Source organism: Paenibacillus sp. 22594, assembly GCF_052044425.1.
Taxonomy (GTDB): domain Bacteria; phylum Bacillota; class Bacilli; order Paenibacillales; family Paenibacillaceae; genus Paenibacillus_AQ.
In genome coordinates, this window is record NZ_JBQENA010000018.1 from 1 (window position 1) to 47300 (window position 47300).

Sequence of the window (47300 nt, forward strand, 5' to 3'; positions counted from 1 at the left end):
GGTCCTGGGAGAGTAGGACGCCGCCAAGCACATGAAGCCATTGTTGAGCAATCGACAATGGCTTTTTTGTTGTTTTAGCGGAATTTAAGGGATACTAGTAAGGAGGTGTTCTCTTTACCTTGTGAAGTTTGCCGTGTTGGCAGCGAATGGCTATAGATATTTATGGATGAAGTGTCCACTCCAAACGGACTTTCGTCCAAGAATTCGCTTACTCGCAGGCAGTTTTCCGAATAACTTCTCCCGTGATGTAATATTCTTGACAGGCCAAAAACCCTTTGCTAAGATGGCAATAATATATTTTTGGACAAGCATCTCAAACCTTAACTGAAGATACGAAAACGTATAGCTTCTAGGTCTTTATCAGTGTCTATCGGGTATGGACTTGAACCTTAGTTTCTTCATTCATAAAGTTTGCAGGCGTTTAGAAGTAAAGACATTTGAGGAGGAATGACCCAGGTGTGGGAAGATAAGTTTGGCAAAGAGGGATTAACTTTTGATGATGTGCTGCTGGTACCGCGTAAATCCGAGGTGCTCCCGAAAGAAGTCGAATTGACTACGGTATTAAGCAAGAATGTGAAGCTGAACATCCCTTTGATGAGCGCGGGTATGGACACGGTTACGGAAGCGGCAATGGCAATTGCTATTGCGCGTGAGGGTGGCATTGGCATTATTCATAAGAATATGTCCGTGGAGCAGCAAGCGGAAGAAGTGGACCGTGTTAAGCGTTCCGAAAGTGGCGTTATCACCAATCCCTTCTCTCTTACACCAGAACACTGGGTATCCGACGCCGAAGTCCTGATGGGTAAATATCGTATCTCTGGCGTGCCCATCGTAGATGACAACAACAAGCTGGTTGGGATTTTGACCAACAGAGACTTGCGGTTTATTCATGATTTCAATATTCAGATCAAAGAAGTAATGACGCATGAGAATTTGGTGACTGCTGCTGTAGGCACTACCCTTCAGGAAGCTGAAGTCATCCTGCAACGCCATAAGATTGAGAAGCTGCCGCTGGTGGATGAGAACAACATTCTTAAGGGTCTGATTACAATAAAAGATATTGAGAAGGCCATTCAATTCCCGAATGGTGCCAAGGATGCCCAAGGCCGCCTGCTGGTTGGTGCTGCGATCGGCATTTCCAAGGATACTTTTGAACGGACAGAAGCATTGGTAAAAGCCGGTGTCGATCTCATTACTGTAGATTCTGCACATGGGCACCATATCAATATTATTGATGCTGTCCGCAAACTGCGCGAACAATATCCGGATCTTACCATTGTAGCTGGCAATGTTGCCACCGGTGAAGCTACCCGTGAGTTGATTGAAGCCGGAGCATCAGTGGTCAAGGTGGGCATTGGACCTGGATCGATCTGTACCACGCGTGTTATCGCCGGTATTGGTGTACCTCAAATTACAGCCATCTATGATTGTGCAACAGTAGCCCGCGAGTACGGTGTACCCATTATTGCGGACGGCGGAATCAAATACTCCGGAGAGATCACCAAAGCCATTGCTGCAGGAGCATCTGCAGTTATGATGGGTAGCTTGTTCGCAGGTACGGACGAAAGCCCTGGAGATTCGGAAATTTATCAGGGGCGCAAATTCAAAGTTTATCGCGGCATGGGCAGTATGAGTGCCATGAAGCAGGGAAGTAAAGACCGTTACTTCCAAGATGATGATAAGAAGCTGGTTCCTGAAGGTATTGAAGGACGCGTTGCTTTTAAAGGCAGTCTCTCAGATACGGTTCATCAGTTGATTGGCGGACTTCGTTCAGGGATGGGCTATTGTGGAACCAAGACATTGGAGGAGCTTCGTAACGATACCTCTTTTATACGGATTACTGGAGCCGGTCTGCGTGAGAGTCACCCGCATGATGTGCAAATTACCAAGGAAGCACCTAACTATTCCCTCTAAGATTGGATAATCGGCATTTTAAGGGCAGATAGGACGAAATTCGTCCTGTCTGTCTTTTTTTGAAGGTACCCCTGTGTTAGAATAGAACAAGCAATGGATATGAGGGCAAAAGGAGAGTAGTAATCATTGAAGTACAAGCATAAATTCAGCAGTAAACAATTTGTGATTAAGACAGCGACAGTAGGTTTGCTTTTAAATATGCTGGCATCACCTGTGAATTCAGCTCTAGCTGATGCAGTCAAGACCCCCGCTACTACAGAGTCAGGCACAGCAGCTACAAATACAACTGGAACCAAGGCAACAAAGGCAGTAAAGATTCCTTCGGTAGAATCGCTGGGATTGAACCTGAAATCAGCCGTTTTGCTGGAACCTACTACTGGTGAAGTACTATTGTCACTAAATGCGGATGTGCCTCTGCCTCCGGCGAGCATGACCAAGATGATGACAGAGTATCTAGTTACAGAAGCCGTTAACAAAGGCCAGCTATCATGGGATAAAAAAGTCGTGGTGCAGGAGAATGCATCCAAACAGATTGGATCGCGTATTTTTTTGGCACAAGGGGACGAACATACAGTCAAAGAGCTGTACATAGCCATGGCGGTAGGTTCTGCAAATGATGCAACGGTAGCCTTGGCAGAAGAGGTTGCTGGATCTGAACAGCAATTCGTTGCTCTGATGAATGAAACAGCACAGAAGATGGGGATGAAGACCGCCTATTTCATCAACTCAACCGGTCTCGACCGGGATGATATGCCTGCGAAATTCCGGCCTGACACTGATCGTGAAACGGTAATGTCTGCTATGGATGCGGCCCTTCTGGCTAAATTCATTGTAACCGATCATCCGGATTTCACAGATTTCACCACCATTCAATCCTACAAATTCCGTGAGCGCGATAAAGCGCCAATGGTTAACTATAACTGGATGCTGGAAGGAAACAAAGAGGTTACGAACTTTAAAGCCTACGCTTATCCGGGGCTTGACGGTCTGAAGACTGGACATACTTCCAATGCGGGTAACTGTTTCACCGGTACTGCCGTTCGTGACGGAATGCGGCTGATCAGTGTGGTAATGGGAGCCGATTCAGAGCCTCACCGTTTCACAGAAACAAAGAAAGTACTCGATTTTGGCTTTAATAATTTTGAGATTAAGCAGGTTGTTGCCCCTAAGGCAGTTATTGCAGGCAATGAAACCGTTCCAGTATTAAAAGGTAAGAACAAAGACGTCTCCATTGTAACCGATGCCGGCGTAACGTTTATCGTGCCTAAGGGAACTGTATCTCCAAAGATCAAAACGACCGTTGTCACCAATGATCCATCAACCTTGGTTGCACCGATAGCCGGAGGCAGTAAAGTGGGGAAAGTGACCTATTCCTACCAGGTGGAAGGTATCACTCAGGTTCAGGAGAAGACCGTTAACCTGATTACAGCTGAAGAGGCAGAGAAGGCCGGTTGGTTCAAATTGCTAATGAGAGCAATAGGAGAGTTTTTTGGCGATCTGTTTAAAGGAATTAAGAACTTGTTCTAACGGCTGAAAAATGTCGAAAACAGGAGAAAATCCGAGTAAATAGGTTGTATATATAGCCGCCTTGCGGTAAAATTATTTGTTAGAATAAGTAAGTTCATTCGGGAGGCTTGGTCATGGAAACAGGAACATCGCGTGTAAAAAGAGGCATGGCAGAAATGCAAAAAGGCGGCGTCATTATGGACGTCATGAATGCAGAACAGGCAAAAATTGCTGAGGCTGCGGGAGCAGTTGCGGTTATGGCACTGGAACGCGTCCCTTCTGATATTCGTGCAGCGGGCGGTGTAGCCCGGATGGCCGATCCTACGATTGTGGAAGAGGTTATAAAGGTAGTAAGCATTCCCGTTATGGCCAAAGCCCGTATCGGACATTATGTAGAAGCGAAGGTTCTGGAGTCCCTGGGTGTGGATTATTTGGACGAGAGTGAAGTCCTCACTCCGGCTGATGAAGTGTTCCATATTAACAAACGTGAATTCACAGTTCCTTTTGTATGTGGCGCCAAAGATCTGGGTGAAGCGCTGCGCCGTATAAATGAAGGTGCCTCCATGATCCGTACCAAAGGCGAACCGGGAACAGGTAACATTGTTGAGGCTGTGCGTCATATGCGGTATATCAACAGCCAAATCCGAAAGGTGACCAATCTTTCACTGGATGAGTTGTATAATGAAGCGAAGACACTGGGTGTTCCTTACGAACTACTGCTTGAAGTACATCAGTTAGGTAAATTGCCAGTTGTTAACTTCGCTGCAGGCGGTGTAGCAACACCGGCAGACGCCGCTTTAATGATGCATCTGGGTGCCGATGGCGTGTTCGTTGGTTCCGGTATTTTCAAATCGGATAATCCCGAGAAGTTTGCCCGTGCAATCGTTGAAGCAACTACTCACTTCACCGATTACAAGCTGATTGCAGAAGTATCCAAGAACCTCGGAACCCCTATGAAGGGAATCGATATTGCCTCATTGTCACCGGCAGAACGCATGTCGGAACGCGGCCGTTAACAGAGAGAAGGTTGTCCCGATGAAAATAGGAGTGCTGGCGCTTCAAGGCGCTGTAACAGAGCATATTGTCAGTATAGAGAAAACCGGGGCTCAGGGCCTGCCAATCAAACGTGTAGAGCAGCTGGAGGAGATCGAAGGATTGATTATACCCGGCGGCGAAAGCACTACGATAGGCAAGCTCATGCGCAAGTACGGCTTCATTGAAGCTATCCGTGATTTTGCCGGTCAGGGGAAGCCTATTTTTGGGACATGCGCAGGTATGATCGTACTGGCGAAACATATTGCGGGCGGCGAACCTGGTCATTTAGAGCTGATGGACATCACCGTTGCCCGGAATGCCTTTGGCCGCCAGCGGGAAAGCTTTGAATGTGATCTGCAGGTTAAAGGAATCCATGAGCCGGTGCGCGCTGTATTCATCCGTGCTCCTCTTATTAACGAGGTTGGGCCAGAAGTTGAGGTACTCACGCTCTATAACGATGAGATTGTGACTGCCCGCCAGGGGAATTTGCTTGTATCCTCTTTTCATCCGGAGTTGACAGATGATTATAGGCTGCACCAATACTTTGCCGATATGGTAGAGTGCAGTGTAGCGGCCAATCAATAGAACCGCATATAAGAACATTCCGACTCTTTCAAAGCTGCAAACAGCATTTTGAAAGAGTTTGGGCTGTTTTCAGGAGGGAAACTTAGTGCTAGATGTAAAAATATTGCGCAGTGATTATGCCAGAGTAGAAGAGGCACTGAACAAACGGGGCAAATCGCTCGAACTGATTGCTGAATTTCCACAGCTGGATCTGCGCCGCCGTGAGCTGCTGCAAGAGACCGAAGGATTGAAAAACCGACGCAACACCGTATCAGGTGAAGTGGCGAAGAAGAAGAAGAACGGCGAACCCGCAGAGGATTTAATCGTTGAGATGCGTACGGTATCCGACCGGATTAAAGAGCTTGATGATGAAGTAAGGGTGCTTGAGACCCGTATTGAAGAACTGACGATGAGCATCCCTAATATTCCGCATGAATCGGTGCCGGTAGGCAAATCCGAGGAAGAAAATGTGGAAGTGCGCCGCTGGTCACAGCCGCGTGAGTTTGAATTTACACCGAAGTCACACTGGGAGCTGGGACAGCAGCTGGACATCATTGACTTTGAAGCCGCTGCCAAGGTTACTGGCTCGCGTTTTGCCTTTTATAAAGGTCTGGGAGCACGTCTGGAACGTGCACTTATCAACTTCATGATGGATCTTCACAGCGGGGAGCACCATTATGATGAGATGCTGCCCCCTTATATCGTAAATAAGGATAGCCTATACGGGACTGGTCAGCTTCCTAAGTTCGAAGAGGATCTTTTCAAACTTCGGGATACAGAATATTATCTGATTCCTACTGCTGAGGTACCGGTAACCAATTACTATCGTGATGAGATTCTGACAGCTGCGGATCTGCCGAAATATCATGTGGCTTACAGCTCCTGCTTCCGTTCGGAGGCCGGCTCGGCTGGCCGTGATACACGCGGGTTAATTCGTCAGCATCAGTTCAACAAGGTGGAGCTTGTGAAGCTTACCTCACCTGAGACCTCTTATGAGGAACTGGAGAAGATGACGGCAGATGCCGAACGCGTGCTACAGCTTCTGGAACTGCCATACCGGGTACTGGGACTCTGCACAGGCGATATGGGCTTCACCTCAGCCAAGACGTATGACCTTGAGGTATGGCTGCCTGAGAGCGGCATGTACCGTGAAATCTCCTCCTGCTCGAATACAGAGGACTTCCAGGCGAGACGGGCTAACATTCGCTTCCGCAAGGAGCCTAAGGCGAAGCCTGAATTTGTTCATACGCTGAACGGTTCTGCTCTTGCTGTTGGCCGTACGTTAGCCGCCATTCTGGAGAATTATCAGCAGGCTGATGGCTCGGTAATAATTCCGGCAGTGCTGCAGCCGTATATGCGAAATGTGAAAGTGATCAGCCCGAAAGCTGCACAATAATCATAGTTGCATAATGCTTGCATTGTGTGATATAATCCTAATGCATGTGAAATTTCAATGCATTGGAGAGGTACCGAAGCGGTCATAACGGGGCGGTCTTGAAAACCGTTAGGGTGCAAGCCCACATGGGTTCGAATCCCATCCTCTCCGCCATTCCTTTAAGAGATGAATACATGAAGATAGAAGCTGCCTTCCTTGGAAGGTGGCTTTTTTTGATCCAGCCGGACGGCTGGCTTTCGTTTGTTATGTACAGCAACAAGTATAAAAAATGTCCTTTCTCCGCAATGTAATAGGGAAGGAGGCTGATAATAACAATGAACCGACAATTACAGCTGGATCAGCAAAGTCTGGTTTCTGCTTGGCAGGAGCGCCTGCCTGCTCTGATGGAGGAGGGAGACAGCTTTAGCCTACAGGGTGATGCGGCGGACCCGAGCAGTCTGCTCATTCATTTTAATGCTGCCGGACGGCAGGCCTATTCCCTTGATTTTCGTTGTACTTATGTCGACAGCCGCGAGGTAGCCGTAAGTTTGATTGATGCGGAAGAGGCTGGCCGCCCTACCGATGAGCGTGCGGATGCCGTTCAGTCATTGGCGCAACAGTATACCAGACAGATTCATGAATGCGCGCAGGCTCTTCAAGACCTGACCAATCCATAGGAGGGAAATTTAAATATGAGCAAACCGAAGAGCATGCCTGTGCCGGGCGTCGAGAACAACAATCAGGTGCGCCGTAAGGATCATAAACCCTCAGGTCCAGAGCCGTTATCCGGTTCTAAAAAGGTTAAGCAGGCTAACCATGTAGACCACCATAATCCGCAGGGCTGATTTGTTTCTGGAGAATATATGGTGAGAAATGTTTCTCATTTTTCCCAAATGGTTTATCATTAGGGAGGGTGAAGAAATTTTTTACATGGGAGAGGAGATTTATAATGAACAAAAAATGGGGGTTGTCCGCTGCTGCATTGCTGCTAACCGCTGCAGTGATTCTGCCTGGCTGCGCGAACAAAGAGCAAGCACCTAAAGAAGCGTTGAAGTCAGCCGCTGTCAAAGCGACAACGCTCAAATCGTATGAGATGAAGAGCAAGGTGGTCATTAATAATCTGACTATTGATGCGCCGGCAAACGGGGAGTCAGATGCCACCACTGCGCAGGTGCTTAGTATGCTTAAGAATGCCGAGGTCACCATTGATGGTGTCTATCAGGCAGATCCCATGCAGACTGAAATGACGCTGGTGCTCAATCTGAAGGGCGATATGACGATGTCTTTTAATATTCCAATGGTCATGACCGCAGAGAAGTTGTATATCAAAGTACCTTCAATTCCCTTCCTGCCGCTTCCGGAGACGGTGGTTGGCAAGTTCGTAGAACTTGATCTGAAAAAATTGGCAGAGCAGCAAGGAACTGAATTTAACCCTGCCTCCATGGATACACAGAAGATGCAGAAGCTCTCGAATGAGGTGCTAAACACACTGCTTGGTGAATACGATGATCAAAAGTACTTCAGTGACATTAAGCCCAAGGACGCCGCCTTGCCGGAGGGTGTCGAAGCAGACCAGGTAGTTCAATTCAAGATCACCAATGATAACGTCAAAGAGGCGCTTACTATTTTTGTGAATAATGCCCTGCCGAAGATCATCGATATCGTAGGTAAGCCAGAGTATAAAGAAATGTTGAATATTAAAGATACGGACCTGGCTAAAGTCAAAGAAGAGCTGCAGTCCAGTAAAAGCCGTGCAGAGTTCGACAAAGACCTGGCGGATTTGGGAACTTATCTGACTATCAATCAATTTCATATGAACACGGCTATCAACAAAGACGATTTTCCGGTGTATCAGGATCTGCTGATGGATATTAAAGTAAATGATCCTGACAAAGGTGAGAATCTCAGCTTATCCTTAAATGCCAGCAATCAATATAGTAAAATTAATGAAAAGCAGACCTTCACCATCGGTATTCCGCAGGGAGAAAACGTCATTACAATGGATCAGCTAGAACAGGAATTTGGCTCCATGGGTACGTCTTTCTAAACAGACTCTGTAATTTAAAAATCCCGCATATGAGCGCCGTTTTGGCGTATATGCGGGATTTTTGAATATATCGTATGAAAGTGGGGAGATCTCTGCACTAGGTAACGCTGTTACTCCTCATCCGGCTGGACATCATCAGCAAGTATAGCGTAAGTACGGTGATCTTGCCATTGTCCATTAATTTGGATGAAGCGGCGGGCAATACCTTCAGCTTGAAACCCGTTCTTCTCCAGCACCCGGCGTGACCCGTGGTTATGAAGTAAAATGGCAGCCTGCACTCTATGCAGGGCAAGAGAGCGGAAAGCGAACTTAAGGACAAGCCGAACGGCGGCGCTTGTGTACCCTTTTCCCTGCAAGGCATAATCCATGAAATAGCCAATATCCGCAAACTGTCCAACACCGCGCACTACATTGGAGATGGTGATCTGGCCAATCAGCTGACCGTCCAATAAAAATATACCGAACATATATGCCCGGTCTTGCTTAGAATCCTCCAAACGCTGCCTGATGAGCTGCAGCTGACTCTCAAGGGTGAAGTAGTCCTCCTCCCTCAGAGGCTCAAAGGGCTGATGATGTTCCTTATTGCGCAGACGCAGTTGGAGCAGCTCACTGGCATCTTTGACCTCCAGCAAAGCAATATAGATGCCTTGAGGTGTGCCATATAACTTATGAGACATGAAAGGTCCTCCTTCATCCTAAGATTTCTTCCGAAGCCGGCGAAAAAAGGTGGTCAGCAGCTCTGCACATTCCTGCTGCAATATGCCCTGAATGACCTCGGTGCGGTGATTAAAACGCGGCTCTTCCAGCAGATTCATTAGTGTGCCTGCACAGCCGGCTTTGGGGTCGGTTGTGCCATATACAGTCCGTGGCACTCTGGACTGGACCATCGCCCCGGCACACATGGGACAGGGCTCCAGGGTCACGTACAGCTGACAGTCCAGGAGACGCCATGAATTGAGCAGGGCACTGGCCTCACGAATAGCAACCATCTCTGCATGGGCGGTAGAGTCCATGGTTGTTTCACGCAGATTATAACCCCGGCCGATAATTTCCCCATGGCGGACTATTACGGCTCCGATAGGCACCTCACCCAGGGCTTCTGCCTTGCGCGCCTCCGCTATCGCTTCCCTCATCCAATATTCATGAACGGCCATCTCCTCCGAGGACAGTTCATTATTAATACGATTCAAGCTCATCTTCCCTTCCAAATCTACTCTTTGTGCAACGAACAAATATTCGTTCTTAACAAATTGTGCATAACTCTGTGGATAAAGCCCGACTTATACACAATTTTGTACACATCGCCATTTGATAAAATGTTTATATGTGCATAACCTGTGGATGGTTTCTTATTCATTGTAGAGAAAGTGTCTATAAAATTCAATATTTCCCGAAGAAGGCTCTAGAAGTGAAATGTCTTTTCAAATGAGGGGGCAAAAGGGTATGATAATGTTTGAACGCTCCGCTAGGATTTACCAGCGGATAAGAGGTGAACAGACAGCTTGTCTATAAAAATTAAGTTATCGGTTATCATTTTTGGTTCAGTACTTTTAATTCTGGCGCTAAATCTCACACTTAATCTTCACGCAGCCCGTAACAATCTTCGTAATGAGAGTGTACAAAATATGAAGATGACCGCCAGTCAGATTGCCGTTTCCGTCGAGCAGAGCAGCTACAGCTCCAATTACGTGCAGCACCAGATCGCTCAGAACCTGAGATTGGCTGCTATTTTGGCTTCCAAGGAGCTTGATCCCGATATTAAGAATGTTAAGAACGCACAGCTGGTTGCTCTAGCCCATAAGCTGGGTGTGTCTAATATTTCGCTTCTGGTCAAGACTGAGGATGATGTGGTCGTTGCCAAATCCTCCGATCCCGGCGAACTTAATCTGTCTACCAAAGGCATGGGCTATTGGTATGTGGCTTTTCTCGAGCTGTTTGCGGGGCAGGAGGTGTCGGTTGGGCAAGGACAGAGCTTTGAGCATTTCTGGTCAGGGCCTTTTGAATATTCAACCTCCAATCCCAAATACATTGAGAAGTGGGGATACTATTACGATCCATCGAGAAACTACATTATAGATCCCTACATTCGCAGCACCGCCGTAAGCGATTATGTAAAGATCATGAACCCTGATGAAATTGTCCGCCAGTCCAAAGAGGTCAATCCGGGGATCTTAGAGATCACAGGGATCAATCCCAAAACGTTTGGCGTATCGACCATGCAGTCCGATGGAAGTGATTCTGTATACCTTAAGCTGAAAAACCAGGCTATTAAGTATGGAACTTACAAGTACGGCAACGTTGAAGAAGATAGGTCAGCAATTATGGAAGCGCTCAGCAGCGGTGTACCCATTACCCTGGACACACAGGCTCTTGGCAAAAGAGTACTGAAAACCTTCATTCCGATTAAGCAGCCTGGAGCTGAGGATTATGTCATCAGTGTAGTTATGGATTATTCAATCATTTCGTCGGTAATCCGGGAGCAGCTGTTGAATAATGTGACTACATCAGTTGTGCTGCTTATTGTTTTTTTCATGGCAAGCTATATCCTCGCAGGTATTGTTACCCGGCCAATCCAGGATATCCTGGCAAAGGTAAACGATGTGGCCAGAGGCAAGTTTGAGCCTCCGCTGAATGTGGCCAGCCGTGACGAGCTTGGGCAATTGGCGCACCGTATTAATGCTATGACCTCACATTTGCTGCAGCATACGAACCGGCTGGGACAGACATTGGAAGAGAACCGGGCTGTCAAAGAGCGTCTGGAGTCTGTGATTAACGGCACCTCCGATGCGATTCATACGATGGATATGGAGGGCCGGATTATCAGCACGAACCGGGCCTTTGAGGAATTGTACGGCTGGAGTGCGAACGATGTATGGCATAAGATGCCTTATCTGGTGCCGGCCACTGCGCAGAAGCAGGAAGAAGCCAGACTGAGAGAGCTGAAGAACGGGGCCGTTCTGCCTCCACTGGAGACCATACGGTTAAAACGTGACGGTTCGCTCGTCGAAGTCAGTGTCAGCAGCTCGGTTATCCGTGACGAAGAGGGCAACCCGCAGTCTTTCGTTCATGTCTCCCGTGATATGACGGAGCGCAACCGGATCGAGGAACTGCTGAGGCGCTCGGAGAAGCTGACTACGGTCGGCCAGCTCGCAGCTGGGGTTGCCCATGAAATCCGGAATCCGCTCACTACCCTGCGGGGATTCCTGCAGCTGCAGCAAGAGAAGAAGCTTCTGGTACCGCTCCATATTGATCTTATGCTCTCGGAGCTGGAGCGGATTAATCTCATCGTAAGTGAATTTTTAATTTTGGCCAAGCCGCAGGCCGTGCATTTTCAGCTAAGAGACGTCCGGCTTATTCTGGGTGATGTAATTTCGTTGCTGGACAGCCAGGCGCACTTGTTCGGGATTGAATTCGAGGCCCGGTTTTCCGAACAGCCGGCAACGGTGCATTGTGAAGAAAACCAGCTGAAGCAGGTGTTTATCAATATTGTCAAAAATGCGATTGAAGCTATGCCTGATGGCGGCACGATCACACTGGAGCAACATAGAATAGACGATATCGTAGTGATCGTTATCTCAGATGAGGGAGAAGGTGTTCCCGAGGATATGCTGCCCAAGCTTGGGGAACCATTCTTTACCAATAAGGAAACAGGAACGGGCCTTGGGCTCATGGTCAGCCAGAGAATTATCCAATCCCATAAAGGCAGCATGGAAATACGCAGTGAATACGGGTGTGGGGCGGAAGTTACCATCAAACTGCCTGCAGCTGGAGAGCAGGCCCCCGGGCAGGTTATGAATGAAGAACGGAGTGAAGATCGAAGTGAGAATTAATAAGTTCATCAGTGAGACAGGATTCTGCTCACGGCGTGAAGCAGACAAGCTGGTGGAAGGCGGTAGAGTTAGCATCAACGGAGAGCGTGCTGTGCTTGGCAGTCAGGCTGAGCCGGGAGATGAGGTGCGGATAGATGGTAAACTGCTTGAAACGGGCAGTAAGGTCGTCTACATTGCACTGAATAAGCCGGTGGGTATTACTTCGACTACAGAAGCGCATATTCAAGGAAATATTGTCGACTTTATCGGACATCATGAGCGTATATTCCCCATCGGCCGGCTTGATAAAGATTCTGAGGGATTAATCCTGCTGACCAATGATGGAGATATCGTTAACAAAATATTACGCGCCGAAGGTAAACATGAGAAGGAATATATCGTGACTGTGGATCGTCCCCTTACCCCATCCTTCATTACTGGGATGTCGAGCGGAGTCAAGATACTGGGCAGCCGTACGCTTCCCTGCGAAGTAACGCGAATCAGTGAGCGGGTCTTCCGGATTATTCTTACGGAAGGCAAGAACCGGCAAATCCGCAGAATGTGTTCTGCTTTTGGGTATGAGGTGCGGCGGCTGCAGCGCATTCGTGTGATGAACATCCGCTTGGGTACCCTGCAAACCGGAGAATGGCGTGAGCTGTCGGCCCAGGAGAAGCAAGAACTGGGTACCATGCTGAACTATAAGCTGCAGTAACCAGCGGTTATTGGACATATAATAAAACAAGAGCTGTTCTGAAAGGTCTGGATAAGACCTTCAGAACAGCTCTTGTTGAATATATATAATCTTATTTTCCGGTAGCAGGATCTATAGTCTGCGTGGCATCCTGATACTTCCGAAGGATGGAGACCTCCACGCGGCGGTTCTTCGCCCGTCCGGCAGCCGTTGAGTTGTCAGCGATCGGGTGATACTCCCCATATCCGATGGGACTGAACTTAACCGGATCGAGATAGGGATTTAGCAGCAGAATTTTCATGAATTGCAGCGCACGGGCTACACTGAGATCCCAGTTGGAAGAATACTCACTGTTGGAGATTGGGATATTATCCGTATGGCCCTCTACCAGTACTTCATAATCCGGAAATTGCTGCAGCATCGTGGAGATGGACTTCGCCAGCTGACGGGAATCATCCTTTACCACGGCCTGTCCGGAAGAGAACAAGGCGTTGTCGCTGATAGTGATCGTCAGCTGTGATTGATTCAACTTGGTGCTGAGCAAATCGGTCATGCCGTTATTCTTGATATACTGATCGAATTGCTTCTTTAGCTTCTCAAGCTCCTCTTGCTCTTTTTGTTTCAATTTGGCAATGTCCGCCTTACCGGTATTCGGGGCAATGACATTGTTCATTTTTTCGTCTTTACCTTGATCCATTTGAGTATTTGTAGGAGCGTCGGACTTATAATCCAGAACTCCCGACCCGCCGTCAAATTCAGATTTGAAGGCCTGGGCCATCTCTTCAAATTTCTGGGCATCCGTAGCGCTCATGGCGTACATAGCGAGGAACAGGGCAACCAGAAGGGTCATCAGATCGGAATATGGCAGTAGCCAGGATTCATCGGCATGCTCTTCGTGCTCCTCATGCCTAGTCTTTTTGCTCACTCGAAGCACCCTCCTTGTTAGCTAATTTCTCGCGTTCAGAAGGCGTAAGGAAGACAGAAAGCTTCTGATTGATGGCGATGGTTGACACCCCGGACTGGATAGATAAAAGTCCTTCTACCATCATAAGCCTGATCTCAATTTCGCCTTTAGAGAGCCGCTTCAGCTTGGTCGCAATCGGATGCCAAAGTACATAACCTGTAAAGATACCGACGATGGTGGCAATGAAGGCACCCCCGATGGCGTGAGCCAGTTTTTCCACTGCACTCATATCTGAAAGTGCGGCAATCAGTCCGATAACAGCCCCGAGCACGCCCAGCGTTGGTGCGTACATACCGGCTTGTGAGAAAATTAATGCTCCGGCTTTATGCCGATCCTCTGTAGCGTGGATATCTTCCATTAATACATCACGGACAAATTCCTGATCATTGCCGTCGATAATCATCCGCATGCCGTTTCGAAGGAAGTTGTCTTCAATTTCATCGACCTTGGATTCCAGGGCGAGCAAGCCTTCACGGCGGGTAATGGAGGCCCATTCCATAAACATGGTAATCAGTTCGGATTTGCTGACCATTTTCTTTTTTACAAATATTAACTTGAACAATGACGGGATTTTTTTCATTTCCGAGAGCGGGAAAGCTATAAATAAAGATGCGGCTGTACCCAATAAAATAATTACGTAAGCAGCGGGTGCTCCCAAGGCTGTTAACGGTGCGCCTTTAAGAAACATCCCCCATACTATTGTAACCAAACCAAAAATCAAACCGATTATTGTTGAAATTTCCATTTATGCACCTCGTCCATGAGAATTAAGATATGATCCGACTATACCGCGTGTATCTTCCATGAACAGCGGTGGGACACTCTGCGTCTGACCAATAACGTATATTCTTATTTATCGACAGCATTCCCTTTTTTGTGAAGTCATTTTTTCGGCTATAATGAGTAAGGCAGGTTATTATTCATCTATGGAGAAAACGGAGTGATTGACGTGGGTGTGAAGCATGGCAGAGATTACAGTGATATTTTGAGTGAACTGACAGAAGCGGTAGGAAGAATTTCTGACGGGTATGTATTTTTTGAGATGGAACCTGATGAGTGGCGGGAGCTGCCGCAGGAATCGAAGATGGAGGTCTGGGAAGCGCTCGCTGAGGATTTGTTCTACGCCTTAGGTAATGAACCGGTTATTGAGGTTGGCAGTGGCGTTGTAATCTACGATAAGGAAACACACCGGATAAATATTTTGCTGGGCGAAGAGGATCTGGCTTCAGTCCTCCTGGTCTAATAAAAGTCCTTCCCCAAGGCGGCCGGTTTGCCCGCACCCTGTGCCGCGTGGTAAAATTGATGAAGCCGAGTACTATTTGCCAGGGTTTGAGAATACAATAAACCGAAAAATAGCCTTCATCCTGGCGCATCCCTTGGACTTTTAAAGCTGAGGGATGTTTTGTTTAAGGCATCAGGTATCATTGCATTGAGAAGGCATTAAGCTGTTAATTTAGTAAGGGAGGAAGAACATTGCAATTTACGGAGGAAGAGCTGCGGGAGCAGGTGAGCAAGCTGGAAGGATGGAAGCTGGAACCGAGTACCCTGGTGCGCAAATACATGTTCAGCGAATATATGAAGGGCATTGCTTTTGTGGATGAGGTTGCAGCGATATCGGAAGCATTCGAGCATCATCCGCATATTACGGTCGATTACAAAACCGTTGTCCTGCGTCTGTCTGCCATCGGTGAGGATGGCCTTACAGCGCTCGATATCCGGCAGGCCCATGAATTTAATGAGGCTTTTGAGAAGAACCGTTAAGACTCTTACCCATTTAGGCCAATTTAGATTGGGAATTCATAACCCTTATATAAAAATGCCCGGTACAGGATCAATATGATCTGTACACGGGCATTTTGTGTTCCATATGATGAGATAAGAAGTATGGTTATTTCTTCTCCGCAAGCCACATCGCTACATTCGCGATCTCTTCAGGCGCCAGCTTATCCTTGAAAGAAGGCATCTGTCCGCGGCCTTTGGTGACAATGGTGAAAATCTCTTCTGCGTCATGCTTGCCGCCTTCCTGCTGGAGGCTAGGGCCTACACCGCCCTGAAGCTGGTCACCATGGCAGGTGATGCAATTAGCCTTCTTTACTGTGGCCTCGGCGCTTGCCGCATCCATCTGCACTTCCGGCATCGTTGGTTTGTTCTCCTCGGCGACTTCGGCTTTGCCGGGCAAGGTGAACATTAAGATTACCGCAAAGGCACAGGCGGCAAAAAACAAACCGCTCATGATCCATTTCTGCATCTGCATCCGTCCCCTCCATGTAAGCTGCTTCCTACATTATACAAGAAGGTAAAGCGTTATCATAGCGTTTATGACAAAAAAATGAATGGTTTGTGCTATTTGTCATAGACCATGCAATAAAATGGCTTGTCGCCCGTCGGAGTCCGGCGTTCATAAGTATCCGTAATCGTAAAACCACTTTTTTGATAAGCACGAATGGCTCTCTGGTTCCAAGTAAGCACCTCCAGATCTATCTCGCGCTCCGGATATCGTGCCAGGGCTGCCTTGACGATGGCGTTCATGAACAGATGACCCATGCCTTGCCCGCATAGATCAGGCCGCATACCAATTCCTAGCCGAACTACACCTTCCATAGGGAATAGCTGTGCGAAGCCACAGAGAATCCCTTGACTGTTCACCACCGAGACGTATTGCTCACTCCGCAGCCGGGGATCGCCGAACTCAACGTCCAAAGCCTGCATTTGCTCCCAGGACATCCAGCCATAAATGTTGTACGGAGGTTTGTAGATCCATTCACAAATTTCTGCAGCGTGATTAACTTCCATGGGGACAACGTAAAAAGTTACCGGAGAACTAATCATCCGCCATCCGCCTCCCTTCAGAACGAAACGTTATATCATAATTATATACAAAACATTTCCATTTCGGCGCATAAACAATATATTTTAAAAAATTCCAAAAATCGCGGTTTTTTATGTTTTGCAAATAGTGAGTAGGGTAAGTAACTTTTGTAGCAAGTGTAAACGGCTTCGCCGTCCTTTTAAGGACGGTTTCCGTTTCAGCGAGAAATATAAGGATAATTTATTGCGTGAAACATATAAATTCTTATCTTTGGACAAAAAAACAAGCCCCCTCCAGGATTTCGGCAAAAATCCTGGATAAGAGCCTGTTCGGTTACAAAATTACTGATTATTGCACGTCGTCATTATCTTGGGAATCGGAAGCTACCGTTTGATAAGCATCTGTGCTCATGATTCGTTTGGCGCCAACGTAGCGGTTGACGTAGTAGCTGTCATTCAGCGAGCTGATGGTTACACCACGCTTGGAAGAAGCGTGTGCGAACTTACCTTCTCCGACATAAATCCCGACATGGGATACCCCTTTGCCGCTTGTATTGAAGAATACGAGATCTCCCGGTCTAATGTTATCGCGGGATACGGCAGTACCCATTTGGTACTGGGAACCAGACTGGTGAGGAAGGTTGATTCCCATCTTATCAAACACATACATGGTAAATCCGGAGCAATCAAAACCGTTAGTGGAAATTCCGCCTGATACGTACTTAGTTCCGATGGATTTGTCGATAACCTGATCCATTTTAGAGTCTGCGAAAGCGCTTCCTGCTCCGATGGTAAGAATGATCGAAAAGCTGAGTAGTGCTGCTGCTAGCTTCTTCTTCAAAAGTAAATACCCCTTCCAAATGCCTACGAGGTTAGCTTAAGGGTTCGGTTGAAGGTCCCCTATGACCCCTCTGTAAATAGGAGGTCAATTCACCCAAAATCGGTTCCCCCGTTTCCCTAATGATTAAGGAACTCGGCACGACGATTGATTAGATTTAGCTTACGGATTAAAACAATGACAAAACCTTTGTAAATCAGGTTTGAATAATTACAAAAATGTTACTATCAACTCACTGCGATAATTGTAACAAAGACAGAAGCACTTGGCAATCACTTAAAGCATATTAATACATATTTTTTGAGCCTTTTAAGAGGAAAAGGCTTGATTTACGCTGATTCTTTACGCTATAAGTTAGCTGCATGGAAGATCCGCCTGGAATATTTATCAAAAAGGTGTTTCAAAGCTCTAAAAAGCGTGTAAAAGGGAGAATAAGGAAAAGGGAAAACCCGGAAAATGATTACGGCAATAATCAGCTCCGGGCTTGTATAAGTTACATTTAGTTGTTAGAGGTGTAATGGTGAGGGGATAAAGCTTCAATTAATCGTAGGCAACAGTTTTGTAAGCTGTAGTGCTCATCACTCGTTTAGCGCCAACGTAGCGGTTGGCCCAGTAGGCTTGACTCAGCGAAGTTACAGTTACGCCGCGTGAGCTGGAAGATTGTGCGAATTTACCGCCTCCGACATAAATGCCGACATGGGAAACTCCCGAACCAAAAGTATTGAAGAATACCAGGTCACCTGAACGCAAGTTGTTCCGTGATACGGAAGTACCAACGCTGAATTGAGCCTTGGATGTGCGTGGCAGGGTAAGTCCGATACTTTTAAAAACATACGAGGTAAAGCCGGAGCAATCGAAACCGTTTGTGCTAGTGCCCCCGAACTTATAGGTGGTTCCGATGGTTTTTGCGATAACGGTGTCCATCTTGGAATCGGCGAAAGCGCTGCCAGCTCCGATTGTGAATACCATCACTAGTCCAAGTGCTGCTGCGGTACATTTCTTCTTAAAATTCTGACTTCTCAAAAGATGTACTCCTTCCAAGGCCTGCGAGGTTAGCTTAAGGATTCGGTAGAAGGTTCCCCTATGACCCCTCTAAAGCGAGATCAATTCACCCAAAATATGGTTCCCCCGCTTCCCGGTGCAGGGAATTTGGCGTTTTATGCACCAGAAGAGCGACGTGCCGACAATTTGTAAATGCTCTGGAATGTTAACGTGTTTGAATGTGCTGCATTTTAAAGATTACAAATTTGTTACTAGTAGTACAGGCATCATTGTACCAGAGGATTTACAGTTTTGCAAATACTCTTATTCACTTTGTAATCCAAAAAAGAGTCCCGCCCCCTCAAGGAGCAGTGACTCTTTTATTATGCCGGTTGAGCGGCTTAATTATTGTGGGAATGATTTACTGGACCAAAGGTGGTATTGAGCGGCGATTCCCCACATTTTGAAGAGTGTAGTGGGAAGTGGAGAGAACTGCCGTAGCAGAAGTGCTGGCATCCCCGGCCATAAGATTGATGCCGCTCCGCAAGCAAGCATCATTACCAGACCCCCTGCTCCCATCACAAGGGATAATCCCACAGAAGGAAGGATCACCTTCAGGCACACCAAGAGAGAAGAGAGAGTACCTGTGCCACCCGTATAACCGAACTGCATGTACAGCAGTACTTTTCGGATGAAGAACAGATATAGCAGCCAAGCCAGAATGTAGGGTGCCAGTTTCAGCAATAGCTTATAATCCAGAATTCCGCTTAACAGCAGTCTGTACATTTTGGGAAGAAGCCAATACAGGGGCAGAGCTGTAAGCACCCATTCTGCAAGACTGAACAACATTACCGGAAGCCCATACAGCCGCATACCCGGAAAAAAGAACATCCCGCGCTCCCCCTTACGCTCCTGATGGAGCTCATGGAGCAGTCCTGCGCGGATGAATGGGGAGAGCAGCAGCCTTAATGCGCTTAGCGCCAGCAGCATCCAGAGCCAGTGCTGAACACCGGAATCGGTGCCCAGTGCGAGCTGGCCCTCCACATAATACAGCAGTCTGCCTATCCCGCTACCGCCCGCATCCTGATCAGGATAACGCAGCAGTACCGGGACTACGGCGCTTTTAACGAACTTGTACATGAAATAACCCCAGAATAGCCGGTAGATAAACAATAGAATCAGTATATAAAATTGCTCTTTCATGCTGTGCCAGCCCCGGGATATCGATCTTTTCACATTCCTTCACCTCACCAGACAAGAGTTCCGAGCAGATTTTCAATCAGGTTGGTTATGCTAAGCGTCCATCGTGAGAGCGTGTCCTGCTCCAGTTCCGCGAGTCTGAAATTATTCAAATGCTTACTCTCCAGCAGGATGGAATGCTCGGGATCAATCTCTGCCGATATCAGCGGCGCTTTGTAGGACAGCTGAAACGTAGTTTGCTTGTCTTTTCCATTCCAATACCGCTGAACGGTATATCCATCCGAAAATGTAAACTTTACTGGCACATCCCCGTACTGGCTGCCTTTGTTGCTCACGGCGACTGATGAATCATAACGAAGGCCATCTGTGTCTCTCCCCTTTTTGTGAAGAGTGTTGACAATGTTATCTATGGAAAAATCAGGAGCGCCGCCACTATAAACATATTGAACGAAATACGTCTGCCACGATTTTTTGGTCACTTTTTCTACGGTCTTTTGAAAATCAGCTGTGGAAGGGTGCTGGAAACGGTATTTGCGGGCATAGGTGGCCATGATGGCATCCATCGTTTTGGTTCCCACTTGCTGCTCAATGTCTTTGAGAACCAGTTTGCCCCGGATGTATACGTTGCGTGTATAGGCATCGTCTCCGGTGTATTTCCAGGTCTCCAGATTGAGTGGCTGTGATGAGGTTACCAGACTGGCCTGAAGCGCAGTGTTGGAGGCTACCCCATATTCCTGTTCCATCAACCGGTCTTCTGCATAAGAGGTGAAGCTCTCATCCAGCCAGGCTTCCTCAAATTCATTGCTGGCTATCATGCCATAAAAAAACTGATGCCCGATTTCATGGATGACCGTACGTTCAAGCTGCGTGCCTGGGGCATCTTCGGCTGCGCCGAAGGCAGTGATGAGTGTGGGGTACTCCATCCCGCCTGCGCCATTCCCTGCCTTTGGCGGGACGACGATAGATAGCGTGGAGTAAGGATAAGAACCATACCATTTGCTGAAGGCGCTAAGAGCAGCTTTGGCCGCCTGGAAATACCGCTCCTGTAAATCCTTATGCAGCGGGTCCAGGTAGAGTTTTATCCTTACCCCGGGTACTCCAGGTGCAGAGAAGGCTTCCTCGGCAACCGCAAAGTCGGGAGAGGCCGCCCAGGCGAAATCATGAACATCATCGGCGTAGAACTGGTAAATCTTCTGGCCCTGCTTCAGCCTGGCGGTCTTCACCGGGAAGCCGGTTGCTGCAACTGTATAATTGGAGGGCACGGAAAGAGTTACACTGTAGATCCCAAAGTCGCTGTAGAACTCGGAGGTACCGTGGTACTGATGCAGATTCCAGCCTTCTTGTTTTGCCCCCCGGGTGCCAGCAGGCTCATATACACTAATCTTGGGAAACCATTGTCCAGCCATTACAAAGTCACCTGAAATCCCCATGCGGGCGAATATTTTAGGCAGCTTGACCTCATACTTCAGCCTGAGCGTAACGCTTTCTCCTCCGTTCACCGGTTCAGGAAGATGCACCTTCACCAGTGTCTTGTCATTCACATTGCCATCGTCAGGCTGGACATACTGCAGACGCTGCATGAGCGAGACGCCGTCAGAGGTCCGGAGATCGGTCAGAGTCATGCTGCCGTATCCATTCGCTGGCATTCTATCCCCGCGTAGTGTTCCTCCGGATTCTTTCATAAAGGTGGTATCTTCGGAGGCAAAAGCATTCGGATAAAGGTGGAAGTAGAGGTCTTGTACCGGTTTTTGGCCGGGATGGGTCCAGGTCACCGTCTCAGAAGCCCTTAATGACCCGGCAGAGGGGATTAGCTGCGCGTCAATATGATATTCGGCCACCCGTTCGCTTAGCGCCTCTGAGACGGGGATCGGCTTACTCTCCGGGAGAACGGGTTGCGGAGCTTTGATCTGTGCAGCTAGAGGGGACTTGGCCTCTTTTGGTGCGGCAGCCGTCAGAACAGCGGGGTTGTGCCCTGATAACGCCCAAATTCCACCTCCTAGGGCGAAGGCGGCGAAGGCCGCAAAGATGAGGGTGTACCTTAATGACTGTGGCTTCATACTGTGATTCCTCCCGTGACAAGCATCTACGGGATGTATATGTTTGCATTCGGCGCATTATTAGCTAAAATTAAATTATATTCACGTTCTATTAGTGAAAGGGAAGGATGTGCACTTGTGGATAACAACCAACCAGAGGGTAAAAAACCGATGGCTCTGAATATCGTAAATGCCAAGAGCAAGCATAAAGGCTTCGGAGCAGGCTCCATCGATTTGAACAATGTATCGCCGGTTATTATTGACGGCGGTGTGGCCGTTATCGATATCGGTGCCATGCATGCCAAGAGCAAAGTGGAGAAGGGAATTAAATTCAGCCCGAACCGTGACGATGTGCCGGACGGAAGACAGGTATGGGTAGTCTGGGTAGCCGTGGATCGTACCCCGGAGGGCCAGTCTTACGGCGGGATTACTGCCTGTGAGATGTGGATTGACACTGAAGCCCGCCGGGGCTGGAAGATTCTTGCCGATCATGTGAACAAGCTGGATTCTGCCCTGAAGCGCAGAGTGATTCTGGAGGGGCTTGGAGCAGTTGACAAAGCAGCCCTAAAATCGCTGCTGATTGCCCATAATGCAGAATGGTGGGACGCGTCGGCCGAAGAGCTAAAGGCCGCATTGTCGGAATAAGATTACCACCGGTGTCTATGAGGACCAATAAATTGCGTTTCCAAAAACAGCCAAGCCCTCCAATTCAGGAGAGCCTGGCTGTTTGTATTGTGTATGAAAGTACAGGATGCCGGGTATAGCACTGATCCTATGATCTGTTGAGCAGGTTGAGCTTGCGCTTGAGCTGGCTAACGCGGGCTTGGCTGATGCCAAGCACCTCTGCAAGCTCCTTCTGATTGGCATAGGGATGATCCTCTATAGCCTTCTCCAGGCGCTGGCTCATTTCCTCTGTCTTTGTCCGCCGCCCCCCGCGGATGGGCTCAGGATTAAAATCTGCGGGGGGCGGCGGCTGAAGGTTATCATCGGCTGTCCGTTCTGGATTGCCGAGTTCTTTCAGACAGCTGTTGCAAATGAACTGGTCTTTATAGTAGGTCACATGATCAAGGCTTCTGCAGAACGTGCATTCCGTTGAGGTGTACTTTCTGAGTACGATGATTTCATCATTCAAAATAAAAAATTCGATAGGATCCCCAATGTCAATATTGCGTGTCATGCGGATTTCTACGGGAACCACAATTCTGCCAAGACTGTCTAAACTCCGGATCATGCCTGTATCCTTCATCCCATGTCCCTCATTTACATCTTTAATTTTTTTGTGGATATCTATGATTATAGCAGTAATTGTAAGTTATGAGAACGGGGAAAGCGCATTCATAATAGATTTTTTGTAAAAAACAGGAAGGTTTTTTCCGTGGATTTAAAAATCTCTCCATTCGGGAAGTCCGAAAGGAGAGATGGATTAGGGTTCTTTTGTTTTTTACCCAATTTCGCGTTGTCGAAACAGTCTCACCCATCTTTTGGGAGATGAAACGCCTGGGTCTGTCTATTCGATACACTGACGTAAGGGTTGCCTCTGAGGTAAAACCGCCAGGGAAGCTGGGCGTATTCTTCGGCATAAGAAATATTAATTCGTGGTGCTTGCACAATATCCAGGGTATCTGGCGGGTCACCCTGCTCCAGCCACAGTGGCCCTGCAGGATCATTTAACGGGCATCCATTCAGACTCTTATCTATACGAAGTGTCTGGCACAGCTTCCCCGGACCGCCGGAGAGGTCCGATGGCTTCTTGACCGTAATGCCACGATAGGCCGCCATCTGCCCCGCATCGTTGCCAGTCAGCGGCTCCACCGCACGGATCAGCACGGCATGCGGATCATCCTTGGCGGCCGTTACTACATTTACGCAGTTGTACATACCGTAAATGAGATACACGTAAGCAACTCCGCCGGTTCTGAACATGACTTCGGTACGCGCCGTGCGGCGTCCGCCGTAAGCATGGCTGCCCTTGTCTTCTGAACCGCCATAACTTTCAGTCTCGACGATCCGGCAGCGGATCTCCCCGTCCCCGGTCCGCCGGACCAGATGCTGCCCCAAAAGAAGAGGTGCTGCCTGAAGTGCCGTAAGCTTATATATATGCGGGGACAAGAGTTTTCTGGAAGATAGTCTCTCCCTGTCACCAGCGTTATCCTTCCGTTCCATAGATCAATGACACCTCTCTGGCCGAATCAGGCTATTCATGAACGCCTACTTCGTTGATTGGTCCCATCGTACCGCAGGAACGGCAGCTGAGCAACCGGGATTAGTTCATCCACCAGCGTTTGATGTCATTCCACAGGGAATGATCTTCCTTGGTGTCCGCTGCCGGGGGAACAACTTTTCCGTCCTGAGGATTCGCGGAACCGCCTGCACCATGCTGATCACAATACTCTGTAGGCTCCGTGCCGCTGATGAAGGTTTCCAATTCCTTCTCGGGGCAGTCTGATGTAGCGAGCTTGCCGGACTCAGGATTGATATACACACTGACGACCCCGTCAGGAATGGGGAAAATTTTCGGTGGTACGTTTGCCAGCGCTTTTTCCGTAAACTGGGCGAAAATGGGGGCGGCACGCCGACCGTCCGATGTAGCAATATTACGCCCTTTGTCATAACCGACCCAGACGGCTGTTGATAGCTCTGGTGTAAAGCCGACCATCCAGCCATCGGTATCGGTAGTGCCGGTCTTTCCGGCGACCGGGCGCTTAATAAAGGACGCGACACGGTTGCCTGTTCCCCCGCTCTCGAATACACCTTCCATCAGCCGGGTCAGCACATACGCCGCTGCCGGCTCTACAACCTTTTCTCCTGGCGTCTGGGGAGCCTCATATAGTAGCTTTCCATTGGCATCGGTAATCCTCAGAATTGCCGTGGCAGGAAGCTTTACTCCGCCTCCGCCTATCACAGCAAAGGCTGACGCCATCTCCAGCGGGCTCACTGGCGAAGTGCCCAGAGCCAGAGAAGGCACTTGCTGCAGCGGACTGTCGACCCCCATTTTGGCTGCCATTTCAGCCACTTTATCCGCGCCTATTTTCATAATCGTGTTCACGGCATAAATATTGTCGGAGGCGGCAATAGCCTGGCGCATGTTGATTTCTCCCAGATACTTGTCCCCGAAATTTTTGGGCTGATAGGTCTTTCGGTCATGATCATAATGGAACAGCGTGGGCTGGCTGTTAAATACGGATAGTCCCGTCATCGTTTTGGAGGACAGTGCGGTTAAATACATAATGGGCTTAAAAGAAGACCCGGGCTGCCGGGTAGTGGCTAATGCATGGTTGAACTGATTGGTGCGGTAATTTTTGCCTCCGACCATGGCTTTGATATAACCTGTCCGGGGATCTATGGACACAAGTGCAGTCTCCAGATCACTGGCGGAATCCATCCCTTTGTCCACAGCCTCCTCAGCCGCCTGCTGCATATCAGGATCGAGGGTCGTATATACGTTCAGACCGCCCTGATCCAATTCTTCGCTGCTGATGTGCAGGGAGTCGATGGCGAGGCTGCGGACATAGTCGCGGAAGTAAGGTGCAGCGACGATGGTATTCTTTTCACCCTGTGGTTTGAAGCTTAAGGTCTCCAGTCTGGCGGACGTAGCCTGCGCCTCCGTAATATCGCCCATTTCCGTCATCGCAGCCAGAATAATCCGCTGTCGTTTCTTGGCATTGTCCATATGGGTGTAGGGGGAATAATAGGTCGGGCCTTTGGGAATTCCGGCAAGCAGGGCACTTTCTGCCAGATCGAGATCTGCTGCTGCTTTACCGAAATACATCCTTGAAGCGGCTTCGATCCCATAGGCGCCATGGCCATAATAAATCTGGTTCAGATACATATTCAGAATTTCGTCTTTGCTGTATTTCATTTCAAGCTGCATCGTGTAGAGGGCTTCTTTCGCCTTACGCGTCCAGGTCTTCTCATGGGTCAGGTAGAGATTGCGCGCAAGCTGCTGGGTTAAGGTACTCGCCCCCTGCGTGCGGTCACCGGACTCCAGATTGGCAAGAACTGCGCGGCCCATGCCCCTGACATCAAAGCCGGAGTGATCGTAGAATTTACGGTCCTCTACAGCGAGGGTAGCCTGAATAAGAAGCGGCGAAATTTGGTCGAGTGTTACGGGATCCCTGCTGCGGCCATCTGTGGTAAAGGTGGTCAGCACATTCCCCCTGGAGTCAAGCAGCTTGGAGCGGATATCGTCAGCGATCGGCGGAAGATCCTTTTGGTAGAGGTAACCCAGCAGTGCGCAGGCTGCCAGCACAAATAGCACGCTCATCACAGTCAACAGCCGGAACAGCCGGCGGAGGCGGTGTCTAGGTTTTGGAGGTGTTGCAGTATCGCGCGGCATGGCATCGGGCTCCTTCTTTTTTTTGCGTACAACTTGTCAATTCTCATTATGGGGAAGGAAGAGCCCGGATATTCATAAGGATTCAGGCCTTTCCCGAAAAGAACTGAGTTTTCTGCAAATCAGGATTTAATATAGGATAAGGTGGTAACCAAATTGTTTTCATTTTGTGACTTTATCCAGGTAGATAGAAGAGGGATTGGACAGTATAACAGAGTAGTGTCAAGATCTATTAGAGAAGACAAATTGTTCAGGAGGTGTCATTATGAATTGGACTAAAATGCTGCATCAGGGGAAGCTGACTCTCCTGTCCGCAGTTCTTGTGGCGGTTTCTGCTTGGGGAATGCACGCTTCTCCATCACAGGCAGCCTCTGCGGCAACAGCTGTACCGGCTTGTGGCACCGGTGATCATGGATTGCTGAAAGAACTGCAAGCACGGCATGCTGCATCAGAAGAAACCCCGCTGAGTTTTTCGGATCTGCAATTTCTGAGTGCCGATACAGGAAGGGCAGCGGGTAGCGGCTTTATGATTGGAACCTCGGACGGGGGCTGTCATTTTCAGGAGATTTACCAAGGGCAGTGGAACTTCAGGCAGATTGACTTTCCGAATAATGTCCAGGGCTGGGCATTGGCTTCCGTGAAGGATACAGCGTCAACCTACCTCATTGCCACCACGAATGGCGGTTCTACCTGGACCCGGATAGGGAATACGGCAACGGATTTTGAAAGAATTGACTTTAAGGATAGTAAGCGGGGCTTCGGCTACAGCCGGAATGCTACCTCCTACACCACAGACGGAGGACGTACCTGGAGTCTGATCCGCACTCCGGCCAACACACGCAGCGCGGAATTTACCAGCCGTGACAAGGGTTATGCACTTGTGATAGCACCGGGGGCCGGCTACCGTGTCATGAAGACTTCGAATGGCGGTTCCACCTGGTCTCTCTCACTGCAATCGGTTTTTGCTTATCCGGAGTCCGGGCGAATCTATGCGAGCGGTGATCAGGTGTACGCGTTGCTGTATGGCGGAACAGGGATGTCGCAGACCTCATACTCACTTTATGCCAGCAGCAATAAGGGCGGCAGCTGGAAACGCGTTATTGCCCAGGATTCTGCCGGCGGCGGACCTGCACCAGGCAGCGGGCCGGCACAGCTTCGGTCAGGTCCTGCCTCCGGCAAGCCGGGCAATATGCAGCTTGTAGGCAGCAGCGCTGCCTTTCTGGTCGGCTTCTCGCCTGCTGGCGAAAAAGTAGCCGTAGGCCGTTCTTATAAAGGCGGCAAGGAGTGGACTAATCTTCCAGCTATTCCGGGCTATGAGGGAATGATCTCTTTCACAGGCCTTAAGGAAGGGTGGATGGCTGTCCGCGGGCAGAATACTTCTTCCTTATACAGCACCGGTGACGGCGGATCGACATGGAAGTTGAAATTCTCTTTTAAGGGGACAGGGCAATAAGCTGAGCGGCTCCATCACAGGAGCTGCTTTTTTGCGTGCAGTCAACCGGATAAAACAATAAGACACAGAGGTGCAGCATGGGCTTCAGGTGTGATTTTGCGAACCAATATGGTAAAATTTTAGGTACTTTACGTATGCACCCCATTTCATGCTTAGGAGGACTGCGGCTGTGTCCATTCGCGTATCTGCCATACAATATCATTTACATACCATTTTCTCCTTTGAGGAGTTTGCCGCCCAGTGCGAGCATTATATAAAAACGGCCGAGGAGTTCGGCGCCGAGTTCATCCTGTTTCCCGAATTTTTAACGACACAGTTGATGTCCATTGGCGATGAACGGGGGAATGCCCTTGGCATAGAAGATCTGCCGCAATTTACGGACCGTTACCGGGAGATGTTCTCCGGGTATGCCCAGAAATATGCTGTGCATATCATTGGCGGGACTCATGTGCTTCGTAGAAACGACAAGCTCTATAATGTGGCCCATCTCTTTTATCCGGATGGAAGAATTGCCGAGCAGGCGAAGCTGCACATCACACCGGCTGAAGTCGAGGGCTGGGATATGGGCGCGGGGGAAGGGCTGGAGGTGTTCCAGACGGATAAAGGAACCATCGCCATGCTAACCTGCTACGATATCGAATTTCCGGAGATTGTGCGCATGGCCCGGGCCAAGGGTGCGGATGTCATTTTTTGCCCTTCCTGCACGGATGACCGCCATGGTTTCCACCGGGTAAGATACACCAGTCATGCCCGTGCCATTGAAAATCAAATCTACGTCGTGCTCACAGGCACTGTAGGCTCGCTGCCTACAGTAGACCTGATGCGGGCGAACTTTGGCCAGGCTGCGGTGATAACGCCCAATGATATTCCGTTTCCTCCGAGGGGTCTGTTGGCCGAGGGTGAAATGAACGATGATATGATTATCACCGCCGATCTGGATCTGGAACTGCTCTACCGGGTTCGCGAACGCGGGTCGGTGACCACTTGGCGCGACCGCCGAACGGATCTGTATACGGATTGGACGTAAGGAGGAGGAGGCATGTATAACAAGAGCTTTTACGCTTTTGACGATAAAATCCCGGTGCCTGCGGTGCTCCGCAGCTACACGGAAGCCGATTTTGAGGAACTGATTTCCATTCAGTCCGAAGCTTTTCCGCCTCCCTATCCTGCTGAGCTATGGTGGAACCGGGAGCAGTTGCTGAATCATGTGACGCTTTTTCCGGAGGGTGCGCTATGTGTGGAGGTGAACGGAGAACTGGCAGGTTCGGTAACCGGACTGAAAATTCATTTTGACGCTGAGGCCCCGGCGCTTCATCATACCTGGTCAGAGGTTACGGCAGATGGATATATTACTACGCACCAGCCGGACGGGAACACGCTCTATATTGCCGATCTGTGCGTCCGTCCCAAACACCGTAAACTGGGGCTGGGCAAGGAGCTGGTACAGTCGCTGTATCACGTTGTGGTAGAGCAGAAGCTAGAGCGGCTGCTGGGAGCGGGCCGTATGCCAGGCTATCATCTTCAGGCCTCCAGGATGTCAGCGGAGGAGTATTTGGAAGGAGTGACAGCCGGCAAATGGTCTGATCCGGTGCTCACCTTTTTGCTGCGCTGCGGGCGGTCCCCGGTGGGGGTAGTGGCTGATTATCTGGAAGACGAGGAGTCGGGCAATTTCGCTGCGCTCATGGAGTGGCGCAATCCTTTTCTATAATAAGTAAGGAATATCTTTATCAGAATGGAGGAGATCCTTGAGTATGGAATATACAAGAATTACGAGTGTCGATGATCCTTTGTTCAGACAAGTACATCATCTGCTGTCAGAAGTGTTTCCCCCTGAGGAAGTTCTTGAATTCAGCTTGTGGAAGGAGCCTCTGGAAGATCCCGGAATCCGTGTATTTGCTGCTGTGCATGATGGCGCTGTTGTGGGCACTACGGAATACCGTTATTACACCGACTGGAATGTGGCGATGACCGATTTCACTATCATTGGCCGGGAGGGCCTGGGGATAGGGCGCTTTCTGGCTCAGAGCCGCCTGAAAGACTTGAAGAAGCTGGCAGCAGGCAATGGTGAAGAGCTCTTCGGCATGTTCGCCGAGATTTACGATCCTTACCGGGTGGAGTATGCATTTGGGGGCATCAAGCCCATGGACCCGTTTGTCCGCAGGGAGGTGCTGTCGCATATGGGATACAAGCGGATGGATTTCCCATACGTTCATCCCTCCTGGCAGGGTGACGGGGAGGCGGTGTCGGGTCTTGACCTCTGCTTTATGCCCGGGGATGAGGATATGGGACAGGTCAAGGCTTCTTTGGTTGCGGACTTTCTGGCCCGTTATTATGCAGTACTTGCAGATAAGCCGGAAGCCTGGACGTCTATGGTAGAGGGGCTGAAGAGCAGGGATACGGTGTCGCTGCTGCCTTTGTGACTCTGGACTTCATCCGCTAAAGCGACATGAATCAAGAAATCCGGAGACAACAGCTCCTGGAAGTCCAAATTAGCGATTGAATTGCCCTCCCGATCTGGATATAGTGTACAATGGGAAAGCGAATATGCCTTAGATTATATATGTGTGAATAAGCGAGGAACGTGTGATGACTGAAGTGCAGCAAGGCAAATACGGTGTTTCCGTAATGCTTACGAGCGTACAGGGCGGGGAACGGAATGTGGTGCACGCCTCAGGTGAGGCTATTGCCAGAGGAAATCAGCTGTATATCCGTTATGAAGAACCCCAGACAGGCCCCAAGGGCGAGCAGGTTTCTGTCCGAACCACTTTGAAGATTTCAGACAGTGAACTGAAGCTGATTCGTCACGGCGGTGTCCAGTCGGAGCAGTCTTTTGTTCAGGGACAACGTCTGCCGGGATTCTACCGATCGCCATATACACAGTTTAATCTCTCCACAGACACCCGGAAACTGGACATGAAGCGTGATGGAAGATTGCTTGCGGTTTCATGGGAATACGATCTATACGTATACGAGGAATTATCGGGACAGTTCGCTATAAGTTTGCATATACAGGAGGAACCACAATCATGACACATAGTCAAAATCCGCTTCAGTTAGCCAATGAACGGGTGAAGGAAGCGATCGCTGGCGCCATTGTCGCCGCTGGCCTGGTCACCATAGAGGAGCTTCCGGCCATCGTGCTGGAAGTACCCAAAGACAAAGCCCACGGGGACCTGGCTACCAATGCTGCGATGCAGCTAACCAAGATTGCCAAGCGCAATCCAAGGCAGATTGCTGAAGCGATCATTGAGCACCTGGACAAGAGCAATGCTTCTATTGAAAAAGCAGAAATCGCCGGACCGGGCTTCATCAACTTTACGTTGTCAAAAAGCTACCTCTACCCGGTAATCGCCCTCGTGGCCGAACAGGGTGAGGATTATGGCCGCATTAATGCAGGCCAGGGGCAGAAAGTCGAGATGGAATTTGTCAGCGCGAATCCTACCGGCAGCCTGCATCTGGGACATGCCCGCGGGGCGGCTGTTGGTGATGCGCTGTGCAACGTGATGGATTTTGCCGGGTATCAGGTAACCCGCGAGTATTACATTAATGATGCCGGGAACCAGGTTCAGAACCTGTGCAAATCCATCGAAACCCGTTACCTGCAGGAGTTGGGCCAGCCGGCAGAAATGCCGGAAGACGGCTACCATGGCGAGGACATCAAGGTTTTTGCCAAAGAGCTGGTGGCTGAAAAAGGCGACGAGCTGCTGTCCATGACACCCGGCGACCGTGCAGCCTTCTTTCGTACCTATGGTCTTACCAAGGAGCTGGATAAAATCAAACGCGACCTTAAGCGGTTCCGCGTAGGCTTCGATATCTGGTTCAGTGAAACCTCTCTGTACGAGAACGGTGAAGTGCTACGTTCCTTGGACGAGCTGCGCGAGCGCGGTGAAGTCTACGAACAGGACGGGGCGACCTGGCTGCAAACGACGAAATACGGCGACGACAAGGATCGCGTATTGATCAAGAACGACGGAACCTATACCTACCTGACTCCGGATATCGCGTATCACAGCGACAAATACGGCCGGGGCTACGACAGAATGATCAACATTTGGGGTGCCGATCACCACGGCTATATTCCCCGGATGAAGGCAGCTATGTCGGCGCTTGGTAATGATCCGGAGAAGCTGGTCGTACTGATTGCCCAAATGGTCAGTCTCTTCCAGAACGGCGAAAAGGTCAAAATGTCTAAGCGTACCGGCAAAGCGGTGACGATGGAAGACCTGATGGACGAAGTCGGAATCGACGCCATCCGTTATTTCTTCACCATGCGCAGCATGGATTCACATCTGGACTTCGATATGGATCTGGCAATTTCCACATCCAACGAGAACCCTGTATTCTATGTGCAGTATGCACATGCGCGGATCTGCAGTATTTTCCGCCAGGCCGAGGAGCAAGGAATTGTATTGCCTGATTTTGCCGAGATCGACTATGCCAAGCTGACCGCTGCACATGAATATGATCTTCTTCGCAAAATCGGCGAATTGCCGGCGGAGATCGAGATAGCTGCCAGCAGCTATGCACCGCATCGTCTGATCCGTTACGTATACGATCTGGCTTCGCTGTTCCACAGCTACTACAAAGCGGAGCGCGTCATCACCGAGGATGCCGCCCAGACCGTAGCCCGCCTTGCTCTGCTGGGCGCGGCACGGACCACAATTGCCAACGTGCTTCGTCTCGTCGGTGTTACCGCACCGGACCGGATGTAACGGTCCGGTTTCAGCAAAAGCTCTGCCCCCGTGTAATTGGAGGCGGAGCTTTTGCTTATTTTGCTTACTGACTAGGGGAATGTGATTGATCTTCGCAACTCACTCCTACCGCTCAAGCCGGCCTAAGTCAGCTGGGAGTACCAGGCAACTCCCGGCAAGCGGTCAGTGGCCCGCCCAAGGTCCGCCCGCGGCCCTCGCGGGCCACGGGGCCGCCGCCCCTACGCCTTCGCGGCGGTGGCCCGCTTCGCCCGCGCGCCTGCCCGCAGCAGGCGCAGGGCATCGGCTGCCCCGCCGCCTAGGGCCGAACGGCGCTGGCCTTTGCGCAGCCGCACCGGCGATGCCGTGCGGCGTAGGAGCAGCTTCAGCTCCCGTGGTGAGAGGCCCGGGCGCAGCGCGAGCAGCAAGGCGGCGGCTCCCGTGACATGCGAGGTCGCCATGGAGGTGCCGCTCATCTCTTTGTAGCCCTCCTTCAGCCAGCAGGAGGGTACGCCTTCGCCGGGTCCGTATACATCGATATACGGACCCCGGTTGCTGAAGGCTGCGACGCGGTGCCTCCGGTCAAGGGCGCCGACGGCGATTGTTTCGGGGTAGCGCGCGGGATAGTCCCCGCCGCGTTTGCCGTCGTTGCCGGAGGAAGCAATGATGGCGATCCCGGCCCGGTAGGCCTTGATCACCACATCGTGAAGGGCTTTACTTCTCGTTTTCATGCCGAAGCTCATATTAATGATATCGATCTTGTTCTGTACGCACCAGTCGATGCCGAGTACAATGTCCGACACATAGGCCGAGCCGCTGTGGTCAAAAGCCTTGACCGGGTATAGCTGCGCCCGCGGCGCTACGCCCATCATGCCGCGGGTGCCGCCGGCCGCCGCCAGCGTACCGGCGATATGGGTGCCGTGACCGTTATCATCGAGCGGCAGCATGCCGCGGTGCAGCAGGTTCACGCCGGAAGCCAGCGAATGCCTGAGATCCGGGTGCCGGTAATCGGCACCTGTATCAATGACACCGATCTTTACATGCACTCCGGTCGATCGGGACCACGCCTGCGGGGCATGAATAGCTCTGACGCCCCATGGCATCACTGCGGTCCCTGATTTTTCAGGGGCCACCGCGTGAACCTGTATCCGGGAATCCTCTTCGATGCTTAGGGAATCTTCATATTTATAGAGCAGCTTCCCCGCTCCCGCGGCGGGCACAACAAATGCCCGGATTAATGGGGATATTTGTACTTGCCGCAATTCCGGTTTCTTTGCTTTCAGTGCTTTCCACTCTGACAGCGCTCCGGCATACTGGCGGGCATCATTGAAGGTGACAATGCGCCGCTCGGCATTTTTGGGGGCAGGCGATATCTCACCAAGCAGCATCTGCCAAAATCCGTAGTAATCCATAAGTTACGCCGTCCCCTCCTCGGTGCCGTGCTGCCATATTGTATGAGGGGAGGCAGACGTCCGAATGGGAACTTGCCCTTTTTTAGCGAAATAGGCTGCCCATCGTGTCAAAAAGCGGAGCTTTACATAAAATAAACAGAAGAGAGCGCGAGTTCTCTTTGCAACATCCCGTAAGGAGCCGATCCTTGGCGTGGATACAGTCATGCGCGGAGGAACTTCCTCCGCCTTTTTTGTGTTAGCGAATGAAGAGGTTTCAGAGCTGGCCCGGGAATACATCATTCAGCCGGATGGTTTTGACTTGCAATTTGCTGCCAAATAGGTTTTACTTAGTTTTGTTAATGGATATTATGAAATAGAAATTAACGGTAATGTGAACAATGCGTGAGAGGAAGTGTCCTTTAGTGAGTACGCCACTCAATTTAAAGCTGGACCCTGAGAAAGTAAAAGAAATGCCGATGGTGGACCTGGCTTTCCTGGTGCTCAAAGCAGCCAATACGCCTTACTACTACCGTGATCTGATGGTCGAGGTAGCCAGTTTGCGCGGTATGACCGATCAAGAAAGCCAAGATACTATTGCCCAGTTATATACCGAGATTAATATTGACGGGCGTTTTGCCTGTGTTGGAACCAACCTGTGGGGGCTTAAACGCTGGTACCCTCTGGAACGCTCTGACGATCCTGTCGGCAATACCAAACGCGTGCGTATCATCAACGATGAGGATGACGATCTGGAAGACGATGATTTCGCCGAAGAAGAAGAGAACTACGCTGCGGAGGAAGAGGATTTCGATGCTATCGACGAAGATCGCGACGACCTCTATTCCGACGACGACAGCGAAGAAGAAGTCGACGAAGATGTTGTTATCGATGAAGACGACATTGACGAAGATGAGGTTGACGATGAAGATTCCGAAGACGGCGAAGCAGAAGAAGCCGATGATGAGGAAGAGGACGAGAATTATTAAAGTAGTATACGTGTGTGCGTAATTCCTCCCTTGACATGGGTGGGACCGTCAGAGTAAACTATTGCATGGGCTTATAATGGAAGTTAATATTGTTTTCTAAAATAAAAAGTGCCCCGGGTCTACGGGTGTCACTTTTTTGTTTTTTTAAAAGATAGAACTCATATGTTTCACGTTATTAATTATCCTTATCTTTCTATAGAAACGGATGGTTTTTTCCGGGATTCATTGGAAAAGTAACTTTTTGGGTTCCCCGTTTTGATAATGGAAAAAAGGGTTACGATAAACACCAAGCGTGCCTGAATTTCTGGACTTTATTTAGGAGGGTTTTACAGTGACAAAGTATATTTTTGTAACGGGGGGCGTTGTGTCTTCCCTGGGCAAAGGCATTACCGCTGCTTCTTTGGGCAGGCTGCTCAAGAACAGAGGGTTGAAGGTGACCATTCAGAAATTCGATCCTTACATTAACGTAGACCCTGGAACCATGAGTCCTTATCAGCATGGCGAAGTGTTTGTAACTGATGATGGAGCGGAAACCGACCTGGACCTTGGACACTATGAACGGTTTATTGACATCAATCTCTCAAAGAACAGCAATGTTACAACCGGTAAGATTTATTCCTCGGTCATCAGCAAAGAGCGGCGCGGGGAATACTTGGGCGGAACCGTTCAAGTCATCCCGCATATCACGAATGAAATTAAAGAGCGCGTATTCCGCGCAGGCCGTGAGACAGGATCAGATGTGGTCATTACTGAAATCGGCGGGACCGTGGGCGATATCGAGAGCTTGCCGTTCATGGAAGCTATCCGTCAGATCAAAAGCGACATCGGCCGGGAAAATGTAATGTACATTCACGTAACCCTGATTCCATATATCAAGGCTGCGGGAGAAGTGAAGACCAAGCCGACACAGCACAGCGTGAAGGAGCTTCGCAGCATCGGGATTCAGCCTAATGTGATCGTCTGCCGTACGGAGTATCCTTTGACCGAAGATATGAAGGCCAAGCTTGCTTTATTCTGCGATATCGACGCAAATGCCGTAGTAGAATGCCGCGATGCCTCGACACTATATGAGGTTCCGCTGAACCTGCGCGATGAAGGCTTGGACGAGATTGTAGTCAATCACTTGAAGCTGACCACACCTGCGCCGGATATGCGTGAGTGGGAGAGCATGCTGAGCCGGATTCAGCAGCTTGAGCGCACGGTTGAAATTGCCATTGTCGGCAAGTACGTAGCCCTGCATGATGCTTATTTGAGCGTAGTGGAGTCCCTGTCCCATGCCGGCTTTGCTGCGAATGCAGAGGTCAAGATCCGCTGGGTCGATGCTGAACAGGTTACCGACGAGAATGTAGATGAACTGCTGGGAGGCATTGGCGGCATCCTCGTACCAGGCGGTTTTGGCGACCGGGGAATCGAAGGTAAGATTTCCGCCATTCGTTATGCCCGCGAACAATCCATTCCTTTCTTCGGCATCTGCCTGGGAATGCAGGTTTCCGTAATCGAATATGGCCGTTCCATTCTGGGACTGGCTGGAGCGAACAGCTCGGAGATCGATCCGTCTACACAGTATCCGCTCATTGACCTGCTGCCGGAGCAGAAGGATATCGAAGATATGGGCGGGACAATGCGTCTTGGTCTTTACCCATGTAAGCTTCTTCCTGAATCACTGGCAATGTCCTGCTACGATGATGAATTGGTATATGAACGTCACCGTCACCGGTATGAGTTCAACAATGCTTACCGTGATGAAATCGAAAAAGCCGGCCTAGTAATCTCCGGTACCTCTCCGGACGGCCGTCTGGTAGAGATTGTCGAGCTCCCGGGCCATCCATGGTTCCTGTCGGTGCAGTTCCATCCGGAGTTCACCTCCCGTCCGAACCGTCCACAGCCGCTTTTCCGCGAATTTGTGAAAGCTTCACTGACTCATTCCGAACAAATGTAATTTCTTATAGGAAAGCCTTCATAGGGCCCTGATGAGCCTCCGTATGGAGGCTTTCTTTGCAATATAGGAAAGTACATGTTTCACAATATCCACTTGACACCGCCTAATTTGAAAAGCGTAAATTGTTTGCACAGCGCAGTCTGGTTATAGGCCATAAAATGACATAGATTTACGCATTTTAACCAATTAGCAGGATTTTGGCTGCAGGGAACGAATAATAGGTTTCGTATAGACATATTAGGTTAAGGGGCCGTTAGCTGTGCCCGTGCGCGGTATGGACAATCTGCTTCAAATTCTGGGAGGGTATGGTATGGAAAAGAGAAAAGTGTTAATTGTTGATGATCAGAACGGAATCCGGATTCTCCTCATGGAAGTATTTAATAGCGAAGGGTATACCACATTTCAAGCAGCTAACGGAAAGTTGGCATTGGACATTGTCCGCAGCGAATCCCCCGATCTAGTCTTGCTGGATATGAAAATTCCAGGAATGGACGGGCTTGAGATCCTGAAGCATCTGAAGGAGATCAATCCTGCGATCAAGGTTATTATGATGACAGCCTACGGTGAACTGGATATGATTAAAGAAGCAACGAAGTTGGGGGCGTTGATGCATTTTACGAAGCCATTTGACATCGATGAGATGCGGGTAGCCGTAAATATGCACCTTAACAATAAGTCGATAGATCAGTACAACTAACCCAGGAATCCGCAGTTTGGGAATGTGGGGTTATGGATACGCTAGAGAGGAACAGTCTGCCCGGTCCATGGGTTGGCCTGATATCGTCCCGCCGGGACATTTTTTTGTGTATCCTATTTAGTATTTAACACAGGATGTGCTATAATAGGCCTGTATGTGATGTCGGCTTATATAAGCAACCAAACATTCTTAGGAGGATTGAAACCATGCCATTAGTATCTATGACAGACATGTTAACCAAAGCACTTGAAGGAAAATATGCAGTCGGCCAGTTCAACATCAATAACTTGGAGTGGACACAAGCGATTCTTGGTGCAGCAGAAGAAGAAAAGTCACCAGTAATCCTTGGCGTATCTGAAGGCGCAGCTCGTCACATGGGCGGCTTTTACACAGTAGTTAAGATGGTTGAAGGTCTTGTTCATGACATGAAAATCACCGTTCCTGTTGCTATTCACCTGGATCACGGTTCAAGCTTTGACAAATGTAAAGATGCAATCGACGCCGGATTTACATCCGTAATGATCGATGGTTCCCACCACCCAATCAGCGAGAACATTGAAATGACCAAAAAGGTCGTTGAATATGCTCATGCTAAAGGTGTTTCTGTAGAAGCAGAAGTAGGAACTGTAGGCGGACAGGAAGACGACGTTATCGGCGGCATTCAATATGCAGACCTTAACGAATGTGTAAGCCTTGTTAAAGAAACTGGAGTTGACACTTTGGCTCCTGCACTTGGTTCCGTACACGGTCCTTACCATGGTGAGCCTAACCTCGGATTCAAAGAAATGGAAGAAATTCGCGATGCAGTTAAGCTTCCGCTCGTTCTTCACGGTGGTACTGGTATTCCTGAGCATGACATCAAGAAATCCATCTCCCTGGGTACTTCCAAAATCAACGTGAACACTGAGAACCAAATTGCATTTGCTAAGGTTGTTCGCGAAGTACTGGCTGCTAAACCGGATGCTTATGATCCTCGTGTATTCATCGCACCAGGCCGCGAAGCTATCAAACAAACCGTTATCGGCAAAATCCGTGAGTTCGGTTCCAGCAACAAAGCCTAATATATTTATGATGCAAGTGGACAGGCTCTGTAGAGCTGTCTTCAAGCTGAATAGTTTGATATGGAAAGCACCGCCTAGCCGGTGTCTTTCCGTTTAATATAAGGAGTTATTTACCTGTGATGGTAACCAGTCCTTGTATTTACTGTTGAAACGGGTGCCGTCCTTGTTATAAGGACGGCGCATCCGTTTCTAATCATTATAATTAAGCGAAGCCACAGCAGGTATTGCCAGGGCAAGCTGCAATACACGTAGGGGGAACCGGATAAATTTATGGAAAAATTAATGATTGGCGGTGGACGTCCTTTAGAAGGCGTCGTGACCATCAGTGGAGCGAAGAATAGCGCAATTGCGCTTATTCCTGCGGCGATCTTGGCCGAGTCTGAAGTTGTTCTGGATAACTTGCCGTCCCTTAGCGATGTAGCTGTATATTCCGAAATTCTGGAAGAGCTTGGAGCCACTGTCTCCTGGACAGGCAGCCAGATGAGAATTAATCCCTCCCGTATCGTATCCATCCCAATGCCTAACGGACCGGTCAAGAAACTCCGGGCCTCATATTACATGATGGGAGCACTCCTTGGAAGGTTCAAGGAAGCGACGATTGGTCTTCCTGGCGGCTGCAATTTTGAGCCTCGTCCAATTGACCAGCACATTAAGGGCTTTGAAGCGCTGGGTGCGACTGTGACCAACGATCATGGCTCTATTCACCTGTATGCGAAAGAACTGCGCGGCGCCAAAATTTATTTAGACGTATCCAGCGTAGGTGCCACTATTAACATCATGCTTGCGGCTTCACGTGCCAAGGGCTCAACAATCATCGAAAATGCGGCTAAAGAGCCTGAGATTATAGATGTAGCTACTCTCTTGAACTCCATGGGCGCTGTTATTAAAGGCGCTGGTACCGAAACGATCCGGATCGAAGGTGTTACGGAAATGCACGGCTGCCGTCACTCCATCATACCCGACCGTATTCAAGCAGGAACATATATGATTGCTGCTGCGGCTACGCGCGGCAATGTATTGATAGATAATGTAATTCCTAAGCATTTGGAGGCACTCACGGCCAAGTTGCTTGAGATGGGCGTAGATATCGAAGAACTGGATGAGAGTATCCGAGTCATCGGCAAAGCTAAATACGAGCATGCTGATGTCAAAGCCCTGATATACCCCGGTTTTGCCACCGATTTGCAATCTCCAATGACGAGTATGCTTACCCAGGCGGAAGGCGTTAGTGTACTAAGCGATTTTGTATACAGCAACCGATTTAAGCATGTGCCTGAACTGGTGCGAATGGGCGCCAAAATCCGTGTGGAAGGCCGTTCTGCCATTATTGAGGGAAGCAAGCTGAACGCTGCGAAGGTCAAGGCTGCGGATCTGCGTGCAGGTGCAGCACTTGTGATTGCCGGCCTGACGGTAGAGGAAGGAATTACCGAGGTTACGGGTGTGGAATATATAGACCGTGGTTACGACAATTTGGTTAGCAATTTACGGAATTTGGGAGCCAAAGTATGGCGTGAAAACGAATAAATCAGGTTTAACCGATGTCCTGGAAGAGGTGTTTTTTTGCTCCCGAACTGCATATCCTCTTCCAGAATGGGTAATGCTATCCTAATAAGCAATTTAATAGACTCCTATTTTTTGCTGGTTAACCTGCTAGAAGAACTTATCATAAAAATTGAATAGGTGGTTATTACATGGATCTTCAAATTTCCGATTTGGAAGAAATGAAGCTGACCGATTTGTATAAGCTGGCGAAAAAATACCAGATTCCATACTACGGGACGCTTAAAAAGCGGGAACTGATTTTTGCCATCCTCCGGGCGCAGGCAGAACAGAGCGGGCTCATGTTTATGGAAGGAGTTCTCGAGATTTTACCGGAAGGCTATGGTTTCCTTAGGCCGATCAATTATTTGCCCAGTGCGGAAGATATTTATATTTCAGCTTCACAGATCCGCAAGTTTGACCTCAGAAGCGGCGACCTTGTATCAGGCAAATGCCGAACACCCAAAGAGAATGAACGCTACTTCGGATTGCTTCAAGTCAATGCCGTCAACGGCGAGAATCCCGCCAGTGCGGCAGAGCGTTTGCATTTCCCGGCGCTAACACCTCTTTATCCGCAAGATAAGCTGCCGCTTGAAACATCCCCTACACATTTGTCCACTCGAATAATGGATTTGCTTGCTCCTGTTGGACTGGGGCAGCGCGGTTTGATTGTAGCACCTCCCAAAGCAGGGAAAACGCTCCTCCTAAAAGAAATTGCCAACAGCATTTCCACTAACAATCCTGAAATTGCCCTGTTCGTACTGCTGATTGATGAACGTCCCGAGGAAGTAACGGATATGCAGCGTTCCGTGAAGGGCGAAGTTGTGGCGTCTACGTTTGATGAACTTCCAGAGAATCATATCAAAGTAGCCGAGCTTGTATTGCAGCGGGCTTTGCGGTTAGTGGAGCATAAGAAGGATGTTGTTATTTTGCTGGACAGTATTACCCGGCTGGCACGTGCCTACAACCTGGTTGTACCCCCATCCGGGCGTACACTGAGTGGCGGGATTGATCCGGCCGCATTCCATCGTCCCAAGCGTTTTTTCGGGTCGGCGCGGAATGTGGAGGAAGGCGGAAGCTTGACCATACTGGCCACAGCGCTTATTGATACAGGATCGCGTATGGATGATATCATTTATGAAGAATTTAAAGGTACAGGAAACATGGAGCTTCATTTGGACCGCAAGCTGGCAGAACGCCGCATTTTCCCTGCAATCGATATACGCCGTTCCGGCACACGTCGCGAAGAGGTGCTGCTGAGCAAAGAAGAGCTGGATACCATTTGGGCAATTCGTAAAAATATGAATGAATCGTATGACTTTGTTGAAGGCTTCATAAAAAAACTGCGTGACACCAAGACAAATGCTGAATTCCTGGCGTCCTTCGACGTTGCCGGAAACAAAGAGTCCTCATCGCCAAGCGGAACAGCCAGTAATGGAGGTACCTCGAACAGCGGCTCGTCCGCACGCCGTACCACCCGGCCGAAGACGCCATCTGTTCCTACCACCTGAGAAACGATAATAAGGAGACTAACATGTATTTGGTATATGCCGACGGGCAAGGAAACGTATATGATCATCCCGAGCTGTATGGGCTGGCCCGCAGCGGGGATATGATTGTTGAGATGCTGGAGGAAGAATTAATACCGTTGCCGGAGGGAGCTACCCTGGTAGGTCTGCCTAATACGCGGGCGGTAGGTATGAACCCTGAGACGGGTGAAATGCTGCCGCTTCCGGAAGGCTCACAAGCTGTAGGTGCCTTGCTTCCGCAAGGCTTTACCCGTTTGTGTCTTCCTGGGTATGTCAAGACAGACAAGTCGTATAAGCTTCCGCTTTTCGGTTATTCAGCAGTAGTGTGGAAAGATGGCGGCTTCTATGTGGCAGCCGATCTTACGGATGACCCGGAGCAATGGAATCCGCTTAATTGTGATCGGGAAGATGTAGAGGTGGGAGTAGGCAGTTTAACCGCCAAGTATCCGGAGAACCGTCTATACGATCATCTCTCCAATTGTGCGCTGGGCTACGAATGCCTGACCTCTTCTAACACCTTTCTGGGACGCTGGGAGGGGGCGGTTCCTGTCTCCTATTCGTGCAATGCCGGATGCTTCGGATGTATCTCTGAACAGCCCGACGATAGCGGCTTTGTGTCCCCTCAGACACGAATGAATTTCCGTCCGACAGTGAATGAGATTTCAGAGGTTATGCTGGAGCATCTAAAAACACCCCAGTCCATTATCAGCTTCGGTCAGGGCTGTGAAGGGGAACCATCCACACAGGCGAAGCTCATTATAGAGTCTATTCGTGAAGTCCGTTCCATTACAGATATGGGCTATATCAACATTAACACTAACGCCGGATTAAGCGATCATATCCGCGGTATTGTTGATGCTGGACTGGATTTAATGCGTGTCAGCACAATCAGTGCGCTGGATGACCATTATAACGCCTATTACAAGCCGCGCGGCTATACGCTGGCAAATGTGGAGAAGTCTTTGAAATACGCAGCTTCACAAGGAGTGTATACATCAATCAATTATCTGATCTTCCCCGGGGTTACCGACCGCGAGGAGGAGATTGAAGCGATGGTGGAATTCGTTAGACGTACAGATCTGAAGCTAATCCAAATGCGCAACCTTAATATTGATCCGGAAAGCTACTTAGAATTAATTCCACCGGCTCAAGGTGAGATATTGGGAATGAAGACGATGCTGGAGATCTTCCGGGAGGAACTTCCTGGTGTTGTTATAGGTTCATATACACATGTACCGCCGGCCGATTTGGCCCGTGCCAAGCAGCGGCGAGTGCAAATATAACCGCAAATAACCAGGAACTAGACATATTGCAGAGCCAGGCCTTTCGTGCTAAAATACCGCTTAGATATTTTATTAACTCTAGGTCCGCATGAGGCCTAGGGCACGAGAGGTGAGGTTTATATGCAATCCGTAATTCAACCTAAGTACAATGTAACCAAGGTAACCTGTGCATGTGGCAATACATTCGAGGCCGGTTCTGTGAAACCAGAGCTGCGCGTCGAAATTTGCTCCAGCTGCCACCCGTTTTATACGGGTAAGCAGAAGTTCATGGATGCTGGCGGCAGAGTTGATAAATTCAAGAAAAAATATGGCATCTAATAAATTAACCGCACAGGCGGTTATGGATTAGTCCCGCCCCCGGACATGGTGTCCGGGGGCTTCTCCTTTATTTGGAGTTGCATCAAGAGTTGATTTTTGCCTTGGTGTAAGCTATACTTATCTTCGCCGTGCTAGACGGGGAGGTAGCGGTGCCCTGTAACTCGCAATCCGCTGTAGCGAGGTTGAATTCCTGTTAGAGGTGCTGTCGATGTGAGGCCTTGGTTCCTACGGGCTGTGTTGACGGTTGGGTCCTCCGCAATGAGTGCTTATGAACCTGGTCAGGTCCGGAAGGAAGCAGCCATAAGTAAGTTTACTCTTGTGCCGGAGGGTGGCCTAGCCCGAGCAGTGTTGTAGGGTTGCCGCTTGGATCGCAGCCATCAATAACAGGTGCACGGTTTAACATATTGTCCATTACAGTATCTTTGCCACAAGCAAAGATGCTTTTTTGTTTTTGGTCAAAGTCTAGTGGATATAGTATAATAAATTAGCGACAAATGCCGAAAGCGGCAGCTTAAGAGAGGGTAATGCATAGTGGAACATATCGCGCTGTATCGTGCCTGGCGGCCGCAGTCGTTTCATGACATGGTAGGGCAACAGCACATTATTCAGACGCTGCAGAATGCAATTCGCGAACAGCGGGTTTCGCATGCCTACCTGTTCAGCGGACCGCGGGGGACCGGCAAGACAAGTGCCGCCAAGGTCCTCGCCAAAGCGGTCAATTGCGAACGCAGCGAGGGTCCGGAACCCTGCAATGAGTGTCCCTCATGTCTGCGGATCACTGCGGGTAACGTAATGGATGTGCAGGAGATTGACGCAGCGTCGAATCGGGGCGTTGAGGAAATACGCGATCTCCGGGATAAGGTGAAATATGCACCTACCGAAGTTCGCCGCAAAGTGTATATCATTGATGAAGTGCATATGCTGACTACAGAGGCTTTTAATGCGCTGCTGAAGACGCTGGAAGAACCGCCTCCCCATGTAATGTTTATTCTGGCGACGACAGAGCCTCATAAATTACCGGCAACGATTATTTCCCGCTGCCAGCGCTTTGATTTTCGGCGGGTGTCACTGGAGGAGCAGACAGCACACTTAACAGCGATCTGCCAGAAGGAAGGTATTTCCGCAGATGCAGACGCTCTTCAGTATATTGCCCGACTTTCTGATGGCGGAATGCGTGATGCGCTCAGTATACTGGACCAAATTTCATCCTTTACAGATGGCCAGGTTACCTACCAGCAGGTGTTAGGAATGACCGGGGGGATTCCTTCTGAACAGTTCGCGCGCCTGGCAACGGCTATTCTGGATGGGGATATGGGACTTCTTTTGGAGCTTGTTGAGCAGCTTATGCATGAGGGTAAGAGTGCTGATAAATGTCTGGAGAACCTGCTGTATTATTTCCGTGATTTGCTTATGATTAAAATGGTCCCAGGGGCCGATCAACTAACGGACCGGGTGCTGAATCCAGCGGAGTTCCGTGATATGGCAGCGGCATTTTCTAGGGACCGGCTGTTTCTGATCGTAGAGACACTAACCCGTTATCTGGGCGAGATGAAATATGCGACACACCCGCAGACATTGTTTGAAGTAGCACTGATGAAGCTATGTAGCCTGCAACAGCAGGAAGCTTCTCCGCAAGAGCTCTCTCCGCATCCATTTGCTTCTGATTCCAATCAAGCTGGCGGTAACGCTGCAGCCGTGGATTCTGGTGAATTGGAGCTCCTTAAACGGCAGATTGCTGCACTGGAGAAAAAGCTGGAGCAGGCCATGCAGTCTGGCGCCATTTCTGCTGGCGGGCGTGGTGAACAGGGGAATTCGGGCAGATCGTCTGCCACTCAAGCGCCGACACCGCGAATATCTTCTCCTTCGAAGCTTCCACCCCAGTTAGACAAGTTTATCGCGGGGAAGGATAGTGCCGATTTTGCTGAAGTGTATAAGAAATGGAGCGCTGTCCTGCAAGGGGTGAAAGAAGAGAAGGTGACGGTTCATGCATGGTTTGTCGACGGAGAGCCTGTGGCTGTTATGGAAGATGCTGTGCTGGTTGCCTTTAAGAATACAATTCACCGCGACACCACTGAGAAGCCGGCTAACAGGCAGGTGATCGAGAACGTATTTGCTGCCCGTCTGGGTAGACCTTACCGGCTCGTGACCATGCTGCTCCGCGACTGGAATGAGGCTGCGATGAAATCTGCTGCTCAGACCGGCACAGAGGAACTCCGGCTGGAGCATGAACACGAAACTCCGGACACCCGGACTGAACCATGGATTGACGAGGCGATCCAGCTCTTTGGGGAAGACCTTGTTGTCATAAAAGAGTAATTAACCTATTAGCGCTAAATGCGCATTCCAAAGGAGAGACGATGAATGAATAATATGAACCAAATGATGAAACAGGTCAAAAAGATGCAGGAGCAAATGCTCAAGGCACAAGAAGAGCTGGGCAGCAAAACTATTGAAGGATCTTCCGGTGGCGGCGTGGTAACCGTACAGGTCAATGGACATAAGAAACTGCTGTCGATCCAGATCAAACCAGAAGCTGTTGATCCTGAAGATATCGAGATGCTGCAGGACCTTGTAATTACTGCTGTAAATGATGCTCTTACGCAAGTGGAAGAATTGGCTAATAATGACATGGGTAAATTCACGGGCGGGATGAAGATTCCTGGCCTGTTCTAAACCTTACTCCATCTGTCCAAAGGAGAACCAATATTTTGTATTATCCAGAACCGCTAGCCAAGTTGATCGAAGCTTTTACGCGTCTGCCGGGAATTGGTCCGAAGTCAGCCGCACGGCTGGCCTTTCATGTGCTCAATATGAAAGAAGACGAAGTTATTGATTTTGCCAAGGCGCTGGTCAGCGTCAAACGCAATCTTCATTATTGCTCGGTCTGTTGCAATATTACGGATACCGACCCTTGCCGGATCTGTCAGGACAAAACCCGGGATGCCTCGGTAATTTGTGTAGTCCAGGATTCCAAGGATCTCGTAGCTATTGAACGAACCAAGGAATTCGACGGCTATTACCACGTGCTGCAGGGTGCAATCTCTCCTATGGAGGGTCTGGGTCCGGATGATATACGTCTGAAGGAGCTGTTGACCCGCTTAAGTGATGAGAGGGTAAAGGAGCTCATCATGGCGACTAACCCTAACATTGAGGGTGAAGCTACGGCAATGTATATCTCCCGCTTAGTTCGTCCGTTCGAGATCAAAATCACCAGAATAGCCCATGGGCTGCCTGTAGGCGGCGACTTGGAGTATGCGGACGAGGTAACCTTGTCCAAAGCACTCGAAGGCCGGCGTGAGCTGTTCTGAGCAGCCTGACGTCATGATATATCAATAAAGGAGCCCAATGGGGCTTCTTTTTTTTGCTGTTTTTACGGCAAAGAACATTCCTGATGAGAAATTTCGCGAATCGATTACTGCCATTCTGGTTCTAAGTTTGTCCCGGTTTCGATATGAATGAGAATAAAAGAGGGCGCGATTTCAGAGTGAGCGCCAAATTTATTTTTATGAGGAGGCATATGAAATGGGATGGTGGAGCATTGGGCGGCAGAGCAGTAGAGAGAAAGGACAGCAGGACGACCACTGGAACGTGTTTCTCGAGGTTCAGCAGGCGCAATCCGAGTGGGAGAGAGCACATCTAATGTTTGATGAGGCGCGGGGTCAGGATCAAATTGATTACGCAATATATATTTTGGAAGCGGCAGAGCGTAAATATCAGATTCATTTGAAGCATGCAAAAACCCTGGGTCTTAACAGAGCTCAGCTCTAAGGCAATTAATGAATAATAAAGGAGGATTATCATGCTGAGAATGACCGCGATTGCTGTACTGGTGTTATCAGGACTTTTATTACTTCTTATTGTTTTCCGGAAAAAATTAGGCTGGGCTTGGCTCAGCCTGTTCGGTACGCAACTTCTCCTGGCTGCACTTGGTATTTATGTGGTGAATTTCTCGGGCTTGGTTACAGACATATACATCCCCCTGAACCCTGCAACTATAGGCGCAGTAACGGTTCTTGGTCTTCCTGGAGTGTTGATGCTTCTGGGATTGAAAATAACTTTGTTCTAGAGGTTGACGTGGATTGTGGATATATGATACATTAAGTCTCGGCCCTTTGGACAAGGTATCTTATGATAACTTGCCGAGATGCCAAGCGAAAAATTAAAATAAAAAAACGCTTGACTAAAACGAAGGTGCTGTGATATATTATAAAGGTCGCTGCTGACAAGCAACGATGAAGAAAAGAGAGACATTGATCTTTGAAAACTGAACAACGAGTGAGTGGGATTTCACGCAAGTGAGATCCAAAAATAGAGA

Annotated in this window: 47 protein-coding genes, 1 tRNA gene, 1 other RNA gene and 2 riboswitches; of the genes, 35 read left to right on the forward strand and 14 right to left on the reverse strand. The window is 49.4% G+C overall.

Annotated elements, in window-relative coordinates:
* The first annotated feature begins 456 nt into the window (after window positions 1-456).
* The 9 genes from guaB (at window position 457) to ACTJKB_RS29820 (ending at window position 8441) form a co-directional block, all read left to right on the forward strand.
* Window positions 457-1914, forward strand: coding sequence for an IMP dehydrogenase (guaB, locus tag ACTJKB_RS29780; RefSeq protein ID WP_074086992.1), 1458 nt, complete (start codon window positions 457-459; stop codon window positions 1912-1914).
* A 126-nt stretch (window positions 1915-2040) separates the two neighbouring features.
* Complete coding sequence (locus tag ACTJKB_RS29785) at window positions 2041-3441, forward strand: D-alanyl-D-alanine carboxypeptidase family protein (protein WP_440837866.1); 1401 nt, start codon at window positions 2041-2043, stop codon at window positions 3439-3441.
* A 113-nt stretch (window positions 3442-3554) separates the two neighbouring features.
* The gene (pdxS, locus tag ACTJKB_RS29790) at window positions 3555-4436 is read left to right on the forward strand and encodes a pyridoxal 5'-phosphate synthase lyase subunit PdxS (protein ID WP_074086956.1); all 882 of its coding nucleotides are present in this window, start codon (window positions 3555-3557) and stop codon (window positions 4434-4436) included.
* 19 nt (window positions 4437-4455) lie between these two features.
* A complete protein-coding gene (gene pdxT / locus ACTJKB_RS29795) occupies window positions 4456-5040 on the forward strand; it encodes a pyridoxal 5'-phosphate synthase glutaminase subunit PdxT (protein WP_440837867.1) in 585 nt (194 codons plus the stop codon).
* An 85-nt stretch (window positions 5041-5125) separates the two neighbouring features.
* Window positions 5126-6415, forward strand: coding sequence for a serine--tRNA ligase (gene serS / locus ACTJKB_RS29800; protein WP_440837868.1), 1290 nt, complete (start codon window positions 5126-5128; stop codon window positions 6413-6415).
* A gap of 64 nt (window positions 6416-6479) precedes the next feature.
* Window positions 6480-6568: transfer RNA gene (locus tag ACTJKB_RS29805), tRNA-Ser, on the forward strand.
* Window positions 6569-6729: 161 nt separating this feature from the next.
* On the forward strand, window positions 6730-7071 hold the full coding sequence (locus ACTJKB_RS29810; protein ID WP_074113698.1) for a hypothetical protein: 342 nt from the start codon (window positions 6730-6732) through the stop codon (window positions 7069-7071).
* A gap of 15 nt (window positions 7072-7086) precedes the next feature.
* Complete coding sequence (locus ACTJKB_RS29815; RefSeq protein WP_440837869.1) at window positions 7087-7239, forward strand: small acid-soluble spore protein P; 153 nt, start codon at window positions 7087-7089, stop codon at window positions 7237-7239.
* A gap of 104 nt (window positions 7240-7343) precedes the next feature.
* The gene (locus ACTJKB_RS29820) at window positions 7344-8441 is read left to right on the forward strand and encodes a hypothetical protein (protein ID WP_440837870.1); all 1098 of its coding nucleotides are present in this window, start codon (window positions 7344-7346) and stop codon (window positions 8439-8441) included.
* A gap of 110 nt (window positions 8442-8551) precedes the next feature.
* Here ACTJKB_RS29820 and ACTJKB_RS29825 read toward each other — a convergent pair whose 3' ends face one another.
* Window positions 8552-9118, reverse strand: a complete 567-nt coding sequence (locus tag ACTJKB_RS29825) for a GNAT family N-acetyltransferase (RefSeq protein WP_440837871.1) — start codon at window positions 9116-9118, stop codon at window positions 8552-8554.
* Between the two features lie 18 nt (window positions 9119-9136).
* Window positions 9137-9637, reverse strand: a complete 501-nt coding sequence (tadA, locus tag ACTJKB_RS29830; RefSeq protein WP_440837872.1) for a tRNA adenosine(34) deaminase TadA — start codon at window positions 9635-9637, stop codon at window positions 9137-9139.
* A gap of 306 nt (window positions 9638-9943) precedes the next feature.
* Between tadA and ACTJKB_RS29835 the strand changes: the two genes are divergently transcribed.
* Window positions 9944-12271 (forward strand): ATP-binding protein, encoded by a 2328-nt coding sequence (locus ACTJKB_RS29835; RefSeq protein ID WP_440837873.1) that lies wholly within the window; start codon window positions 9944-9946, stop codon window positions 12269-12271.
* Window positions 12261-12962 (forward strand): 23S rRNA pseudouridine(2604) synthase RluF, encoded by a 702-nt coding sequence (rluF, locus tag ACTJKB_RS29840; protein WP_440837903.1) that lies wholly within the window; start codon window positions 12261-12263, stop codon window positions 12960-12962. Before ACTJKB_RS29835 ends, rluF begins: the two co-directional genes overlap by 11 nt.
* Window positions 12963-13053: 91 nt before the next feature.
* On the opposite strand, the gene motB is transcribed toward rluF, so the two are convergent.
* Together motB and motA are read right to left on the reverse strand one after the other, a co-directional pair.
* Window positions 13054-13866 carry a flagellar motor protein MotB gene (gene motB, locus ACTJKB_RS29845; RefSeq protein WP_440837874.1) on the reverse strand — a complete coding sequence of 271 codons (813 nt, stop codon included), beginning with the start codon at window positions 13864-13866 and terminating at the stop codon, window positions 13054-13056.
* On the reverse strand, window positions 13850-14650 hold the full coding sequence (motA, locus tag ACTJKB_RS29850; RefSeq protein ID WP_440837875.1) for a flagellar motor stator protein MotA: 801 nt from the start codon (window positions 14648-14650) through the stop codon (window positions 13850-13852). The genes motB and motA overlap by 17 nt, the downstream gene beginning before the upstream one ends.
* A 204-nt stretch (window positions 14651-14854) precedes the next feature.
* Between motA and ACTJKB_RS29855 the strand changes: the two genes are divergently transcribed.
* On the forward strand, window positions 14855-15148 hold the full coding sequence (locus ACTJKB_RS29855) for a hypothetical protein (RefSeq protein ID WP_440837904.1): 294 nt from the start codon (window positions 14855-14857) through the stop codon (window positions 15146-15148).
* A 230-nt stretch (window positions 15149-15378) separates the two neighbouring features.
* Complete coding sequence (locus tag ACTJKB_RS29860) at window positions 15379-15666, forward strand: 4a-hydroxytetrahydrobiopterin dehydratase (RefSeq protein WP_440837876.1); 288 nt, start codon at window positions 15379-15381, stop codon at window positions 15664-15666.
* A 127-nt stretch (window positions 15667-15793) separates the two neighbouring features.
* Here ACTJKB_RS29860 and ACTJKB_RS29865 read toward each other — a convergent pair whose 3' ends face one another.
* The 6 genes from ACTJKB_RS29865 to ACTJKB_RS29890 form a co-directional block, all read right to left on the reverse strand.
* Window positions 15794-16153 (reverse strand): c-type cytochrome, encoded by a 360-nt coding sequence (locus ACTJKB_RS29865; RefSeq protein ID WP_440837877.1) that lies wholly within the window; start codon window positions 16151-16153, stop codon window positions 15794-15796.
* 95 nt (window positions 16154-16248) lie between these two features.
* Window positions 16249-16734: a GNAT family N-acetyltransferase gene (locus ACTJKB_RS29870; protein ID WP_440837878.1), complete on the reverse strand. Its 486-nt coding sequence runs from the start codon at window positions 16732-16734 to the stop codon at window positions 16249-16251.
* A 328-nt stretch (window positions 16735-17062) separates the two neighbouring features.
* Window positions 17063-17554: a C40 family peptidase gene (locus ACTJKB_RS29875; protein ID WP_440837879.1), complete on the reverse strand. Its 492-nt coding sequence runs from the start codon at window positions 17552-17554 to the stop codon at window positions 17063-17065.
* Between the two features lie 5 nt (window positions 17555-17559).
* Window positions 17560-17702, reverse strand: a riboswitch (cyclic di-AMP (ydaO/yuaA leader).
* Window positions 17703-18091: 389 nt separating this feature from the next.
* Window positions 18092-18520 (reverse strand): C40 family peptidase, encoded by a 429-nt coding sequence (locus ACTJKB_RS29880; RefSeq protein ID WP_440837905.1) that lies wholly within the window; start codon window positions 18518-18520, stop codon window positions 18092-18094.
* 57 nt (window positions 18521-18577) lie between these two features.
* Window positions 18578-18716, reverse strand: a riboswitch (cyclic di-AMP (ydaO/yuaA leader).
* 221 nt (window positions 18717-18937) lie between these two features.
* Entirely contained in the window at window positions 18938-19735 is a 798-nt protein-coding gene (locus ACTJKB_RS29885) for a hypothetical protein (RefSeq protein WP_440837880.1), read from the reverse strand.
* A 44-nt stretch (window positions 19736-19779) separates the two neighbouring features.
* Complete coding sequence (locus ACTJKB_RS29890) at window positions 19780-21789, reverse strand: M1 family metallopeptidase (protein ID WP_440837881.1); 2010 nt, start codon at window positions 21787-21789, stop codon at window positions 19780-19782.
* A 117-nt stretch (window positions 21790-21906) separates the two neighbouring features.
* Here ACTJKB_RS29890 and ACTJKB_RS29895 point away from each other — a divergent pair, with 117 nt between their 5' ends.
* The gene (locus ACTJKB_RS29895) at window positions 21907-22413 is read left to right on the forward strand and encodes a YwhD family protein (protein ID WP_440837882.1); all 507 of its coding nucleotides are present in this window, start codon (window positions 21907-21909) and stop codon (window positions 22411-22413) included.
* Between the two features lie 127 nt (window positions 22414-22540).
* Here ACTJKB_RS29895 and ACTJKB_RS29900 read toward each other — a convergent pair whose 3' ends face one another.
* From ACTJKB_RS29900 to ACTJKB_RS29910, 3 genes are all read right to left on the reverse strand, one after another.
* The gene (locus ACTJKB_RS29900; protein ID WP_440837883.1) at window positions 22541-23014 is read right to left on the reverse strand and encodes an AbrB/MazE/SpoVT family DNA-binding domain-containing protein; all 474 of its coding nucleotides are present in this window, start codon (window positions 23012-23014) and stop codon (window positions 22541-22543) included.
* Between the two features lie 224 nt (window positions 23015-23238).
* Complete coding sequence (locus ACTJKB_RS29905; RefSeq protein WP_440837884.1) at window positions 23239-23931, reverse strand: DNA-3-methyladenine glycosylase; 693 nt, start codon at window positions 23929-23931, stop codon at window positions 23239-23241.
* 100 nt (window positions 23932-24031) lie between these two features.
* Entirely contained in the window at window positions 24032-26104 is a 2073-nt protein-coding gene (locus ACTJKB_RS29910) for a transglycosylase domain-containing protein (RefSeq protein ID WP_440837885.1), read from the reverse strand.
* 262 nt (window positions 26105-26366) lie between these two features.
* On the opposite strand from ACTJKB_RS29910, the gene ACTJKB_RS29915 reads away from it, so the two are divergent.
* The 6 genes from ACTJKB_RS29915 (at window position 26367) to argS (ending at window position 32266) form a co-directional block, all read left to right on the forward strand.
* A complete protein-coding gene (locus ACTJKB_RS29915) occupies window positions 26367-27554 on the forward strand; it encodes a WD40/YVTN/BNR-like repeat-containing protein (RefSeq protein WP_440837886.1) in 1188 nt (395 codons plus the stop codon).
* 169 nt (window positions 27555-27723) lie between these two features.
* Window positions 27724-28581 (forward strand): carbon-nitrogen hydrolase family protein, encoded by an 858-nt coding sequence (locus ACTJKB_RS29920; RefSeq protein WP_440837887.1) that lies wholly within the window; start codon window positions 27724-27726, stop codon window positions 28579-28581.
* A gap of 12 nt (window positions 28582-28593) precedes the next feature.
* Window positions 28594-29262 carry a GNAT family N-acetyltransferase gene (locus tag ACTJKB_RS29925; protein WP_440837888.1) on the forward strand — a complete coding sequence of 223 codons (669 nt, stop codon included), beginning with the start codon at window positions 28594-28596 and terminating at the stop codon, window positions 29260-29262.
* Between the two features lie 43 nt (window positions 29263-29305).
* Window positions 29306-29974, forward strand: coding sequence for a GNAT family N-acetyltransferase (locus tag ACTJKB_RS29930; RefSeq protein WP_440837889.1), 669 nt, complete (start codon window positions 29306-29308; stop codon window positions 29972-29974).
* A gap of 166 nt (window positions 29975-30140) precedes the next feature.
* The gene (locus tag ACTJKB_RS29935; protein ID WP_440837890.1) at window positions 30141-30584 is read left to right on the forward strand and encodes a DUF1934 domain-containing protein; all 444 of its coding nucleotides are present in this window, start codon (window positions 30141-30143) and stop codon (window positions 30582-30584) included.
* A complete protein-coding gene (argS, locus tag ACTJKB_RS29940) occupies window positions 30581-32266 on the forward strand; it encodes an arginine--tRNA ligase (RefSeq protein ID WP_440837891.1) in 1686 nt (561 codons plus the stop codon). Before ACTJKB_RS29935 ends, argS begins: the two co-directional genes overlap by 4 nt.
* 218 nt (window positions 32267-32484) lie before the next feature.
* Here the strand turns inward: argS and ACTJKB_RS29945 are convergent, their stop codons facing one another.
* Complete coding sequence (locus ACTJKB_RS29945) at window positions 32485-33654, reverse strand: S8 family peptidase (protein ID WP_440837892.1); 1170 nt, start codon at window positions 33652-33654, stop codon at window positions 32485-32487.
* 190 nt (window positions 33655-33844) lie between these two features.
* On the opposite strand from ACTJKB_RS29945, the gene ACTJKB_RS29950 reads away from it, so the two are divergent.
* The 15 genes from ACTJKB_RS29950 to ACTJKB_RS30020 all read left to right on the forward strand — a co-directional run bounded on the left by ACTJKB_RS29950 (window position 33845) and on the right by ACTJKB_RS30020 (window position 47051).
* On the forward strand, window positions 33845-33973 hold the full coding sequence (locus ACTJKB_RS29950; protein WP_440837893.1) for a hypothetical protein: 129 nt from the start codon (window positions 33845-33847) through the stop codon (window positions 33971-33973).
* An 82-nt stretch (window positions 33974-34055) separates the two neighbouring features.
* On the forward strand, window positions 34056-34619 hold the full coding sequence (gene rpoE, locus ACTJKB_RS29955) for a DNA-directed RNA polymerase subunit delta (RefSeq protein ID WP_440837894.1): 564 nt from the start codon (window positions 34056-34058) through the stop codon (window positions 34617-34619).
* Window positions 34620-34950: 331 nt separating this feature from the next.
* Window positions 34951-36558: a CTP synthase gene (locus ACTJKB_RS29960; protein WP_440837895.1), complete on the forward strand. Its 1608-nt coding sequence runs from the start codon at window positions 34951-34953 to the stop codon at window positions 36556-36558.
* 310 nt (window positions 36559-36868) lie between these two features.
* On the forward strand, window positions 36869-37255 hold the full coding sequence (locus ACTJKB_RS29965) for a response regulator (RefSeq protein WP_440837896.1): 387 nt from the start codon (window positions 36869-36871) through the stop codon (window positions 37253-37255).
* A 206-nt stretch (window positions 37256-37461) separates the two neighbouring features.
* On the forward strand, window positions 37462-38316 hold the full coding sequence (gene fba, locus ACTJKB_RS29970; RefSeq protein WP_440837897.1) for a class II fructose-1,6-bisphosphate aldolase: 855 nt from the start codon (window positions 37462-37464) through the stop codon (window positions 38314-38316).
* Window positions 38317-38586: 270 nt separating this feature from the next.
* The gene (locus ACTJKB_RS29975; RefSeq protein ID WP_074086984.1) at window positions 38587-39840 is read left to right on the forward strand and encodes a UDP-N-acetylglucosamine 1-carboxyvinyltransferase; all 1254 of its coding nucleotides are present in this window, start codon (window positions 38587-38589) and stop codon (window positions 39838-39840) included.
* A gap of 167 nt (window positions 39841-40007) precedes the next feature.
* Window positions 40008-41366, forward strand: coding sequence for a transcription termination factor Rho (gene rho, locus ACTJKB_RS29980; protein ID WP_440837898.1), 1359 nt, complete (start codon window positions 40008-40010; stop codon window positions 41364-41366).
* A gap of 23 nt (window positions 41367-41389) precedes the next feature.
* The gene (locus ACTJKB_RS29985; RefSeq protein WP_074102596.1) at window positions 41390-42667 is read left to right on the forward strand and encodes a radical SAM protein; all 1278 of its coding nucleotides are present in this window, start codon (window positions 41390-41392) and stop codon (window positions 42665-42667) included.
* Window positions 42668-42787: 120 nt separating this feature from the next.
* Window positions 42788-42985 carry a 50S ribosomal protein L31 gene (gene rpmE / locus ACTJKB_RS29990; RefSeq protein WP_440837899.1) on the forward strand — a complete coding sequence of 66 codons (198 nt, stop codon included), beginning with the start codon at window positions 42788-42790 and terminating at the stop codon, window positions 42983-42985.
* Between the two features lie 126 nt (window positions 42986-43111).
* An RNA gene (ffs, locus tag ACTJKB_RS29995) (signal recognition particle sRNA large type) lies at window positions 43112-43380 on the forward strand.
* A 136-nt stretch (window positions 43381-43516) separates the two neighbouring features.
* Window positions 43517-45301 (forward strand): DNA polymerase III subunit gamma/tau, encoded by a 1785-nt coding sequence (gene dnaX, locus ACTJKB_RS30000; RefSeq protein ID WP_440837900.1) that lies wholly within the window; start codon window positions 43517-43519, stop codon window positions 45299-45301.
* 45 nt (window positions 45302-45346) lie between these two features.
* Window positions 45347-45658 (forward strand): YbaB/EbfC family nucleoid-associated protein, encoded by a 312-nt coding sequence (locus ACTJKB_RS30005; protein ID WP_074086989.1) that lies wholly within the window; start codon window positions 45347-45349, stop codon window positions 45656-45658.
* A gap of 35 nt (window positions 45659-45693) precedes the next feature.
* Window positions 45694-46293 (forward strand): recombination mediator RecR, encoded by a 600-nt coding sequence (recR, locus tag ACTJKB_RS30010; RefSeq protein ID WP_074086990.1) that lies wholly within the window; start codon window positions 45694-45696, stop codon window positions 46291-46293.
* Window positions 46294-46507: 214 nt separating this feature from the next.
* Complete coding sequence (locus ACTJKB_RS30015; protein WP_440837901.1) at window positions 46508-46753, forward strand: hypothetical protein; 246 nt, start codon at window positions 46508-46510, stop codon at window positions 46751-46753.
* 31 nt (window positions 46754-46784) lie between these two features.
* A complete protein-coding gene (locus tag ACTJKB_RS30020; RefSeq protein WP_440837902.1) occupies window positions 46785-47051 on the forward strand; it encodes a pro-sigmaK processing inhibitor BofA family protein in 267 nt (88 codons plus the stop codon).
* Window positions 47052-47300 lie beyond the last annotated feature (249 nt).

Excerpts from the sequence above, each read along its gene's own strand:
- pdxS (WP_074086956.1), top strand. The coding sequence starts at position 3,555 with ATGGAAACAGGAACATCGCGTGTAAAAAGAGGCATGGCAGAAATGCAA.
- pdxT (WP_440837867.1), top strand. The coding sequence starts at position 4,456 with ATGAAAATAGGAGTGCTGGCGCTTCAAGGCGCTGTAACAGAGCATATT.
- ACTJKB_RS29810 (WP_074113698.1), top strand. The coding sequence starts at position 6,730 with ATGAACCGACAATTACAGCTGGATCAGCAAAGTCTGGTTTCTGCTTGG.
- ACTJKB_RS29815 (WP_440837869.1), top strand. The coding sequence starts at position 7,087 with ATGAGCAAACCGAAGAGCATGCCTGTGCCGGGCGTCGAGAACAACAAT.
- ACTJKB_RS29820 (WP_440837870.1), top strand. The coding sequence starts at position 7,344 with ATGAACAAAAAATGGGGGTTGTCCGCTGCTGCATTGCTGCTAACCGCT.
- ACTJKB_RS29825 (WP_440837871.1), bottom strand. The coding sequence starts at position 9,118 with ATGTCTCATAAGTTATATGGCACACCTCAAGGCATCTATATTGCTTTG.
- tadA (WP_440837872.1), bottom strand. The coding sequence starts at position 9,637 with ATGAGCTTGAATCGTATTAATAATGAACTGTCCTCGGAGGAGATGGCC.
- motA (WP_440837875.1), bottom strand. The coding sequence starts at position 14,650 with ATGGAAATTTCAACAATAATCGGTTTGATTTTTGGTTTGGTTACAATA.
- ACTJKB_RS29865 (WP_440837877.1), bottom strand. The coding sequence starts at position 16,153 with ATGCAGAAATGGATCATGAGCGGTTTGTTTTTTGCCGCCTGTGCCTTT.
- ACTJKB_RS29870 (WP_440837878.1), bottom strand. The coding sequence starts at position 16,734 with ATGATTAGTTCTCCGGTAACTTTTTACGTTGTCCCCATGGAAGTTAAT.
- ACTJKB_RS29880 (WP_440837905.1), bottom strand. The coding sequence starts at position 18,520 with ATGGTATTCACAATCGGAGCTGGCAGCGCTTTCGCCGATTCCAAGATG.
- ACTJKB_RS29885 (WP_440837880.1), bottom strand. The coding sequence starts at position 19,735 with ATGAAAGAGCAATTTTATATACTGATTCTATTGTTTATCTACCGGCTA.
- ACTJKB_RS29890 (WP_440837881.1), bottom strand. The coding sequence starts at position 21,789 with ATGAAGCCACAGTCATTAAGGTACACCCTCATCTTTGCGGCCTTCGCC.
- ACTJKB_RS29900 (WP_440837883.1), bottom strand. The coding sequence starts at position 23,014 with ATGAAGGATACAGGCATGATCCGGAGTTTAGACAGTCTTGGCAGAATT.
- ACTJKB_RS29905 (WP_440837884.1), bottom strand. The coding sequence starts at position 23,931 with ATGGAACGGAAGGATAACGCTGGTGACAGGGAGAGACTATCTTCCAGA.
- ACTJKB_RS29910 (WP_440837885.1), bottom strand. The coding sequence starts at position 26,104 with ATGCCGCGCGATACTGCAACACCTCCAAAACCTAGACACCGCCTCCGC.
- ACTJKB_RS29915 (WP_440837886.1), top strand. The coding sequence starts at position 26,367 with ATGAATTGGACTAAAATGCTGCATCAGGGGAAGCTGACTCTCCTGTCC.
- ACTJKB_RS29925 (WP_440837888.1), top strand. The coding sequence starts at position 28,594 with ATGTATAACAAGAGCTTTTACGCTTTTGACGATAAAATCCCGGTGCCT.
- ACTJKB_RS29930 (WP_440837889.1), top strand. The coding sequence starts at position 29,306 with ATGGAATATACAAGAATTACGAGTGTCGATGATCCTTTGTTCAGACAA.
- ACTJKB_RS29935 (WP_440837890.1), top strand. The coding sequence starts at position 30,141 with ATGACTGAAGTGCAGCAAGGCAAATACGGTGTTTCCGTAATGCTTACG.
- argS (WP_440837891.1), top strand. The coding sequence starts at position 30,581 with ATGACACATAGTCAAAATCCGCTTCAGTTAGCCAATGAACGGGTGAAG.
- ACTJKB_RS29945 (WP_440837892.1), bottom strand. The coding sequence starts at position 33,654 with ATGGATTACTACGGATTTTGGCAGATGCTGCTTGGTGAGATATCGCCT.
- ACTJKB_RS29965 (WP_440837896.1), top strand. The coding sequence starts at position 36,869 with ATGGAAAAGAGAAAAGTGTTAATTGTTGATGATCAGAACGGAATCCGG.
- fba (WP_440837897.1), top strand. The coding sequence starts at position 37,462 with ATGCCATTAGTATCTATGACAGACATGTTAACCAAAGCACTTGAAGGA.
- ACTJKB_RS29975 (WP_074086984.1), top strand. The coding sequence starts at position 38,587 with ATGGAAAAATTAATGATTGGCGGTGGACGTCCTTTAGAAGGCGTCGTG.
- rho (WP_440837898.1), top strand. The coding sequence starts at position 40,008 with ATGGATCTTCAAATTTCCGATTTGGAAGAAATGAAGCTGACCGATTTG.
- ACTJKB_RS29985 (WP_074102596.1), top strand. The coding sequence starts at position 41,390 with ATGTATTTGGTATATGCCGACGGGCAAGGAAACGTATATGATCATCCC.
- rpmE (WP_440837899.1), top strand. The coding sequence starts at position 42,788 with ATGCAATCCGTAATTCAACCTAAGTACAATGTAACCAAGGTAACCTGT.
- ACTJKB_RS30005 (WP_074086989.1), top strand. The coding sequence starts at position 45,347 with ATGAATAATATGAACCAAATGATGAAACAGGTCAAAAAGATGCAGGAG.
- ACTJKB_RS30015 (WP_440837901.1), top strand. The coding sequence starts at position 46,508 with ATGGGATGGTGGAGCATTGGGCGGCAGAGCAGTAGAGAGAAAGGACAG.
- ACTJKB_RS30020 (WP_440837902.1), top strand. The coding sequence starts at position 46,785 with ATGCTGAGAATGACCGCGATTGCTGTACTGGTGTTATCAGGACTTTTA.